Source organism: Cellulosimicrobium sp. 22598, from assembly GCF_052044445.1.
Taxonomy (GTDB): domain Bacteria; phylum Actinomycetota; class Actinomycetes; order Actinomycetales; family Cellulomonadaceae; genus Cellulosimicrobium; species Cellulosimicrobium cellulans_G.
This window is the reverse complement of record NZ_JBQEMZ010000010.1, coordinates 56654-113098: the sequence shown is the minus strand read 5'-3', so window position 1 is coordinate 113098 and position 56445 is coordinate 56654. Positions and strand designations below refer to the sequence as shown.

The 56445-nt window shown below is 74.7% G+C and carries 48 protein-coding genes and 3 riboswitches (1 of these 51 running past the window's edge); of the genes, 13 read left to right on the top strand and 35 right to left on the bottom strand.

Annotated elements, in window-relative coordinates; translation table 11 throughout:
- From ACTJIY_RS12575 to gdhA, 3 genes are all read right to left on the bottom strand, one after another.
- A protein-coding gene (locus ACTJIY_RS12575; protein WP_253055218.1) for an ABC transporter substrate-binding protein crosses the window boundary here: on the bottom strand, positions 1 to 891 show its 5' portion. The gene continues 789 nt to the left of window position 1, outside the view; only the first 891 of its 1680 coding nucleotides appear in the window; its start codon is at positions 889 to 891; its stop codon lies beyond the left edge, outside the window.
- A gap of 252 nt (positions 892 to 1143) precedes the next feature.
- Positions 1144 to 1938 carry a copper homeostasis protein CutC gene (locus tag ACTJIY_RS12570; protein WP_253055217.1) on the bottom strand — a complete coding sequence of 265 codons (795 nt, stop codon included), beginning with the start codon at positions 1936 to 1938 and terminating at the stop codon, positions 1144 to 1146.
- A gap of 82 nt (positions 1939 to 2020) precedes the next feature.
- Entirely contained in the window at positions 2021 to 3358 is a 1338-nt protein-coding gene (gene gdhA, locus ACTJIY_RS12565) for an NADP-specific glutamate dehydrogenase (protein ID WP_353707498.1), read from the bottom strand.
- A gap of 284 nt (positions 3359 to 3642) precedes the next feature.
- A riboswitch (SAM riboswitch) is annotated at positions 3643 to 3776 on the top strand.
- Positions 3777 to 3796: 20 nt separating this feature from the next.
- Between gdhA and ACTJIY_RS12560 the strand changes: the two genes are divergently transcribed.
- Both ACTJIY_RS12560 and ACTJIY_RS12555 read left to right on the top strand, forming a co-directional pair.
- Positions 3797 to 4387 carry an NADPH-dependent FMN reductase gene (locus ACTJIY_RS12560; RefSeq protein WP_440674094.1) on the top strand — a complete coding sequence of 197 codons (591 nt, stop codon included), beginning with the start codon at positions 3797 to 3799 and terminating at the stop codon, positions 4385 to 4387.
- Positions 4384 to 4956: a flavin reductase family protein gene (locus ACTJIY_RS12555; RefSeq protein ID WP_440674093.1), complete on the top strand. Its 573-nt coding sequence runs from the start codon at positions 4384 to 4386 to the stop codon at positions 4954 to 4956. Before ACTJIY_RS12560 ends, ACTJIY_RS12555 begins: the two co-directional genes overlap by 4 nt.
- 55 nt (positions 4957 to 5011) lie before the next feature.
- On the opposite strand, the gene ACTJIY_RS12550 is transcribed toward ACTJIY_RS12555, so the two are convergent.
- Complete coding sequence (locus tag ACTJIY_RS12550; protein WP_253055213.1) at positions 5012 to 5416, bottom strand: hypothetical protein; 405 nt, start codon at positions 5414 to 5416, stop codon at positions 5012 to 5014.
- Between the two features lie 163 nt (positions 5417 to 5579).
- On the opposite strand from ACTJIY_RS12550, the gene ACTJIY_RS12545 reads away from it, so the two are divergent.
- Positions 5580 to 6089, top strand: coding sequence for a hypothetical protein (locus ACTJIY_RS12545; protein WP_440674092.1), 510 nt, complete (start codon positions 5580 to 5582; stop codon positions 6087 to 6089).
- Here the strand turns inward: ACTJIY_RS12545 and ACTJIY_RS12540 are convergent.
- Both ACTJIY_RS12540 and ACTJIY_RS12535 read right to left on the bottom strand, forming a co-directional pair.
- Positions 6063 to 7295: an LLM class flavin-dependent oxidoreductase gene (locus tag ACTJIY_RS12540; RefSeq protein WP_440674091.1), complete on the bottom strand. Its 1233-nt coding sequence runs from the start codon at positions 7293 to 7295 to the stop codon at positions 6063 to 6065. The genes ACTJIY_RS12545 and ACTJIY_RS12540 overlap by 27 nt on opposite strands.
- A complete protein-coding gene (locus ACTJIY_RS12535) occupies positions 7292 to 8323 on the bottom strand; it encodes an aldo/keto reductase (protein WP_440674090.1) in 1032 nt (343 codons plus the stop codon). Before ACTJIY_RS12535 ends, ACTJIY_RS12540 begins: the two co-directional genes overlap by 4 nt.
- Before the next feature lie 260 nt (positions 8324 to 8583).
- Between ACTJIY_RS12535 and ACTJIY_RS12530 the strand changes: the two genes are divergently transcribed.
- Positions 8584 to 9069, top strand: a complete 486-nt coding sequence (locus ACTJIY_RS12530) for a Dps family protein (protein ID WP_253055203.1) — start codon at positions 8584 to 8586, stop codon at positions 9067 to 9069.
- Positions 9070 to 9144: 75 nt separating this feature from the next.
- Here ACTJIY_RS12530 and ACTJIY_RS12525 read toward each other — a convergent pair whose 3' ends face one another.
- From ACTJIY_RS12525 to ACTJIY_RS12435, 19 genes are all read right to left on the bottom strand, one after another.
- Positions 9145 to 10683: an MFS transporter gene (locus ACTJIY_RS12525; protein WP_440697240.1), complete on the bottom strand. Its 1539-nt coding sequence runs from the start codon at positions 10681 to 10683 to the stop codon at positions 9145 to 9147.
- Positions 10684 to 10708: 25 nt separating this feature from the next.
- Complete coding sequence (locus ACTJIY_RS12520) at positions 10709 to 12127, bottom strand: M20/M25/M40 family metallo-hydrolase (RefSeq protein ID WP_440674089.1); 1419 nt, start codon at positions 12125 to 12127, stop codon at positions 10709 to 10711.
- A complete protein-coding gene (locus ACTJIY_RS12515; RefSeq protein ID WP_440674088.1) occupies positions 12124 to 13941 on the bottom strand; it encodes a dipeptide ABC transporter ATP-binding protein in 1818 nt (605 codons plus the stop codon). Before ACTJIY_RS12515 ends, ACTJIY_RS12520 begins: the two co-directional genes overlap by 4 nt.
- The gene (locus ACTJIY_RS12510) at positions 13938 to 15011 is read right to left on the bottom strand and encodes an ABC transporter permease (RefSeq protein ID WP_440674087.1); all 1074 of its coding nucleotides are present in this window, start codon (positions 15009 to 15011) and stop codon (positions 13938 to 13940) included. Before ACTJIY_RS12510 ends, ACTJIY_RS12515 begins: the two co-directional genes overlap by 4 nt.
- Complete coding sequence (locus tag ACTJIY_RS12505) at positions 15008 to 15961, bottom strand: ABC transporter permease (RefSeq protein WP_440674086.1); 954 nt, start codon at positions 15959 to 15961, stop codon at positions 15008 to 15010. Before ACTJIY_RS12505 ends, ACTJIY_RS12510 begins: the two co-directional genes overlap by 4 nt.
- A gap of 70 nt (positions 15962 to 16031) precedes the next feature.
- Positions 16032 to 17657, bottom strand: a complete 1626-nt coding sequence (locus ACTJIY_RS12500; protein WP_440674085.1) for an ABC transporter substrate-binding protein — start codon at positions 17655 to 17657, stop codon at positions 16032 to 16034.
- A gap of 104 nt (positions 17658 to 17761) precedes the next feature.
- Positions 17762 to 17875, bottom strand: a riboswitch (SAM riboswitch).
- 180 nt (positions 17876 to 18055) lie between these two features.
- Positions 18056 to 19153, bottom strand: coding sequence for an LLM class flavin-dependent oxidoreductase (locus ACTJIY_RS12495; protein WP_353707488.1), 1098 nt, complete (start codon positions 19151 to 19153; stop codon positions 18056 to 18058).
- Between the two features lie 150 nt (positions 19154 to 19303).
- Entirely contained in the window at positions 19304 to 20419 is a 1116-nt protein-coding gene (locus ACTJIY_RS12490; protein ID WP_440674084.1) for an LLM class flavin-dependent oxidoreductase, read from the bottom strand.
- A 138-nt stretch (positions 20420 to 20557) separates the two neighbouring features.
- Positions 20558 to 20965 (bottom strand): rhodanese-like domain-containing protein, encoded by a 408-nt coding sequence (locus ACTJIY_RS12485; RefSeq protein ID WP_253055194.1) that lies wholly within the window; start codon positions 20963 to 20965, stop codon positions 20558 to 20560.
- Positions 20966 to 21060: 95 nt separating this feature from the next.
- Entirely contained in the window at positions 21061 to 22314 is a 1254-nt protein-coding gene (locus ACTJIY_RS12480) for an LLM class flavin-dependent oxidoreductase (protein ID WP_440674083.1), read from the bottom strand.
- 110 nt (positions 22315 to 22424) lie between these two features.
- Complete coding sequence (locus tag ACTJIY_RS12475) at positions 22425 to 23450, bottom strand: NADPH-dependent oxidoreductase (protein WP_440674082.1); 1026 nt, start codon at positions 23448 to 23450, stop codon at positions 22425 to 22427.
- Positions 23447 to 24628: an FAD-dependent oxidoreductase gene (locus ACTJIY_RS12470; RefSeq protein ID WP_440674081.1), complete on the bottom strand. Its 1182-nt coding sequence runs from the start codon at positions 24626 to 24628 to the stop codon at positions 23447 to 23449. Before ACTJIY_RS12470 ends, ACTJIY_RS12475 begins: the two co-directional genes overlap by 4 nt.
- A gap of 7 nt (positions 24629 to 24635) precedes the next feature.
- On the bottom strand, positions 24636 to 25670 hold the full coding sequence (locus ACTJIY_RS12465) for an ABC transporter substrate-binding protein (protein ID WP_253055190.1): 1035 nt from the start codon (positions 25668 to 25670) through the stop codon (positions 24636 to 24638).
- Positions 25671 to 25821: 151 nt separating this feature from the next.
- Entirely contained in the window at positions 25822 to 26616 is a 795-nt protein-coding gene (locus ACTJIY_RS12460; RefSeq protein ID WP_253055189.1) for an amino acid ABC transporter ATP-binding protein, read from the bottom strand.
- The gene (locus ACTJIY_RS12455; protein WP_440674080.1) at positions 26613 to 27704 is read right to left on the bottom strand and encodes an amino acid ABC transporter permease; all 1092 of its coding nucleotides are present in this window, start codon (positions 27702 to 27704) and stop codon (positions 26613 to 26615) included. The genes ACTJIY_RS12460 and ACTJIY_RS12455 overlap by 4 nt, the downstream gene beginning before the upstream one ends.
- Positions 27701 to 28294 (bottom strand): GNAT family N-acetyltransferase, encoded by a 594-nt coding sequence (locus ACTJIY_RS12450; RefSeq protein ID WP_440674079.1) that lies wholly within the window; start codon positions 28292 to 28294, stop codon positions 27701 to 27703. The genes ACTJIY_RS12455 and ACTJIY_RS12450 overlap by 4 nt, the downstream gene beginning before the upstream one ends.
- Positions 28291 to 29205, bottom strand: coding sequence for a DUF1684 domain-containing protein (locus ACTJIY_RS12445; RefSeq protein ID WP_353707482.1), 915 nt, complete (start codon positions 29203 to 29205; stop codon positions 28291 to 28293). The genes ACTJIY_RS12450 and ACTJIY_RS12445 overlap by 4 nt, the downstream gene beginning before the upstream one ends.
- Before the next feature lie 55 nt (positions 29206 to 29260).
- Positions 29261 to 30667 (bottom strand): NtaA/DmoA family FMN-dependent monooxygenase, encoded by a 1407-nt coding sequence (locus ACTJIY_RS12440; protein ID WP_253055186.1) that lies wholly within the window; start codon positions 30665 to 30667, stop codon positions 29261 to 29263.
- Positions 30668 to 30686: 19 nt separating this feature from the next.
- The gene (locus ACTJIY_RS12435; RefSeq protein WP_440674078.1) at positions 30687 to 31841 is read right to left on the bottom strand and encodes an LLM class flavin-dependent oxidoreductase; all 1155 of its coding nucleotides are present in this window, start codon (positions 31839 to 31841) and stop codon (positions 30687 to 30689) included.
- Between the two features lie 342 nt (positions 31842 to 32183).
- Positions 32184 to 32293: riboswitch (SAM riboswitch) on the bottom strand.
- A gap of 171 nt (positions 32294 to 32464) precedes the next feature.
- Here ACTJIY_RS12435 and ACTJIY_RS12430 point away from each other — a divergent pair.
- Both ACTJIY_RS12430 and ACTJIY_RS12425 read left to right on the top strand, forming a co-directional pair.
- Positions 32465 to 33175: a TetR/AcrR family transcriptional regulator gene (locus tag ACTJIY_RS12430; RefSeq protein WP_440674077.1), complete on the top strand. Its 711-nt coding sequence runs from the start codon at positions 32465 to 32467 to the stop codon at positions 33173 to 33175.
- Between the two features lie 89 nt (positions 33176 to 33264).
- A complete protein-coding gene (locus ACTJIY_RS12425; protein ID WP_440674076.1) occupies positions 33265 to 35889 on the top strand; it encodes an MMPL family transporter in 2625 nt (874 codons plus the stop codon).
- A gap of 80 nt (positions 35890 to 35969) precedes the next feature.
- On the opposite strand, the gene ACTJIY_RS12420 is transcribed toward ACTJIY_RS12425, so the two are convergent.
- The 5 genes from ACTJIY_RS12420 to ACTJIY_RS12400 all read right to left on the bottom strand — a co-directional run bounded on the left by ACTJIY_RS12420 (position 35970) and on the right by ACTJIY_RS12400 (position 41862).
- Complete coding sequence (locus ACTJIY_RS12420; protein WP_440674075.1) at positions 35970 to 36977, bottom strand: endonuclease/exonuclease/phosphatase family protein; 1008 nt, start codon at positions 36975 to 36977, stop codon at positions 35970 to 35972.
- Positions 36978 to 37218: 241 nt separating this feature from the next.
- Positions 37219 to 39594 (bottom strand): phosphoribosylformylglycinamidine synthase subunit PurL, encoded by a 2376-nt coding sequence (gene purL / locus ACTJIY_RS12415; protein ID WP_440674074.1) that lies wholly within the window; start codon positions 39592 to 39594, stop codon positions 37219 to 37221.
- A gap of 168 nt (positions 39595 to 39762) precedes the next feature.
- Positions 39763 to 40149 (bottom strand): DUF1304 domain-containing protein, encoded by a 387-nt coding sequence (locus ACTJIY_RS12410; protein ID WP_253055180.1) that lies wholly within the window; start codon positions 40147 to 40149, stop codon positions 39763 to 39765.
- A 73-nt stretch (positions 40150 to 40222) separates the two neighbouring features.
- Positions 40223 to 40798, bottom strand: coding sequence for a hypothetical protein (locus tag ACTJIY_RS12405; RefSeq protein WP_440674073.1), 576 nt, complete (start codon positions 40796 to 40798; stop codon positions 40223 to 40225).
- Between the two features lie 167 nt (positions 40799 to 40965).
- The gene (locus tag ACTJIY_RS12400; RefSeq protein WP_353707473.1) at positions 40966 to 41862 is read right to left on the bottom strand and encodes a LysR family transcriptional regulator; all 897 of its coding nucleotides are present in this window, start codon (positions 41860 to 41862) and stop codon (positions 40966 to 40968) included.
- A gap of 90 nt (positions 41863 to 41952) precedes the next feature.
- Between ACTJIY_RS12400 and ACTJIY_RS12395 the strand changes: the two genes are divergently transcribed.
- Together ACTJIY_RS12395 and ACTJIY_RS12390 are read left to right on the top strand one after the other, a co-directional pair.
- Complete coding sequence (locus ACTJIY_RS12395) at positions 41953 to 43008, top strand: EamA family transporter (RefSeq protein WP_440674072.1); 1056 nt, start codon at positions 41953 to 41955, stop codon at positions 43006 to 43008.
- A gap of 62 nt (positions 43009 to 43070) precedes the next feature.
- Positions 43071 to 44555 carry an APC family permease gene (locus ACTJIY_RS12390; RefSeq protein WP_253055176.1) on the top strand — a complete coding sequence of 495 codons (1485 nt, stop codon included), beginning with the start codon at positions 43071 to 43073 and terminating at the stop codon, positions 44553 to 44555.
- A 52-nt stretch (positions 44556 to 44607) separates the two neighbouring features.
- On the opposite strand, the gene ACTJIY_RS12385 is transcribed toward ACTJIY_RS12390, so the two are convergent.
- The 3 genes from ACTJIY_RS12385 to ACTJIY_RS12375 all read right to left on the bottom strand — a co-directional run bounded on the left by ACTJIY_RS12385 (position 44608) and on the right by ACTJIY_RS12375 (position 47365).
- Positions 44608 to 45396, bottom strand: coding sequence for an ABC transporter permease (locus ACTJIY_RS12385; RefSeq protein WP_253055175.1), 789 nt, complete (start codon positions 45394 to 45396; stop codon positions 44608 to 44610).
- Complete coding sequence (locus ACTJIY_RS12380) at positions 45393 to 46493, bottom strand: ATP-binding cassette domain-containing protein (RefSeq protein WP_440674071.1); 1101 nt, start codon at positions 46491 to 46493, stop codon at positions 45393 to 45395. The genes ACTJIY_RS12385 and ACTJIY_RS12380 overlap by 4 nt, the downstream gene beginning before the upstream one ends.
- Positions 46494 to 46699: 206 nt before the next feature.
- Positions 46700 to 47365 (bottom strand): PadR family transcriptional regulator, encoded by a 666-nt coding sequence (locus ACTJIY_RS12375; RefSeq protein ID WP_253055173.1) that lies wholly within the window; start codon positions 47363 to 47365, stop codon positions 46700 to 46702.
- A gap of 195 nt (positions 47366 to 47560) precedes the next feature.
- On the opposite strand from ACTJIY_RS12375, the gene ACTJIY_RS12370 reads away from it, so the two are divergent.
- A complete protein-coding gene (locus ACTJIY_RS12370) occupies positions 47561 to 48001 on the top strand; it encodes an NUDIX hydrolase (RefSeq protein WP_290445700.1) in 441 nt (146 codons plus the stop codon).
- Positions 47998 to 48963: a DUF2599 domain-containing protein gene (locus ACTJIY_RS12365; protein WP_440674070.1), complete on the top strand. Its 966-nt coding sequence runs from the start codon at positions 47998 to 48000 to the stop codon at positions 48961 to 48963. Before ACTJIY_RS12370 ends, ACTJIY_RS12365 begins: the two co-directional genes overlap by 4 nt.
- Positions 48964 to 49224: 261 nt before the next feature.
- On the opposite strand, the gene ACTJIY_RS12360 is transcribed toward ACTJIY_RS12365, so the two are convergent.
- Positions 49225 to 51357 carry an acyl-CoA dehydrogenase family protein gene (locus ACTJIY_RS12360; RefSeq protein WP_440674069.1) on the bottom strand — a complete coding sequence of 711 codons (2133 nt, stop codon included), beginning with the start codon at positions 51355 to 51357 and terminating at the stop codon, positions 49225 to 49227.
- Positions 51354 to 52205 (bottom strand): TetR/AcrR family transcriptional regulator, encoded by an 852-nt coding sequence (locus tag ACTJIY_RS12355; RefSeq protein WP_353707469.1) that lies wholly within the window; start codon positions 52203 to 52205, stop codon positions 51354 to 51356. Before ACTJIY_RS12355 ends, ACTJIY_RS12360 begins: the two co-directional genes overlap by 4 nt.
- A gap of 252 nt (positions 52206 to 52457) precedes the next feature.
- Between ACTJIY_RS12355 and ACTJIY_RS12350 the strand changes: the two genes are divergently transcribed.
- Genes ACTJIY_RS12350 through ACTJIY_RS12340 form a run of 3 tightly spaced genes read left to right on the top strand, consistent with a single transcriptional unit; the run spans position 52458 to position 56412 of the window.
- Positions 52458 to 53852, top strand: a complete 1395-nt coding sequence (locus ACTJIY_RS12350) for an acetyl-CoA C-acetyltransferase (protein WP_440674068.1) — start codon at positions 52458 to 52460, stop codon at positions 53850 to 53852.
- Positions 53853 to 53881: 29 nt separating this feature from the next.
- Entirely contained in the window at positions 53882 to 55303 is a 1422-nt protein-coding gene (locus tag ACTJIY_RS12345; RefSeq protein ID WP_440674067.1) for a 3-oxoacyl-ACP reductase, read from the top strand.
- Positions 55300 to 56412, top strand: a complete 1113-nt coding sequence (locus ACTJIY_RS12340; protein ID WP_440674066.1) for a MaoC family dehydratase — start codon at positions 55300 to 55302, stop codon at positions 56410 to 56412. The genes ACTJIY_RS12345 and ACTJIY_RS12340 overlap by 4 nt, the downstream gene beginning before the upstream one ends.
- The last annotated feature ends 33 nt before the right edge of the window (positions 56413 to 56445 follow it).

Sequence of the window (56445 nt, the reverse complement as noted above, 5' to 3'; positions counted from 1 at the left end):
CACCGCGACGTCGGTCTGCGGGCCGGTGCAGCCGAGGTCGACCGACACGCACGTGTAGATCGTCGTCGGGTCCTGCGGCGTGTTGATCATGCTCAGGCGCCCGTCCGCGGTGATGCGGTCGGGGTCGGCCACGAACATGGCCGTCCAGTCGACCTTGCCCGTCGTCATGAGGTCCTCGGCGCTCTGGTTCTGGTCGATGCCGAGGTAGCGGACCTTCTTGACCTTGGGCGCGCCGGCCCAGTAGTCCTCGTTCGCGACGACCGTGTAGGCCGCCTCGGTGACCGCGTCGGCCTTGTACGGACCGGTGCCGACCGGGTTCTCGTTGGCGAACGTCACGAGGTCGTCGACCTCGGACCAGATGTGCTCCGGCACGACGAGCGACGTACCGAGAAGCTGGACCTCGGACGTGAACTGCGGGGAGTCGAACGTCCACTTCACGGTGTACGGGTCGACGGCCTCGACCGAGACGACGAAGTCGCGCTTGGCGGCCTCGTTGGTGTGCGAGAACACGACGTCGTCGGCGTCGAAGTCCTCGCCGTCGGTCCACTTGACGCCCTCGCGGAGCTTCACCGTGAGCTCGGTGCCGTCCTCGGACCACTCGAAGGACTCGCCGAGACGGGGCTCGGGGTCGCTGGCCTGCGCCTTGTTGTAGTAGAAGAGCGGCTCGTAGATCGCGCCGTTGGCCGCGTGCAGCGGGTTCGGCGAGTACGGGTTGAAGTTCGCGACGATCGGCGTCTGCGTACCGGCCCACACGTTGAGCGTGCGCCCACCGTCGGCGGTCTCGTCGCCGTCGCCGTTCCCGGAGCCGGAGCAGCCCGTCGCCATCAGGGTCACGCCGGTCACGAGCGCAACCGCCGTGAGCAGACGCTTGCGCGCCGTGCTTCGAATCATCATCGGTCCTTTCGCGTGGACGACGCGTCGTCGCGTCGTTCGTCGTGGCGCCCGGAGGCGTGTGGCAGGAACACTAACTAATCGATTCCGCGCCGCCCCCTAATACGACAGGAAAGTTACCTAACTGAGACATGAGCCGTCGACGCGCACCTGAGACGACGACGGCCGACCCCCGCGTGGCGGGGGCCGGCCGTCGAGACGCCGTACCGTGGACGGCTCGCGCGCGCCGGAGCGCGGGGGCGAGCGGGGCCGTCAGCGCGTGGCGTCGAGCGCCGCGCGCGCGGCCGCGGCGACCTCCGGGTCCGTGACCTCGTAGCCGGCGTCGCCGCCGCCACCGGGCCCGGCGTCGTCCGCGACGACCCGCTTCGCGGAGAGGTGCACGGCGTCCACGCCGGCGGCCACGAGCGCGCCGACGTCCTGGGGCCGCACGCCCCCACCCGCCATGACCTCGACGCGGCCGCCCAGGGGTCCGCGGGCGTGCACCGACATGGCGCGCAGGCGGTCGACGCCGTCGATGCTGCGAGAGGCGCCGCCCGACGTGAGCACGCGCCGCACGCCGACGCCCGCGAGCGCGTCGAGCGCTGCGAGCGGGTCGGCCACGACGTCGACCGCGCGGTGGAACGTCACCTCGCGGCCGTCGGCGGCCTCGACGAGGGTGCGCACGGCGGCGACGTCCACGACGCCGTCCGGGGTCAGGGCGCCCACCACGACGCCCGCCGCACCCGCCGCGACCGCGGCCCGGACGTCGCGGACCTGCACGTCGAGGTCGGCTGCCGAGAGGACGAACCCTCCCGGGCGCGGACGCACGAGGACGTGCACCTCCACGGGTGCACGTCCTGCGGCGTCGGCGGCCGCCACGACGGCCGCCTCGACGAGACCGGCGCTCGGCGTGAGCCCGCCGGTCGCGCCCAGTCCGACGCACAGCTCGACCCGCCGAGCGCCCACGGACGCGGCCACCCGCACGCCCTCGGGATCCTGCACCGCGAGCTCGAGCACGACGTCACGGCTCGCGCGCACGGCGGGGCCCTCGGGGTCGGTGGTCGTCACTGCGTTCTCCCGTCGTCCGGTCCGACGGCCGTCGCGTCGCGCGGCGTGCGCGACGGCGGCCGTCGGCCAGGGTAGACGACGGTCAGATGACGCCGAGCGCGAGGATCGCGTCGGCGACCTTGGTGAAGCCCGCGATGTTGGCGCCGAGCACGTAGTTGCCGGGCGCGCCGTACTCGTCGGCCGTCTCGACGCACCGGTCGTGGATGCCCGCCATGATCTGCGCGAGCCGCTCCTCCGTGTACTCGAACGACCACGCGTCGCGCGACGCGTTCTGCTGCATCTCGAGCGCCGAGGTCGCGACACCGCCCGCGTTCGCGGCCTTGCCGGGCGCGAACAGCACGCCCGCCTCCTGGAGGAGCGCGACGGCGGAGGGCGTCGTCGGCATGTTGGCGCCCTCGGCGACCGCAACGACGCCGTTCGCGACGAGCTGCTTGGCCGCACCCTCGTCGAGCTCGTTCTGCGTCGCGCACGGCAGCGCGACGTCGCACGGCACGTCCCAGATGGAGCCGTCGGTGACGACGCGCGCCCCGGGCCGACGGGCCGCGTAGTCGGCGACGCGGCCGCGCTCGACCTCCTTGATCTGGCGCAGCAGGTCGAGGTCGACACCCGCCTCGTCGACGACGTAGCCGGAGGAGTCGGAGAAGGCGACGACGTTCGCGCCGAGCTGCTGCGCCTTGGCGGTCGCGTAGATCGCGACGTTGCCCGAGCCCGAGACCACGACGCGCCGGCCGTCGAGGTCCTGCCCGCGCGTCTCGAGCATGCTCTGCGCGAAGAGCACGGTGCCGTAGCCCGTCGCCTCGGTGCGCACGAGCGAACCGCCCCAGGAGATGCCCTTGCCCGTGAGGACGCCGGACTCGTAGCGGTTGGTGATGCGCTTGTACTGCCCGAACAGGTACCCGATCTCACGACCGCCCACGCCGATGTCGCCGGCCGGGACGTCGGTGTTCTCGCCGATGTGCCGGTAGAGCTCGGTCATGAACGACTGGCAGAACCGCATGACCTCGCCGTCGGAGCGGCCGCGGGGGTCGAAGTCCGACCCGCCCTTGCCGCCGCCGATCGGCATGCCCGTGAGCGAGTTCTTGAAGATCTGCTCGAAGCCGAGGAACTTCACGATCCCGAGGTAGACCGACGGGTGGAACCGCAGGCCGCCCTTGTACGGGCCGAGCGCGGAGTTGAACTCGACGCGGAAGCCGCGGTTGATCTGCACGCGGCCCGTGTCGTCCACCCACGGGACCCGGAAGATGATCTGGCGCTCGGGCTCGCACACGCGCTCGAGGACGGCCGCCTCGACGTAGCGCGGGTGCTTGCGCAGCACGGGGCCGAGCGAGTCGAAGACCTCGCGCACGGCCTGGTGGAACTCGGCCTCGCCGGGGTTGCGACGCAGGACCTCGTCGTAGACGGACTGCAGTCGGCTGTCCATGGGCTCTCCTCGTCTGGGCGGACGGAAACTCCTGCTGACGGTACGCCTGTGCCAGAAGTTCCCGTACCGCCGTCTCACTCCCTGCGCATCTCGTCGGGCCTCGCACGGGCCTCGCACCGGCCTCGCACCCGTCGTGCCCGGGCTCCGGCACGGCTCCCCGGGCACGTCGTGGGCCCGTCGTGGGCACGGCCGCAGGTACCCCCGGACGACACAACCGTCCACCCACTGAGAAACCCGACTACTTCGGTGCGGTTTTCGCGGGGCCGTTGCTATACCCGTCCCCAGGTCACGAGCACCAGCGCCAAGCCCCGGCTCGCTGGTCGGCAACCCCCTGTCACGGCGGGGTGCTCCGGGAGATGACCAGGCCGCGCGCGACCGGCCCCGCACCCGCGGGACGGCCGCGCGGCAAGCGTGATCGACGACTACTGCGAGGTACACATGACCCACCGCTCCCCCTCCTCGACGGTCCTCGCCGTCTCCGGCAACCCGCGCCCCGGCTCACGGACGCTGGACGCGGCCGAGACCGTGGCGCACCGTGTCGCGAGCCTCCTCGGCACGACCGACGTCGCGACGATCGACCTCGCGGCCTTCGCCGCCGAGATCCTCGGTCCCGAGCGCCCCGCGGCGGACGCCGCGCGCGACCGGCTGGCCACGGCGACCGTCGCCGTCGTGGCGACGCCGGTCTACAAGGCGTCGTACACCGGGCTCCTCAAGGCGTTCCTCGACCTCTACGGCCCGGACGGGCTCGCGGGCGTCGTCGTCGTGCCGCTCGTCGTGTCGGGCAACCCCGCCCACGCGCTCGTCGGCGAGGTGCACCTGCGGCCCGTGCTCGTCGAGCTCGGCGCCGTCGTCCCGACCCGCTCCCTCACGGTCACCGAGCCACAGCTCGCGGACCTGGGCCCGGTCGTGGACGCGTGGCTCGCCCGCGAGGGCGACACCCTCCGTCGCTCCGCGACGCCCCTCCCCGCGGACGGCCCGGCGCCCGCCGACCACGCCGTCGCCGACGCGTTCGCGGGGGTGGCCCGATGACCGCCGAGCTCACCCACCTGGAGGCCCTCCTGGCGGAGCAGGACGAGCCGCAGCTCTCCCCCGACGAGTACAAGGCCGTGTTCCGCGGCCACCCCGCGGGCGTCGCCGTGATCGCGCTCGAGCACGACGGCCGCCTCGTCGGGTTCACCGCGACGTCGGTCATCTCCGTCTCGGCCGCACCGCCGCTGCTCGCGTTCTCGCTCGCGTCGACGTCGTCGTCGTGGCCCGCCGTGTCGGCGGCACGGACGCTCGCGGTGAGCTTCCTCGCCGACCACCAGGACGACGTCTCGGCGCGCTTCGCCACGAGCGGCATCGACCGGTTCGCCGACGGCGGCTGGTCCCGCCTCGACACCGGGGAACCCGTCATCGACGGGGCCCTCTCGTGGGTCCGGGGCCGCGTGGTACAGCGCACGCCGGTGGGCGACTCCTACCTCGTCTCGCTGCGAGCGCTCGCGTCGAGCGTCGGCACGGGTGCGGGCCCCCGGCGCGACGAGGTGGCCGGCACCCCGTCGCCGCTCGTCTACCACGACCGCACGTACCACCGGATCGGGGACCACTCGGCGCTCTGAGAGCGAACCCAGCAGCCCCTCGCCCGTCCCGTGCCGCCCCTCACGGGCGGACCGGTCACCAGCTCCAGCCGCGCGCGCTCAGCTCGAGCTCCTCGCGGAACCGCTCGTCGTCGCCCGTGCGGAAGCCGGCCCGCAGCGGAGCGTCCTCGACCGAGAGACCCGTGAGCCGGCACGCCTCCCGGAGCAAGGCGTCGTAGGCGCCCTGGACCGCGAGGTAGTGGTGGGCACGGGCGTAGACGTCCGGGTCCGCCTCGATGCGCCGCATCTCCGCCGCGAGCTCGCTCAGCCGCACCTGGAGCGCGAGCGTGGCGAGCGGGTCGGGGGGCGTCGGGCGGCGGCGCAGCAGGTGCGGTCGGCCGGTCGTCCGGTGGCTCGGGGGTCGGCCGGCGCGGCGCAGCACCCACCACACGGCGGCGACCGTGCACGCCGTCGCGCACCAGACCATCAGCAGCCACGACATCGGAGCCGACCTCTGCGCGAGAGACCACAAGACACCTCCAGTCTAGGTCCGCACGCCGCCGCGAGCCATGGGTCGCGCGCACCATCCCCTGGACGACCGCGCCGCCGTACGATGCCGACGACGGCGCGCGACGACGCGGGTCAGGGCGACGAGGGGGCGACCGATGGCGACAGCACGACGGCTGCGGAGGACCGCGTTCCGCGGCCAGCTCTGGGCAGCGCTCGTGCTGCCGCTGTGCCTCGTGGCCGGTGCCGTCGCCGCGGGCGGCGGACTGCTCCTGGCAGGGTTCGTGGTCGCGGCGATCCCGGTCGCCGGCCTGCTCGCGCTCGCTCCCCTGCTAGGGACGTGGGTCGGGCGCATGCGGTCCGCCGACGACGTCCCGCTCCCCTACGCCGTCGTGACCGTCGCGCTGTGGATCGTGGCGATCCCCGTCGGGTTCCTCCTGGCCTTCACCCAGCCGGTGCCGGTGGACGTCCCCGTGCCTGCGGGGTACGCCGCCGCGGAGGCCGCGAGCGCCGTCGTCGCCCCCGCGGTCCTGCTGCTCTGGGTCGCCCAGCTCGTCCTGGCGCTCGTCGGCGTCCGGGCGCGCCGTCCGGGCGCACCCGACAGCGTCGCGCGGACCTCGCCGACGGGGCCGGCAACCGGCTCAGAACGGCACGGCATGGGTGCGTGACGCGGTGCCGCCGGTGCGCGTGGCGGGAGCGGTGAGACCCCGCGCGTCGAGCAGCGGGCGGACGCCCTCCGCGAACCAGTACGCCTCCTCGAGGTGCGGGTAGCCCGAGAGGACGAGCTCGTCGAACCCGGCCGCGCGGTACTCCTCGATCAGGTCGGCGACCTCTTCGTGGCTGCCGACGAGCGCCGTCCCGGCGCCGCCGCGCACGAGCCCGACGCCTGCCCACAGCCCGGGGTGGATCTCGAGGTCCCGCGCGCGCCGGGTGGCCGCGAGGTCACCGCCGCCGTGGAGCGCGACCATGCGCTGCTGCCCGACCGACCCGGACGAGCCCAGGAGCCGCTGGGCGCCCGCGATCTGCTCGGGCGTGAGGTCGTCGAGGAACCGCTGCGCGACGTCCCACGCGTCGGCCGACCGGTCGCGCGTGATGACGTGCAGGCGCACCCCGAAGCGGATCGTGCGTCCCTGCGCGACGGCGAGCTCGCGCACGCGCTCGATCTTCTCGCGCGCCTGCGCGGGCGGCTCGCCCCACGTGAGGTAGACGTCGGCCTGGGCCGCCGCGACGGGCAGCGCGGCCTCCGACGATCCGCCGAAGAAGATCTCGGGGCGCGGGTCCGGCGGCGCGGACGTCCGGGCGTCGGCGATCCGGTAGTGCGTGCCCTCGTACGAGAGCGGCGCCTCCTCCCACACGCCGCGCACGACCTCGAGGAACTCGCGCGTGCGGTCGTACCGCTCGTCGTGCTCGAGCCAGTCGCCGAACCTGCGCATCTCGTTCTCGTCGCCGCCCGTGACGACGTTGAGGAGCAGCCGTCCACCGGACAGGCGCTGGAAGGTCGCGGCCATCTGCGCCGCGAGCGTCGGCGAGACGAGGCCCGGGCGGAACGCGACGAGGAACTTCAGCCGCTCCGTGCTGCGGATCAGCGCGGACGTGACGAGCCACGCGTCCTCGCACCACGTCCCCGTCGGTGTGAGCACGCCCTCGTAGCCGAGGCGGTCGGCAGCGACCGCGACCTGCTCCAGGTAGTCGAGCGACGGCGCGCGGAACCCGGTCGCCCGGCCGGGCGTGTCCTTCGCGTGCGCGCCGTCGACGATCCCGCGTGCGTCGCCCGACGTCGGCAGGAACCAGTGCACGGCGAGCGGGCGGCGGGCGGCCGCCTCGTCGGGCGGGGACGCGGGTGTCGCGGGCTCGGCCGCTGCGTCGGCGCTCATCCCGCGAGCAGGTCCGGCTGCGGGTGGCGGACGCCCTGCACGGCCCCGCGCGGGATGGCCGCTCCGATCGCCGCGACGTCGTCCGGGGTGAGCTCGATCGAGGCGGCCGCGACGTTCTGCTCGAGGTACGCGAGGCGCTTGGTGCCGGGGATCGGGACGATGTCGTCACCTTGGGCGAGGAGCCACGCGAGCGCGAGCTGCGCCGTCGTGACGCCACGCTCGGCGGCGAGCTGCTCGAGCGAGCGGACCAGGCCGCGGTTGTGCTCGAACGCCTCGCCGGCGTAGCGCGCGTGGGAACGGCGCACGTCGTCCTCGGCGAAGCCGTCGGTCGCGTCCACGGTGCCCGTGAGGATGCCGCGGCCCAAGGGCGAGAAGGGCACGAACCCGATGCCGAGCTCGCGCAGCACGGGCAGCACCTCGTCCTCCGGGTCGCGCGTCCACAGGGAGTACTCGCTCTGCACGGCGGTGATCGGGTGCACCGTGTGCGCGCGGCTCACGGTGGCCGCCGAGGGCTCCGAGAGCCCGATCGTCCGGACCTTGCCCGCCACGACGAGCTCGGCGAGCGCCCCGACGGTCTCCTCGATCGGGACCTGCGGGTCGATGCGGTGCAGGTAGTACAGGTCGAGCCGGTCGGTGCCGAGGCGGCGCAGGCTCGCGTCGACCGCCGAGCGCACGTACTCGGGGCGCCCGTCGACCCGGCGGCCGTCGGGGTGGCCGCCCGCGGGCGGGAGCCCGAACTTCGACGCGAGGACGATCTCGTCCCGGTGAGCGCCCAGCACACGACCGATGAGCTCCTCGTTGCGCCCGTGGCCGTAGACGTCGGCGGTGTCGACGAGCGTGACGCCGAGCTCGAGGGCCCGGCGCAGCACGGCCTCCGCCTCGACGGCGTCCGCGGGTCCGTACGCGTCCGTGACGGACATGCCGCCGAACCCGAGGGCGGAGACGGTGAGCGCGGCGTCGCCCGTACCGAGCGTGCGTGCGGTCGGGCGTGCGGGGGCGGGAGCGGCGGGGTGACGGTCGTCGGTCATGCCGCCAGCGGACCACCGCGAGCGCCCCGCGGCAAGAGCGAGGGCCGGTCCTCTCACCTGGCGAGCGAACGTGACGGGTCTCGTCGCGGCGGGTAACGCCGACGTGTCACCGCAGGTCAGGCACGCCTGTCCTTGCTGGCGGGGACGCGGAATGGTGCCTAGTCTGGAATCGTTCAAGAGAACGAGTCACGAGTCGGCACCGACGGAAGCCGGGTGACCGCCGCACGTTCCGGGAGACCCCCGAGAGAGCGAGGAGCACCATGTCCGCACCCACCATCCACCGCGCCACCGCCCGCTTCGAGGCGTCGGAGGCGCTCCGCTCGCACCTCCAGCGCGTGCTCGTCGCGCTCGTCGACCTGCACGTCCAGGGCAAGCAGGCCCACTGGAACGTCACGGGCCGCGGGTTCCGCGACCTGCACCTCCAGCTCGACGACGTCGTGGACGTCGCGCGCGAGCACAGCGACACCGTCGCCGAGCGCATGCGCGCGCTCCAGGTCGTGCCCGACGGCCGCACCGAGACCGTCGCGACCACGACGGACCTCTCCCCGTACCCGGCCGGCCTCGTGTCCGTCGGCGACACGGTCGACGCGATCGTCGAGCGCATCGCCCAGACCGTCGAGGTCGTGCGCGAGGTGCACGACGCCGTCGACGCCGAGGACCCGACGACCGCCGACATCCTGCACGAGATCATCGCCGACCTGGAGAAGCAGGCCTGGTTCCTCTCGTCGGAGAACCGCGAGGCCTGACCGGCCCGGCCCCGCGAGGGAGAGCCGCAGGTCGCGAGGTAGAACCCCTGGTGTTCTACCTCGCGACCTGCGGCTCTACCTCGCGGCGGGGCGGGCGAGCCGTTCGTCGAGCAGGGACGCCGCCCACGCGACGAGCGCCAGTGCCGCGACGGCGGCGCTCACGACGACGAGTCCGTCGCGATGGGCGTCGAGGACGCCCGGGACCGCGCCGTCGGTCCGGCCCACGAACGTGCCCGTCATCGCGGCGATGCAGACCGTCGCGGCGACGCGCTGCACGAGCTGGAGCGCCGCGCCGGCGACGCCGCGCTCCGTGCCGGGGGCACCCTCGAGCGTCAGCGTCTGGTTGGGCGAGATCGTCAGCCCCCCGACGACGCCCGTCAGCACCTGCGACAGGACGAGCACGGCGACCACCGTGGCCGTGGGCGCGACCGCCACCGCGAGCGCCGTGCCGGCGGCGACGAGCGCCTTCGCGCCGACGGCCACGGACACGCCGCGGCGGCCGAACCGGCGGAACAGCCGCCACGAGAGGTTCGCCGCCACGACCGAGGCGATCGCGCCCGGCGTCGTAACCAGGCCTGCCTGGACCGGGCTGAGGCCCGCGCCGTCCTGGAGGAAGAGCATGAGGACGGCGGAGTACCCGAGCGCGGCCCCGAAGCTGAACGCCGCGACGACGCAGCCCAGCATGTAGGTCGGGGAACGCAGGAGGACGGGTGCGAGAACCGGTGTCCGACCGCGCCGTGCGTAGCGCGGCTCCCACACGACGAGCGCCCCGACGGCGGCCACGAGCACCCCGAGCGACAGCGGCAGCACGACGGCTCGCGGCCCCTCGGCGACGAACGGGACGAGCAGCCCGAGCGTCACGAGCGTGACGAGCACCAGCCCGACGGCGTCGAACCCGCCGCCGACGCGGCCACCGCGGGCGCGGCTCGCGGACAGGCCCTCGCCGGCCGGACGGCCTGCTGCCCGGCCCTCCCCGGCACCGCCGTCGCGACCGGGCGCGCCGCGCGGGGTCAGGCCACCCGCTCGCGTCGAGCCGCGACGCAGCACGCGCAGGGCGACGACGGCCACGGCGAGCCCCAGGGGCGCGGCGAGCCCGACGGCGACGCGCCACCCCGCCGCCGGTCCGAGCCCGGACAGGATGCCGCCACCGACGAGCGGGGACAGGACCATGGCGAACGCCCCCGTCGAGGCGTACGCGCCGAGCGCACGTGCGCGGGCCGGCCCGGCGTAGTGGTCCTGGAGCAGCCCGATGACCTGCGGGTTCGCGGTCCCGGCGCCGACGCCCTGGAGCAGTCGCGCGGCGACGAGCACGTCGGCGTCGGACGCCGTCGCGCCGACGAGGCTCCCCGCGGCGAACAAGGCCAGCCCGACGGCCAGGGGTCGGCCGCGCCCGAGCCGGTCGCCGAGGCGGCCCGCCGGGACGAGCGCGAGCCCGAACGTCAGCGAGTACCCGGCGAGGATCCACTGGAGCTGCGCGGTCGTCGCCCCGAGCTCGCTGCGCAGCGCCGGTGCCGCGACGGTGAGGATCGCCGAGTCCAGCAGCGTGACGAACCCGGTCGCGAGGCAGACCCGCAGCACGGCCCGCGACGCCCGACCGTCCATCGTCACCGCCACGGCAAGCCGTCATCCGGATGACCGTTCACCCGAGGTAGCTCGTGACGACGTCGTGCAGCGCGGTGGCGGTGAGCCCGAGCGACTCGACGTCGACGCGCTCGTCGTTCCCGTGGAACAGCGAACGGAACACCCCCGGGTCCCACTGCTCGCTGAGCAGGCCGAACCCGTAGGCCGGCACGCCGCGGCGACGGAAGAAGCGCCCGTCCGTGCCGCCGGTCCCGAGGACCGGCACGACGTCGGCGCCCGCGTGCGCGCGCACTGCGCGCTCGATCGCCGCGTACGCCGCGCCGTCGGTGGGCGACTGCGACGCCTCGCCGAACCAGTCACCCTCGACGTGCACGTGCTCGCGCAGGTCGCCGAGCGCGTCGTCGAGCAGGTCGGCCACGTCCTGCGGGGTCGCGCCCGGGAGGACGCGGATGTCGAGCGTGACCTCCGCGAGCCCGGGGATGACGTTGGGCTTCGACCCGGCGTGCAGCACGGTCGGCGCGACGGTCGTGTGCGTCGTGGCGTGCGCGACGGACGCGAGCGCGCCGAGCGCGGGCAGCGCGTCGTCGATCCGGGCGGGGTCGAGCAGCGCGGCCCGCACGTCGGGCGCGAGGTCGAGCGCGTCGACGTAGCGGCGCCACAGGTGGCCGATGACGACCGGCCCGCGGTGCGCGGTGATCCGCCGCACGGCCTCGGCCGCGAGCACGATCGCGTTGAGCGACCCGTACGGCCCCGACCCGTGCCCCGGACGCCCGACGACGCGCAGCCGGCGCCCGGCGCCGCCCTTCTCCCCGACCGCGATCGTGCGGCTCCCGCGGGACCCCAGCGGGACCCCGCCCGACTCCGTGAGCACCGCGTCGACGTCCACGAGGTCGTACCGGTGCTGGGTGATCCAGTCGACGCCCCACGTGCTGCCGTGCTCCTCGTCGGCGACGACGGCGAGCACGAGGTCGCCGCGCAGCCGTCGCCCGCTCTCCGCGACCGCGCGCGTGACGACCGCGAACGCGGACGTGAGCCCGAGCATGTCGATCGTGCCACGACCCCACACCCAGCCGTCGACGAGCTCGCCGCCGAACGGGTCGCGCGTCCACCCCTCCGGCTCGACGGGCACGACGTCGGTGTGCCCGACGAGCGCGAGCGAGGGCGCCTCCGGGTCCGTGCCGCGCAGGCGCGCGACGAGCGACGTGCGGCCGGGGCGCGGCTCGACCCACTCGACCTCGAGGTCGAGGCCGTCGAGCGCGTCGGCGACGGCGCGCGCGTTGCGCACTTCCTGCCCCGAGCCGACGGTGCCGTCGTTGACGCACGCGTTGCGGATCATCGCCTGGAGCAGCTCGGTGGTGCGGCCCGCGAGCTCGGTGCGCGACGGCGCGGGGGCGGGCTCCGCGAGCACGCGCGGCCCGGGCGTCGCCCTGGTCCCGGGCCGGGCGCCGGGCGCTGTGGGTCGTGCGGTGACGGTCATCGTGCGCTCCCTGCTGTCGTGGACGACGCCCGGGGCGCGTCCTGGAGCGCGCGGCGGCCGGGGATGGCCGCGACGAGCTCGCGCGTGTACTCCTCCTGCGGGTCGAGCAGGATCTGCTCGGCCGGGCCCTGCTCGACGACGCGCCCGCGGTGCATGACGCCGACGTGGTCGGACACCTGCCGCACGACCGCGAGGTCGTGCGAGATGAACAGGTACGCGAGCCCGTGCTCGGCCTGGAGCCGCACGAGCAGCTCGAGGATCTGTGCCTGCACGGACACGTCGAGCGCCGAGACGGGCTCGTCGAGGACGACGAGCGCCGGGTTCAGGGCGAGCGCCCGCGCGATGGCGACGCGCTGGCGCTGCCCGCCCGAGAGCTCGCGCGGTCCCCGGCGGAGCACGTCGGGCGGGAGCGCGACGTCCTCGACGAGCGCACGTGCCCGGTCCGCCCGCTCGGACGGCGACCCGACCCGGTACGCCCGGAGCGGCTCGGTGACGATCTGCTCGACGGTGAACCGCGGGTCGAGCGACGCGTACGGGGACTGGTAGACCACCTGGAAGCCGCGACGCAGCGACCGCAGCCGCTCGCCGCGCGCCGTCGTGATGTCCTCGCCCGCGAACTCCACCGTGCCCGCGGTGGGCCGCTCGAGCCGGAGGGCGAGGCGCGCCGTCGTGCTCTTGCCCGACCCCGACTCCCCCACGAGCGCATACGTCTCGCCGCGCCCGACGGCGAAGCTCACGCCGTCCACGGCGACGAGCGTCCGGTGCGCCGACCCGCGCGGCAGCGTGAACTCCTTGCGCAGGTCCCGCACCGCGAGGACAGGCACGCTCGCGGTGTCCGGGCCGGCGCCGTCGGGCACCGCGGTCCCCTGACCGTCGGCGCGGCTCGCGACCGCGGCGCGGCTCGCGTCGGCGCGCGGCACGACGCCGTCGTCCGGCGCCGTCTCCGGCGTGCCGCCCGCGACGAGGCGCGAGCTCGCGAGGCTCGGCGCCGCGGCGATGAGCTGCTGGGTGTAGGGGTGGCGCGGGTCGTGCAGCACCTGGTCCGCGGTGCCCTCCTCGACGACGACCCCGCGCTCGAGCACGACGATCCGGTCGGCGCGGTCCGCCGCGACGCCGAGGTCGTGCGTGATGAGCAGGACCGCGGTGCCCAGGTCGCGCACGAGGCCGTCGAGGTGGTCGAGGATGCGGCGCTGGACGGTCACGTCGAGCGCGCTCGTGGGCTCGTCCGCGACGACGAGGCGCGGCCGGGCCGCGACGGCGATCGCGATGAGCACGCGCTGGCGCATCCCGCCGGAGAGCTGCGACGGGTACTGCCGTGCGCGGGCCTCCGGGTCGTCGATCCCGGCCTGGCGCAGCAGCTCGACCGCGCGCTCGCGCGCCTCCTTGCGCCGCGCGAGCCCGTGGATGACGAGCACCTCCGCGACCTGGTCGCCCACGCGCGTGACGGGGTTGAGGGACACCGTCGGGTCCTGCGGCACGAGCCCGACGTCGCGGCCGCGCACCTGCTGCCACTCCTTCTCGGAGAGCCGTCCGACGTCGCGCCCACCGAGGCGGATGGTCCCGCCCGTCACCGCTCCCCCGCGCGCGAGCAGGTGCAGGGCCGCGTGCGCCGTCGTGCTCTTGCCCGACCCGGACTCGCCCACGAGCGCGACGACCTCGCCCGCCCCGACCGTGAGGTCGACGCCGCGGACGGCGGCGTACGAGCCGCCGTCGCGCGTGCGGTAGACGACCTCGAGACCGCGGATCTCGAGCGCGGGCGCCTCGCCCGACGTCGGGCCGGGACGCTCCTGGGTGGTCGGCGTCGTGGCGGTCATGCGTCCCCTCCGGTCCGTTCCAGGGCTCGCGCGATGCGGTTCGCCGACAGCACGACGGCGACGATCACGAGGCCCGGCATGGTCGTGAGCCACCACGCGGTGGCCAGGTAGTCGCGCCCGCCCGAGACGAGCGACCCCCACTCGGGCGCGGGCGGCGGCGTCCCGTAGCCGAGGAAGCTCAGCGCCGAGATGGCGAGCACGGCCGTCCCGAGCTCGAGCGCGACGAGCGCGAGCACCGGTCCCGTCGAGTTGGGCAGCACGTGACGCCCGAGCACGCCGTACCAGCGCACCCCCGACGCACGGGCCGCCTCGACGTACACCGACGTCGAGGTGCGCAGGACCTCGGCCCGCATGACGCGCGCGAACGTCGCGACGCTCGTGATGCCGACGGCGATCGCGACCTTGAGCGTCCCGAACCCGAGCGCCGTGATGATCGCGAGCGAGAGCAGGATGCTGGGGATCGCGAGCAGCACGTCGACGAACCGGCCGACGACGTCGTCCACCCACCCGCGCACGAACCCCGCGAGCAGGCCGAGCAGCGACCCGGCGACGAGCCCGACCGCGACCGCGATGACGGTCGCGCTGAGCGACGCCGACGCGCCGTGGACGACGCGCGCGTACACGTCGCGACCCAGGTGGTCGGTGCCGAACAGGTGCGCGCCCGACGGCGGCTGGAGCCGGTCCGCGGGCACGCCCGTCAGCGGGTCGTACGCCGTGAAGAGCTGCGGGACGACCGCCCACGCCGTGACGAGCAGGACGACGAGCACGGCGACGACCAGCCCGGGACGCCGCACGGCGTACCGCACCCCGCGCCGCCACCGGCCCGCCGTGCCCTGGGTCCGCACGCGGCCGTGCCGGAGGATCGCGCGCGCGTCCTCGCGGTCCTCGACCTCGATCTCCTCGGGCGCCCGCGGCTCGGGGACCTCCGGGCTCCCCGGCCGCGCGTCGCCCGACGGCGGGACGTCCGTCCGCGGGACGTCTCGCGTCGGAGCGGTCGCGCGGTCGCTCGCGGTCGTCGGGACCTCGACCGCGTCGCGGAGCACGATGCGCACCCCTGGCCTGGTGCTCATGCGGCCACCGCCTTCTGTCGTGCGTCGATCCGGGGGTCGAGCAGGGGGTAGAGCAGGTCGACCACGAGCGTGACGACCACGAACACGAGCGCGGAGAGCACGACGACCGCTTGCACGACGGGGATGTCCTGCGCGTCCACGGACGTGACCGTGAGTCGCCCGAGGCCCGCGCGCGAGAACACCGTCTCCGTGACGACCGTGCCGCCGAGCAGCCCGCCCACGACGACCCCCAGGACGGTCAGCGCGGGGATCGCGGCGTTGCGCAGCGCGTGGCCGAAGTGCACGCGCGCCCGGCTCGCGCCCTTCGCGCGCGCCGTCTCGACGTACGGCTCACCGAGCGTCCCGCGCAGGCTCCGCGCGAGCACCTGGGCGAGCGCGGCGCTCGCCGGGACGGCGAGCGTGATCGCCGGCAGCACGAGGCTGATCGCGCCCTCGTTGCCGATCGCGGGGAACAGCGGGATCTGGAAGGAGAACCACTGCAGCAGGAGCAGGCCCAGCCAGAACGGCGGCAGGGCGACGCCGAGCGGGGGGAGCGACGCGAGCGCGTGGCGCAGCCAGGCCGCGCGCGGGAACGTGCTCGCGATCGCGATGCCCGCGCCCGCCACGACGGCGAGGACGAGCGCCGCGGCCGTGAGCCGGAGCGTCTCCGGGAGCGCCTGGAGCACGAGCTGCGTCGCGGGCGCCCCGGACGCGTACGACGTCCCGAAGTCGAGGCGCAGCGCGTGCCACAGCGCGTCGGCGTACTGCACGAGCACGGGCCGGTCGAGGCCGTACTGCGCGCGCAGGGCGTCGAGCAGCGCGGGGTCCACCTGGTCCGCCTCGCCCCCGCCGCTCGCCATGAGCGCGGCCGGGTCGCTGGGCAGCAGGTAGAGGACGAAGAACGAGATGGTGAACGCCGCCCAGAGCACGAACAGGCCCTGCCCGGCGCGACGCAGGACGTACCGGCCCATGGTCGGCCTCCTTCCGTGGGGGATGCCCGCCTGCCCGACGCCGCGACGTCGGGCAGGCGGGCCCGGCGGGTCAGCCCTGGGTGACCCAGGCGTCGTAGAAGTCGAGGCGCGACGACGCCTCGAACGTCAGGCCGTGGACCGTGTCGGCGGCCGCGATGGTCGTCGAGAGCTCGTAGACCGGGATCGCGTGCCCCTTCTGCACGAGCAGGCGCGACGCCTCCGTGACGAGCTCCTGGCGCTCGGCCGGGTCGGTCGCCGCGGCCGACGCGTCGAGCAGGTCGTCGACCTCCTCCGCGTCGCGCTGGTTGATGTTGCGCGCATTCGCCGAGAAGATCGTGCGCAGCACGTCCGGGTCGGAGCGCGTGAGGTTGTAGTAGTCGAAGTCGAAGTCGCCGCTCTCCTTGATCGCCTGCGACTCCGCGACGGTCACGTGCTGGAGCTGGAGGTCCACGCCGATCTGCCCGAGCTGCTGCTGGACTAGCTCGAGCGGCTCCGGCACCTGCCAGAACGTCACGGTCGTGGAGAGCTTCTGGCCGTCCTTCTCTCGCACGCCGTCGGCGCCCTCGACCCAGCCCGCGTCGTCGAGGATCTTCTTCGCGCCCTCCGGGTCGTAGGCGAGCTCGTCCGCGACGCTCTCGTAGAGCGGGGTCGAGTGCGACAGGACGCTCGTGGCCGGCTCGTCCTGCGCGCTGAGCACGGTGTCCGCGATCTGCTCGCGGTCGATGCCCTTGAGGATCGCCGTCCGCACGGCCTCGTCGCCCGCGAGCGGGCTCGACTCGTTGGGGAAGAGGTTGAACACGACGCCCGGGTTGGCGCGGTACTCGAGCCAGAACCCGTTCCCGTCGAACTGCGGGAGGTCGACGGTCGAGATCGCGGCCGTGGCGTCGATCTGCCCGGACTGCAGGCTGCCGCTGCGCACGCTCGCCTCGGGGATGACCTTGAACGTCACCGTGTCGAGGTAGGCCTCGCCCTGGTGGTCGTTGGCCTCCGAGCCCCACGCGTAGCCTGCGACCTTCTCGAGCACGATCTCCTGGTCCTGCGTGTAGGACTTGACGGAGAACGGGCCGGAGCCGACGAACTTGCCCGCGCAGCGGTCCTCGACGCTCAGGTCGGCCGACGACGGCGCGAGGAGGCCGAGCGAGAACGTCGAGGTCGCCTGGAGGAACTGGGCGCTCGGCGCCGCGAAGTCGACCGTGAGGGTCTGCGGGTCCGTGACCGTCGTGCCCTCGTAGCCGACGAGGTACTGCGACCCGAGCGACGCCGTCGCGCCGAGCGCGACGATCGCGTCGAAGTTCGTCTTGACCGACTCGGCGTCGATCGGCGTGCCGTCGGCGTAGGTCGCGTCGTCGCGCAGGTGGAACGTGTAGCTCGACGCGTCCTCGTTCACCTCCCAGCTCTCCGCGAGCCACGGCAGGATCTCGCCCGTCTCCGGGTCCTGCGCGGTGAGGGAGGCGACGGTCTGGCGGGCCGCCGCGATGGCGTCGTTGTTGCCGACCTGCTGCGGGTCGATGCAGTGCGAGTCGACGGTGATCGCGAAGGTCAGGTCGCCGCCCGCGACCGGCTCGCCGGACGGGCTGGGCGACCCGTCGTCGTCGGAGGTGCCGGTGCCGCCACCGCACGCGGCGAGCAGGAGACCCGTCGCGGCGGCGGCCGCGGCGGCGGTCAGGGACCGGCGTCGGTGAGGTGTGGGGATCATGTCGTGCTGCTCTCCTCGTGTGCCGGCTGAGGACCGGCGGTCGTCCGGCGCCGGTGGTCGTCCGCGCCGGGCCGAGGGCCGGCGCGGCGGGGGAACCCACCGGGGTGCCGTGCTTACCGCGCGGCGGGAGCCACGCGGTCAGGTCGTTCCCGGAGCACCCCGTCACGTCGAAGGGTTGCTGGTCAGCGAGCCGGGCCTGCGTGCTGACGCTCGTCACCTGGGAGCAGGAAAGACAATCTCGACCGGTTGAGTCAAGTATCGAGACGGTCGTCCCGCCAGGCGGACGGTTGTTTCCTGCTCCGCGACGTCGTGACCCGTCGGCGGGGCTGCCACGAGCACGGCGAGGGCCCACCTCGCCGGGCGAGACGGGGCCCTCCCCTCCGGTCCGGCGGGATCGCTCAGGCCGCGGTGAACCCCGCCGCGCGGCGGGCGTCGGCCGGGCTCCACAGGTCGGTCTTCACCTCGGCCTGCACGACGGGCACGACCTCCTCCGCGAACCGGCGCAGCACGTCCTCCTGCTGCGCCGCGGGGATCAGGTGGTTGACCGAGACGGACTGGAGGTCGTGCCCGTAGGACGCGTGGTAGTCGAGGATCTTCTCCGCGACGCGCTCCGGCGAGCCCACCAGCGCCGGACCGCGCTCGACGGCGTCCTCGACCGTCCGGAAGCTCGGCGCCTTCCCGACGGCGTCCGGCCCGTAGCCCCGACGCGCCGCCGCCGCGACCTGGCCCTCGTAGATCGGGCGGTACTGCTCGATCGCCTCCTCCGTCGTGTCGGCGAGGAACAGCCCGCCCGAGCCGGATCCCACGAACCCGTACGCCGGGTCGTGCCCGTGCGCCGCGTACTGCTCGCGGTACCGGTCGATGAGCACCTGGTAGTTCTCGCGCGGCTGCAACGCGTTGGCGCTGACGATCGGGTCCCCGTACCGGGCCGCGAGGTCCACCGCGAAGCGCGACGTCGCCGACCCGTGCCAGATCCGGAACGGCCCCGCGAACGGACGCGGCAGCGTCGTCGCGTGCTCCAGCGCGTGGCGGTGCCGCCCGCTCCAGCTCACGTCCTCCTCCGACAGCAGCAGGCGCAGCAGCTCGTAGTTCTCCTGGAGGTACTCGTACTGCTTGTCGATGTCGAGCCCCAGCAGCGGGTACTGGAGCACCTCGTTGCCCTTGCCGATGACGATCTCCAGCCGCCCGCGGCTGAGCTGGTCCACCGTCGCGAGGTCCTCGGCGACCCGGATCGGGTCGAGCAGCGACAGCACGGTGACGCCCGTGCTCAGCAGGATGCGCGACGTCCGCGCCGCGACCGCACCGAGGATCACCGTCGGCGCCGACGACAGCACCTCCCCCGCGTGCCGCTCCCCCACCGCGAACGAGTCGAAGCCGAGCTCCTCCGCCAGCACCGCCGTCTCCACCACCCGGTTCAACCGGTCGGACGGCGCGACCGCCTCCCCGGTCACGGGGTGGGGCGGGTTGAACACGATGTCGAGTACCTGGAACCGCACGGTCCTGCTCCTTGCTGTCGTCGTCCGTGGTCGGGCCGGGCGGGCCCGCCAGCGAGATCGGCAGCGCCGGTCGAGGTCGGCACGTGCACACGCCGATCTCGGCCGGGGCTGCCGACCTCGTCCTTCTCTGCCGATCTCGGTCGCGGACCGTCAGGCCGCGGCGGCCTCCGCGGCCTCGGCGTCGCGCTTCGCGACCTCCTCGCGGACGATCGGGATGACGTAGCGGCCGAAGTCGATCGCGTCGTCGAGCAGGTCGTAGCCGCGGGCGGAGATGACGCGGACGCCGAGGTCGTAGTACGCGAGGAGCGCCTCCGCGACCTGCTCGGGCGTGCCGACGAGCGCGTTGGAGTTGCCGGCGCCGCCGGTGGCCTTCGCGGTCGCGGTCCACAGGGCGGTGTCGAAGCGCTCGCCCTGGGCGGCGATCTCGAGCAGGCGCTGGGAACCCGCGTTCTCGGGCTTGTCGATCGGGTGCCGACGGCTGAGCTGTCCCCCCGCGGCGGCCTTGCGCGCCTCGATCCGGTCGAGGATGCGGTGCGCCTTCTCCCAGGCGAGCTCCTCGGTCGGCGCGACGATCGGCCGGAACGCGGCGTGGATGCGCGGCGGGGTGGCCCGGCCTGCGGCGGCGGCCTCGGCGTGCACGCGCGCGATCTGCTCGGCCGTGCGGTCGAGCGGCTCGCCCCAGACGGCGTAGATGTCGGCCTCGGCCGCGCCGACGCGGAACGCGGCGTCCGACGACCCGCCGAACGAGATGGTCGGGGTGCGGCCCTCGAACGGCTTGGCGTCGAGCACGAAGTCGTCGAAGTCGTAGAACGGCCCGTGGTGGTCGAACGGCTCGGCGCTCGACCAGGCCTGCTTGACGATCTGGATGTACTCGTGGGTGCGCGCGTACCGCTCGTCCTTGGTCAGCGTGTCGCCCTCGCGGCCCTGCTCGTGGTCGTTGCCGCCGGTGATGAAGTGGACGGAGAGCCGCCCGCCGGAGAGCTGGTCGAGCGTCGCGAACGTCTTGGCGGCGTACGTCGGGTAGGACACGTTGGGCCGGTGCGCGAGCAGCAGCTCGATCGACTGCAGGCGAGCGGCGGTGTAGGCGGCGAGCGCGGCGGGCTCCGGGCCGGAGGAGCCGTACGCGAAGAGGACGCGCGTCCAGCCGTTGTCCTCGTGCGCACGCACGAGGCGCTCGAGGTAGGCAGGGTCGAACGCGACGGTCGTGCGCTCGGTGGTCTCCGACGCGTCGTTGGTCGTGGCGATGCCGAGGAACTCGACGGGCATGAGGATCTCCGTGGGTGTCGTCGTGGATGGTGCGCGGGTGCGGGTTCGCGGTGCCGGTGCTGCGCGAGCCGGGCGGACGTGGTGCGGTCCGGTCGGCCGCTCAGGACCGGGCGGACGTGGTGCGGCCCGGTCGGCCGCTCAGGACCGGGCGGGCGCCGTCGGGTCCGGGGACGCCGTCGACTCCGGAGACGTCGCGGGCGACGCCTCGACCGGCTCCGACGCCGGGAGGCCGGCGTCCTTCCAGGCCGGGAAGCCGCCGTCGACGTGCGAGACGTTCGTGTACCCGCGCTCGGCGAGCGCCTCGGCGACGGGTCCGGAGCCGTTCGGCGACCCGCACACGACGACGACGGGCGTGTCGAGCGAGATCGCCGGGTTCTCGGCGGGACCGAACAGGGCGTCGAGGTCGTGGCGGTCGGCGAGCGTGGCGCCGGGGATCTCGCCGTGCGCGGCGCGGCCGCCGGCGGAGCGCACGTCGATGAGCAGCGCGCCGTCGGCGACCTTGGCCGCGGCGTCGGTCGCGGCCTGGAGGGGTGGGGTGGTCGTCATGGGTTTCTCCTTCGAGGGATCGTCGCGAGATCGACCCGCACGTCCGAGATCGACCCTCAGGAGGTCGATCTGGCGACGCGCGGGTCGATCTCGCGTTAGGGGGTGGTGACGAGTGCGGGTGTGGCGGGGGCGGGGCTTCCCGCGAACCAGTGCTCGGCGAGCAGCTCGAACGAGCGACGGGCGTCGTCGGCGTCGTGGGTCGCGGTGGTGACGAGCAGCTCGTCGGCACCCGTCGCGCGGCGCAGCGTGTCGAGCCGCTGCACGACCGTCTCCGGGTCGCCGACGATGCGCGTGTCGACGCGGTCCGCGACGAGCGCGCGCTCGGCCTCCGGGCGGTCCTCCCACGCGGGCGACGTACCCGGCTCGGGGTACGCGATCGCGCCGTCGGCGCCGCGGCGGATGGAGAGCACCCAGTCCGCGAACGGTGTCGCGAGCTCCCGGGCGCGCTCGATCGTGTCGGCGACGAGCACGTCGGCGGACACGACGACGTACGGCTCGTCGAGCACGCCCGGCCGGAACGCCGCGCGGTAGGCGGCGACGGTGTCGATCGTCGCCGACGGCGCCACGTGGTAGTTCGCGGCGATCGGCAGCCCGAGCTCGCCCGCGACGCGCGCGCTCTCGCCGGGGCTCGACGCGAGGACCCACAGGTCCCAGTCGGCACCCTCGACGGGCGGGCTCGCGTACGGCGTCCCGTGCTCGTCGCGGTACGTCCCGGCACGCAGGCCGAGCACGAGGTCCAGCTCGTCGCGGAAGCTGACGGGCGTGCGCGACGCCCCGACGATCCGCTTCTGCGCGAGGATCCGCTCGCGCAGCACGGAGTCGTTGAGGTTCGACGGCGGCGCGCCGGGGACGTAGAGCCCCTCGACGACGCGCGGCCCGGTCGCGCCGGACCGCGCGGCGCGCAGCGGGCCGTCCGTGCCCTGCGTGCTGCCCTGCGAACCCGTCGCGTCCTTCGGCGGGGTGAAGGCCCGGCCCAGCCCGAGGTCGACCCGGCCCGGGTGCAGCGCGGCGATCGTCCCGAACTGCTCGGCGGCGACGAGCGGGCTCGTCGTGCTCAGCAGCACCGCGCCGCTGCCGACGCGGATGCGCTCGGTCCGGGCCGCGACGGCCGCGGCGAGCACGGCGGGCGACGCGGAGCCGACACCGGGCGACAGGTGGTGCTCGGCGTACCAGACGCGGTGGTAGCCGAGCCGGTCGAGGTCGCGCGCGAGCCCGACGGCGCGGCGCACCGCGTCCTGGCCCGTCGCCCCCTCGGGAACGATCGCGAGGTCGAGGACGGACAGCGGGACGCGGCCGGACGCCGGTCGCGGACCGCCGGGGGTGGCGGTCGGGTGCGGGTGGGAGGACATGGCTTCCTTCGGTGGTGCGACTGGTCGTGGTGCGGCGGCCGGTGGCGGCGCAGCGGCCGGTGGAGCGGTGGGTCCCGACTGCTCCCGGCGGCGGGACGGGACCGGGGCTCCTACTTGGACGGGAACCCGAGCGCAGCGAGCGTGGGTCGCAGGTGGGCGCGCCCGCGCAGCGCGCCGGGGACGCGCAGGCGGTCGACGACGCGGTCGCGCCAGCCGCCGTCGAGCCCCTCCTCGCGGTAGAAGGGCGCGATGCGCTGCTCGTACGCCGCGACGTGCTCCGCCTGGTCGCCGTGGTAGCGCTCGGGGTGCAGCACCGCCGCCTGCGGCAGCCGGGGCTTGACGCGCTCGCCGCCCGCAGGGTCGGGGTGCCCGACGACGAGCCCCACGACCGCGACGACGCCCTCGGGCAGGCCGAGCTCGGCCGCGACCTGGGCCGGGTGGTTGCGCAGCGCGCCGATGTACACGGTGCCGAGCCCGAGCGACTCGGCGGCGACGACCGCGTTCTGCGCGGCGAGCGCGGCGTCGAGGAACGCCACGATCGTCGTCTCGAGGTAGTCGGTCGCCTCGAGCCGGACGCCCTCGCGCTCGCCGAGGGCGCGCGCCCGGGCGACGTCGGCGAGCCAGACGAGCAGCAGCGGCGCCGTGCGGACGTGCTCCTGGTCGCCCGCGAGCGCCGCGAGCCGGTCCTTGCGCGCGGCGTCGGTGACGGCGACGACGCTCCAGAGCTGGAGGTTCGACGACGTCGGTGCGGACTGCGCGGCGGCGACGAGCGTCGGGACGACGTGGTCGGCGAGCGGATCGGTGCGGTAGCGACGCACGCTGCGGTGCCCGAGCACGGTGCCGAGCACGTCCGCGGGGCGGCCCGCGTCGCGCGCCCGGCCGGCCGCGGCACGGCGTGCCAGCCCGACGGCGGCACCGGGCGCCGCGACGTCCGCGACGTCCGGCGCGACGCCGTAGCGCGCCCCGACCGCGGCGCGCGCGCCGTCGAGCACCGCACCGTCGGGCACGACGGCGTCGGGCCGGGCACCGGTGGGCACGTCGGTCAGGTCGCTCTCCAGGTCGCGCGGGCCGCCGTCGCGGCGGTCGCCGCGCGCCGCACGCACGACGGCCGGGACGGTGACGGGTGTGGACGTCATGAGGCGGTCCTCTCGGGGAGTGCGGAGAGGCGGGCGAGCGCGAACCGCTCGGCCGCGAGCGCGTCGTCGGGACGGGTGGCGAGGTCGGCGAGCACGCGGCCGACCGCCGGGGCGAACTTGAAGCCGTGGCCGGAGAACCCGGCGCCGACGACGACCGGACCGCGCCGGTCGAGCACGAAGTCGTGGTCCGGCGTCGTCGTGTAGGTGCAGCTCACGGGGACGTAGGCGTCGGGGTCGAGGCCGGGCAGCCACGTGCGGACGTAGTCGCGCAGCGCGGCGAGCTGACCCGGCTCGGGCCGGTAGGAGCGCCGGTCGGGGTCGACGACGGGCCCGACCCCGTGGAAGCCGACCTTGACGCCCTCGCCCGGGGTCGCGAGCCCGTAGACGCCGCTCGGCCACGCGGTGCCGGGACCGACGTCGTGCGTGAACGCCGGCCACCCCTGCGGGGACGCGCCCGGGGCGAGCGCGAAGTGCGCGGGCTGCTCCTGGGTCACGACGAGCGGGAGCTCCTGCCCCAGCAGCCCGCCGGCGGGACCGCCGAGGAGGCCGGCGCTCCACGCCCCGACGGTCACGACGACGACCCGCGCGACGACGTCGCCGCCGTCGGTGACGACGCGCACGCCCTCCGGGACGCGCTCGACGTGCCGGACGGCGGTCTCGTGGCGGACGTCGGCGCCGCTCGCGGCGGCCGCGCCCTGGAGGGCCGCGACGGCGCGGTCGGCGTGGAGCCGCCCGGCCGTCGCGACCTCGTGCAGCACCCGGCCCTCGAACCGCAGCCCCGGCCAGCGCTCGGCCGCGGCCGCGGGGTCGAGCCACTCGTGCTCGATCCCGCGGGCCGCGAACGCCGCACCGATCGCGTCCGCGCGGCGCTCGGCCGCGCCGTCGCGCCGCCCGTGGCTGACGCCGCCCGTGACCGTGAGCAGCTCGGTCCCGGTCTCGTCCTCGACCTCGCGCCACAGGCGGAGCGCCTCCTGCGCGAGGTCGAGGTACTCGGGCTCGGCGTACGTCGTGCGGTAGATGCGCGACGTCCCGTGGGAGGCACCGTGCGCGTGCCCGGGGGCGAAGCGCTCGAGCAGCAGGACGTCGCGCCCGCGCCGGGCGAGCTGCCACGCGGCGGCCGAGCCCATGACGCCGCCCCCGACCACGAGGTGGTCGACGTGCTGGGTGCTGGTGGTCATGCGCGGGTCACTCCGTCTTCGGGAGGCCGGGCGGGTTGGTCTGCGACTCCTCGACGGCCTCGGACTCCAGGCCCCACCGCTGCAGCACCTGGAGGTACGTGCCGTCCTCGATGGCGTGGTTGATCGCGGCGGTGATGGCCGGGGCCACCTCGTTGCCCTTCTTCGTGGCGACGGCGATCTGCGCGGTGTCGGGCCAGCCGCCGTTGAGCGTGCCGACGACCCTGAAGTCCTGCGGGGAGATCGCCGCCTGGTACGCGAGCGACGCGTTGGGCCCGACGTACGTCTCGATGCGCCCGGACTGGAGCGCGAGCAGGACGTCGGAGAACTGCTCGTAGTACTCGGGGCCCTGGATGGGCTCGAGGCCGTCCTCCTGGTTGAGGCGGTCCCACTCGAGCACGATCTTCTCCTGGTTCGTCCCGGAGCCGACGGCGACGACCTTGCCCGCGATGTCCTCGCGCTTCGTGATCGACGTGATGTCGGAGTCGGCGCCCACGAGCCAGCCGAGCTCGTCGTTGCGGTACGTGGAGAAGTCGATGGTCTCCTTGCGCTCCTCGGTCACCGTGACGTTGGAGATCACGGCGTCGACGTCGCCCGAGCCGAGCGCGAGCGGCCAGTCGGCCCATGCCTTGACCTCCAGGCGCAGGTCCTTGCCGAGCGCGTCGGCGACGAGCTGCGCGATGTCGGTCTCGTTGCCGATGGGCGTCTCGTCGTCGTCGGCGAGGAAGCCGAGCGGCGGCGCCGCGCCCGCGGAGATCGCGACGACGAGCTCGTCCTTGTCCTTCCAGGCGTCCGGGAGGAGCGCGACGGCCTCGGCCGACTCGGTGGTGCGGATGCGGTCCTGGTCCGGGCTCGTGCTCACGTCGAGGGCGTCCGAGACGGACGTCGTGCTCTCCGTCGTGCCGTCGGAGGAGGCCGCGCCCTCGTCCGCGGCGGCCGGGGCCTCGGTGCTCACCCCGGAGCAGGCCGCGAGCGCCAGCAGGGGCACGACGGCGAGGGCGGCGAGCGCGCGGGGGGCGCGGGCGCGGGTGGTCGTTGCGGTCACGGGTGTCCTACCTCTCGGGTGGTGCGTCGGGGTGACGCGGGAGTGCGGTGCGGGACGGCCGGGCGGCCGGTCGCGGGTGACGACGTCGGGAAGCGGTGGTGGGCGCGGTACGCGGGGCGGCTGCGGGTCGAGGACCCCGGCTCGCCCCGGGTCAGAGGACCTTCTGGAGGAAGGCCCGGGTGCGGTCGTGGCGCGGGTGGTCGAGCACCTCGGCGGGCGTGCCCTGCTCCACGACGACGCCGTCGTCCATGAACACGACGGTGTCGGCGACCTCGCGGGCGAAGCCGATCTCGTGCGTGACGACGACGAGCGTCGTGCCGGTGCTCGCGACGTCCTTGATGACCTCGAGCACCTCCCCCACGAGCTCGGGGTCGAGCGCCGAGGTCGGCTCGTCGAACAGCAGCACCTTGGGCCGCAGCGCGAGCGCGCGGGCGATGGCGACGCGCTGCTGCTGCCCGCCGGAGAGCTGGCGCGGCCGCGCGTCGGCCTTGTCGGCGAGCCCGACGCGCTCGAGCAGCGCGCGGGCCTCCGGCTCGACGTCCTCGCGGCGGCGACGCTGCGCCGAGACCGGCGCCTCGACGACGTTCTCGAGCGCGGTGAGGTGCGGGAACAGGTTGAAGCTCTGGAAGACGAACCCGATCTGGGTGCGCTGGCCGAGGATCTCGCGCTCCTTGAGCTCGCGCAGGGTGTTGCCCTTGCGGCGGTACCCGATGAGCTCGCCGTCGAGCGAGATGAACCCCTTGTCGACCTTCTCCAGATGGTTGATCGCGCGCAGCAGCGTCGACTTCCCGGAGCCGGACGGGCCGAGCACGACCGTCACCGACCCGGGCGGCACGGTGAGCGACACGTCGCGCAGGACCTCGAGCGTGCCGAAGCTCTTGTGGACGCCGTGGATCTCGACGAGCCCGGCGGTCGCGACGTCGGTGGTCGCGACGACGGCGCTCATGCCGCACCTCCCGCCGTGCGCGCGGTGCGCGTCAGCACGCCCACGCGGGCGCGGGCCGCGTACGCGGGCGGGACGGAGTCGGGCACGGGCCGGCCGGAGAGCCGCGACGCCCAGACTAGGACGGTCCAGCGCGCCTTCTGCAGCGGCGTCGGGGGCAGCGTGCGCACCGCGCCCTTCGCGTAGTGCCGCTCGACGTAGTACTGCACGACGGTGATGAGCGTGGTGAGCACGAGGTACCAGATCGACGCGACGATGAGCAGCGGCACGACGCGGCCGTTGCGGCCGTAGATGACGCTGACGATGTAGAACAGCTCGCCGTACGCCAGCACGTAGACGATCGACGTGCCCTTGAGGAGCCCGATCACCTCGTTGACGGCCGTCGGGATGATGGAGCGCATCGCCTGCGGCAGGATGATGCGGCTCACCTGGCGCCGCTTGGGGATGCCGAGCGACGCGGCGGCCTCCTGCTGCCCCTGGTCGACCGAGAGGATCCCGGCCCGCACGATCTCCGCCGAGTACGCGGCCTGCGAGAGCCCGAGCCCGAGGATCGCGGCCCAGAACTTGTCGATCACGGACAGCGTGTCGAAGTACAGGAACTCGGGCCCGAAGGGGATGCCGACGCTGAGGTACGGGTAGAGGTACGCGAGGTTGTACCAGAGCAGGAGCTGCAGCAGCAGCGGCACCGACCGGAACACCCACGTGTACGTCCACGACACCGACTGGAGGAGCGGCGAGCGCGAGAGGCGCATGAGCGCGAGGACCGTGCCGAGCGCGAACCCGACGACCGACGCGACGAGCGTCAGGCGGATCGTCGCCCACGCGCCCTCGAGGATCGACGGCCACGTGAGGTACTGCGCGACGACGTCCCACTCCCAGCGGTCGTTCGTCACGAGCGAGCTGACGACCATGGCGAGCAGCACCGCGACGCCGGCCGTCGCGGCCCAGCGGCCCGGGTGCCGCGCGGGGACGATGCGCAGGCTCTCGAGCGGCAGCGCGTCCTCGACACCGCCGCTCCGGTCGGCAGGGTGCCGGCCCGACGGCGGCGCGAGGTGCCGGGACTCGTCCTGCGGGAGCGACACGGTGCTCATGACGCGACCTCCAACCACTTCTCGAAGGCGAGCGGGCCGATCTCCTCGGGATCGGTCCCGGTGTCGAACAGGGGCGTGTAGCCCGTCGCGAGGTACAGGCCGGCGGCCTCGGGCTGCCGCGGACCGGTCGTCAGGTAGAGGCGCCGGTACCCGCGCTCGACGGCGCGGCGCTCGAGCTCCGCCAGCACGACGCGCGCCAGGCCTTGGCGCCGGTGCGCCGAGTGCGTCCAGATCCGCTTGAGCTCGGCGGTCCGCACGGCGGGCGTCCCGTCGCTGCGCCGCGCGGACGGCCGGGCGAGGCGTGCCGGGTCGCCGAGCTCCGGCTCGGTCCGACGGCGGAACGCGCCGCCCGCGACCGGCTCGCCGTCCTCCAGCACCAGCACGAGCTCGCCGTGCGGCGCCGCGAAGTCCTGCGCGGGGTAGTGCTCCATCTCGGCGCGGAGCTCGTCCGCGGTGAGCACGCGCTGGTAGCGGGTCCAGTACTCGTGGGACAGCTCGTCGAGGAGGGGACGGACGAGCGGGTCGTGCATCGCGACGGACCGGACCTCGCGCGTTCCCCGCCCGGTGGGGCGCGCGGCGACCGCGGTCACCGGGGTGCCCTCTCGCCCGCGGTGACGGCGAACGGCACGTGGTTGCCCTCGACCGGCGCCGGGCAGGTCCCGAAGTCGCTGAACGCGTACGGGAGGTTGATCGCCCGGTTGAGGTCGAGGCGCACGCGCCCCTCGGCGCCGGGCGCCACGTCGGCGTCCACCCACAGCACGCGCCAGGGCGCGACGGCCTCGTCGAGGTGCAGGGCCTCGTCGCTGAACAGCAGCGTCACCGCGCCGCCGGCCTTGCCCGTGAGGACGAGCGTCGCGCGGTGGGAGACCCCGTCACGCTCGACCACGAGGTCGACCTCGCCGACCGTGCTCACGTGGTGCACCAGCCCGGGGCGCGCGGCGCCGACGACGACGGGCCGCGGCGCGTCGTACCAGCGCACCGCCGCGTCCACGACCCAGGCGGGGTCGTAGGCGAACGTCGGGACGCCGTCGAACCCCGTCCGGGCCGGAGCGAGCGGGTCGCGCAGCCGGACGGCGTACCGGCCCGTGCGGCGCACGACCTCCACCGCGACCTCGCGCGTCTCGCCCCCGTCCGCCGGGTCGCCCGCGTCCCGGCCGTCCGGCAGGAACGTGCCCGCGACCGAGGACCCACCCTCCGTGACGACCACGGTCCCGACGGAGTCGCCCGTCGTCGCCCGGACGGCGCCGCCCTCGTCCGCGCGGTGGTGCGCGCCGTCGGCGTCGGCCCACCAGAGCCCGGGCACGCCGGGCAGCGCGGCGGGCTCGGCCGGGAGCCAGTGGTACGCGACGAGGCTCAGCCAGCCGTGCGGCGGCCGGAGCCCCTCCTCGCGCTCGGCGTGCCATGCCGCCCACGCGGCGGCGTCGTGCGCCTCGTCGGCCGTCCCGGGGGCGGCGGGGTCGTCGGCCACGGTGCCCGTGGCGGTCAGCGTGCTCTGGCTCATGGGTCCTCCGAGGTCGGTACGGTGCAGGTCTGCGGTGCGGGTGCGTGCGGGACGGCTACGGTCGGCCGACGAGCTCGGCGGAGGCCGCCGAGGGCTCGGGGTCGGCGGCGCGCGGCGCGGTGCCGGGCCGCGCGAGGCCGAGGTGCTCGCGCAGGGTCGTGCCCTCGTACTCGGTGCGGAACGAGCCGCGCTCCTGGAGCAGCGGGACGACCTGGTCGAACACGTCGTCGAGCCCGCCCGGCGTGAGGTGCGGGACGAGGATGAAACCATCGGACGCGTCCTCCTGGACGTGGCGGTCGATGTCGTCCGCGACCTGCTGCGGCGTGCCGACGAAGCCGCCGCGCGACGTCACCTGGATGACGAGCTCGCGGATCGACCAGCCGTTCGCCTCGGCCTGCTCGCGCCACGCCGCGGCGACCGCCGCCGGGTCCTTCGCGTGCCGCACGCGGCCCCGCGTGATCGACAGGTTCTCCGTGTCGGGCTCGACGTCGGGCAGCGGTCCCTCGGGGTCGTACGCCTCGAGGTCGCGGCCCCAGACCTGCTCGAGGAACGCGATGGCCGTCGGCCCGGAGACCTGCTGGAGCCGGATCTCGCGAGCGCGCTCCTCGGCCTCGGCGGGCGTGTCGCCCAGCACGACGACGGTCGCGGGCAGGATCTTCAGGGAGTCGCGCTCGCGCCCGTGGGCCGCGAGCCGTCCCTTGACGTCCTCGTAGAACGCGCGCCCGGCGTCGAACGTCGAGTGCGCGGAGAACACGACGTCGGCGGTCGCGGCGGCGAAGTCGCGCCCGTCGGCGGAGTCGCCGGCCTGGAACAGGACGGGGTGCCCCTGCGGTCCGCGCGGCGTCTCGAACAGCCCGACGACGTCCGCGTACGTCCCGTGGTGCGCGACCGGCCGCACCGACCCGGGGCGCAGGAACTCGCCCGCGATCCGGTCGGCCAGCACGGCGTCGTCGTCCCACGAGTCCCACAGGGCGCGCGCGACCTCGACGACCTCGGCCGCCCGGGCGTAGCGCTCGGGGTAGGGCAGGTACCCGCCGCGGCGGAAGTTGGCGCCCGTGAAGGCGTCGGGGCTCGTCACGAGGTTCCAGGCCGCGCGGCCCTCGGAGAGCAGGTCGAGCGTCGCGAACTGCTTCGCGAGCTCCCACGGCTCGTTGAACGTCGTGTTGATCGTGCCCGCGAGGCCGAGGCGGTCCGTGACCGCCGCGAGCGCGGCGAGCACGGGCAGCGTGTCGGGGCGACCCACGACGTCGAGGTCGTGGATGCGGCCCTTGTGCTCGCGCAGGCGCAGGCCCTCGGCGAGGAAGAAGAAGTCGAGCTTGGCGTCCTCGGCGCGGCGGGCGAGGTGCTCGAACGAGGCGAAGTCGATCTGGCTGCGCGAGCGGGGGTCGCTCCAGACGGTGGTGTTGTTGACGCCCGGGAAGTGGGCGCCGAGGTGGATCTGCTTGCGGGGGCGCGTGCTCATGTCGTCGGTCCGTCCGGGGTCAGGCGATCACCGCGTAGCGGTTGGCGGGGAGCGGGAGGCCGAGCGTGTCGCGCAGCGTCGTCCCGGGGTAGGCGGTGCGGAACAGGCCCGCGCCCTGGAGCAGCGGCACCACGCCGTCGACGATCGCGTCGAGGTCCGTGCTCAGCGACGACGGCCGCAGCAGGAAGCCGTCGGCGGCACCGGCGTGCACCCACTCCTCGACCGTGACGGCGAGGTCGCGCGCCGTGCCGACGTGCGTGAGCGAGTCGGTGTCCCACGAGACGCCCTCGAGGTCCTCGAGCAGGTCGAGGCGGGCCTGCGCGCTCGCGCGCGTGTCGCCGACGACGACGTAGGCGTCGACGAGGACCCGCAGCGCGTCGGGGTCGCGCCCGGCGTCCGCGGCCGCGTCGCGCACCTGCGACCGGAGCGCGACGGCCTCGTCGCGGGTCGCGGCGCGGACCCGGACGACGTCGGCCCGGCGGGCCGCGAGGTCGAGCGACGCAGGCGTGTCCGCCCGGACGACGACGGGCGGCTGGCCCTGCGGCGGGCGCGGCGTGATCGACGGCCCCTTGACGGCGAACCGGATGCCCTCGTGGTCGACGTAGTGCAGCTTCTCGCGGTCCACGAACCGGCCCGTCGCGACGTCGCGGATCTCGGCGTCGTCCTCCCACGAGTCCCAGAGCCGCGTGACGACCTCGACCGCCTCGTCCGCCTCGGCCACGGCGTCGGGCTCGTCCTGGGCGCCCTTGCGCCCGAAGGCCGCGGCCTCGGCCGGGGTCGTGGACCACCCGACCTGCCACCCCGCGCGCCCGGAGCTCACGTGGTCGATCGTCGCGATCGCCTTGGACACGTGGAACGGCTCGGTGTGCGTGGTGGTGACGGTCGGGACGAGGCCGATACCCGCGCTGCGGGGCGCGAGCCGGGACGCGACGAGCGCGGCGTCGAGGCGGCCCCGCACGGACCCGTTGCGGCTCGGCTGGAGCGTGAACGCGTCGTCGAGCGTGACGAGGTCGAGCAGGCCGCGCTGGGCCGTGGCCACGAGCTCGACGAGGCGCTTGGCGTCGAAGAGTCGCTGGGCCTGGGAGCCCACGGTCCGCCAGGCGGCGGGGTGCGCGCCGGCGTCGGTGAGGTCGACGCCGAGGTGGAGGGTGCGGGCGGGGCGGGGGTCGGACATCGCGAGGATCCGTTCTCAGTTGAGCCGACGGCGCGCTCAGGGCGCGGCGGGGTGCCGGAGGGTGGGCAGGGCGGTCCGGCCGCGCGGCGGCAGGACGGGCTGGGGAAGCCGGGAGAGACCCGGACCGCGCGCGGGTGGCGCGGGGTGTCAGAGACGGGTCGTCGTCAGCGACAACAGGCGACGCGCGCGGGACCCGTGGCCCCGAGGGCGGGGGCGCCGGGGGCGCCCGCGAACGGACAGGGGCACGTCGACACGTGCGCGGTGCTCACCGCGGTGCTCGACATTCGCCGATCCATCGTCCGTCTCCTTCGTGCCCGTCGCCGGGCTCCGCGTCGTTGCCCCGCGCCGCGCGTGGTCCGCGCGACGCGGGACCTGGTCCTCACCCGGGGCACCCCACCGCGCGGGAGGGTTGCCGTCCGACGAGCCGGGGCTTGGCGTCGGAGCTCATGACCATGTCCTGTGACCGGGGTACGTCGACCTCGGTTGCGCGGGAACTTACGAGCGGCCACCGCGGGGTGTCAACGCACCGAGGAGACCTTCCCACATACTGGACTCGATCGGTCAACTTTGAGCGCCCACGACGCTGTTTGCACCGAGTGCATCGATGCACTTAGTGTCATGACGTGCCCCTCCCCTCCGCGACCGAGCCGTCGGGCGTGCCCGCGCCCGACCTGGCGACCGACCCCGCGACCGGCCCCGCGACCGGCCCCGCGACCGATCGCCGCGCCGCGCTGCGTGCGCGGCACCGCCGCGCGATCGTCGATGCCGCCGCGTCGCTCATGGAGGAGAACGGGGGCGCCCGGTTCACGGTCGACGACCTGGCCGCACGCGCCGACGTCGCGCGCCGCACGATCTTCAACCACTTCGCGTCGCTCGACGACGTGGTGGTCGAGGTGTGCGAGGACGTGCTGGGCACCGTGGTCGACGCGCTCGGGGCGAGCGCCGCGGACCCCGGCACCGACCGCACGACCCCGCTCGACGACCTCACCGCCGCGCTCCGCGGCACCGACCTCGTCGGCCCGATGGCCTACCTCACGCGTGCCCTCGGCGGCACCGCGACCGAGCCCACCCCCCGCGTCACGACGATGGTCGTGCGCACGTTCACCCACCTCGCCGAGCGCCTGGTCGCCGAGACCACGCGGCGGCACCCCGCCGTCGACCCGCTCGAGATCGAGATGCTCGTCGGCGCGCTCATGGCCGGGGTCCTGGTGATCCAGCGCCGCTGGTGGGCCGCGACCGGCGCCGCCGACGACGACGCCTCGCGCCGCGTGTGGGCGGACCTCCTCGACCGTCTCGTCGCGCGCATGCGCTCAGGCTGGGAGCTCCCCGCCTGACGCCTCCCGCCCTCACCTCCCCGACCGCCACCGGACCGCACGCCGCACCGCCCACCGGACCACCCCGGACTCCCCACCGAAGGACCCTCATGGCTGAACTCCTCTACCGCCTCGGGCGTGCCAGCGCGCGCCGCGCGCGGACCGTCCTCGCCGCATGGCTCGCGGTGCTCGTGCTCGCCGGGGCGGCGTTCGTCGCGTTCGGCGGCTCGCTCGCGAGCAGCTTCTCCATCCCGGGCACCCCGACCGCCGAGGTGACGGAGCGCCTGCAGACGGCGCTCCCGGAGGCGTCGGGCGGGAGCGGCACCGTCGTCTTCGCCACGGAGGACGGCTCGGCGTTCACGCCCGAGCAGGAGGCGGCGATCTCCGACCGCCTCGCCGCGGCCGAGGAGGTCGACGGCGTCGAGACGGCCGTCGACCCGTTCGCCACGCAGGCCGAGCTCGCGGACCAGCGTCAGCAGGTCGAGGACGGCCGCACCCAGATCGAGGCCGGGCGCACGCAGCTCGAGGACGGTCGCACGCAGCTCGCCGCGGGCCAGGAGCAGCTCGACGCCGCGCGGACCCAGCTCGACGAGGGCCAGGCCCAACTCGACGCGGCACGCGCGCAGGCCGAGGCCGCGGGCGCGCTCGACCAGGTGGCGCCCCAGCTCGACGCGCAGCAGGCCGAGCTCGACGCCGGGCGCGCCGAGCTCGACGCCCAGGCCGCGGCGCTCGACAAGCAGGTGACCGCGCTGGAGGACCAGAGCACGACGCTCGAGGAGCAGTCCGCCCAGCTCGAGGCATCCGCGCCGCTGCTCGAGATGGCGTCGGAGATCCGCATGGTGTCCGAGGACGGGAGCGCCGCCGTCGCGAGCGTCGCGTTCACCGAGCCGAACATGAGCATCGAGCAGCAGACCAAGGACGACCTCGTCGCGGTCTTCACCGACGATCCCGTGGACGGCGTCCAGACGGACTTCTCGTCCGACATCACGCAGGGCGTCCCCCAGGTCTTCGGCGTGGGCGAGGCGATCGGCCTCGTCGTCGCGGCGATCGTGCTGGTCGTCATGCTCGGCACGCTCGTCGGCGCCGGGCTCCCGATCCTCACCGCGCTCATCGGGGTCGGCATCGGTGCGCTCGCCGCGATGTCGCTCTCCGGCGTGGTCGAGATGTCGTCGGTGACCCCCGTGCTCGGCCTCATGCTCGGGCTCGCGGTCGGGATCGACTACTCGCTGTTCATCGTCAACCGGCACCGCCGCCAGCTCAAGCAGGGCGACGACGTCCAGGAGTCGATCGCGCTCGCGAACGGCACGTCGGGCAACGCCGTGGTGTTCGCCGGCGCCACGGTGCTCATCGCACTCCTCGCGCTCAACGTCACCGGCATCCCGTTCCTCGGCCTCATGGGGACCGTCGGCGCGCTCTGCGTCGCGATCGCCGTGCTCATCGCCGTCACCCTCACGCCCGCCCTGCTGAGCATGATCGGGACGCGCATCCTCAGCCGCCGCGAGCGCGCCGCGCTCGCCGGGACCCAGGCTCCGGGCGAGCCGGGCGCCGCGACCGACACCGCGCCGTCGGGCACGACCGATCTGGACGGGACGAAGCCCGTCCGCCCGATGTCCACGCTGCGCGCCGTGGGCACGGCGATCCTCGCCGTCGTGGCGCTCGGGGTGATCGCGCTCCCCGCGCTCGACCTGCGGACCAACCTGCCCGACGGGTCGTCGGAGGCGCACGACTCCACGCAGTACCGCGCGTACTCGACGATCGCCGAGCAGTTCGGCGAGGGCACCAACGGCCCGCTGCTCGTCGTCGCCGACCTCCCGGGCGAGCCCACCGAGGCGGAGGCGCTGGAGTACCAGGTGCAGGTCGCCCGCTCGCTCTTCGCGCTCGACGACGTCGTCGCGGTCGCCCCGATCGGGACCTCCGCGGACCGCACCGTCGCCGCGTTCCAGGTGATTCCCGCCGAGGGGCCCACGAGCGCGTCGACGGAGGAGCTCGTGCACGCGCTGCGTGACGTCGAGGCCCCCGACGGCACGGCGTCGCTGGGCGTCGCCGGCTCGGCCAGCGGCAACATCGACATCTCCGACAAGCTCGCGCAGGCGCTGCCGATCTACCTCGCGGTCGTCGTCGGGCTGTCGCTCGTCATCCTCGTGCTGGTGTTCCGGTCGATCTTCGTGCCGGTCGTCGCGACGCTCGGGTTCATCCTGTCCTACTTCGCCGCGCTCGGCGGGGTCGTCGCGATCTACCAGTGGGGCTGGCTCTCGGGGGTGTTCGGCGTCGAGACGCCGGGCCCGATCCTCAACTTCCTGCCCACGATCCTCGTCGGCATCCTGTTCGGCCTCGCGATGGACTACCAGCTCTTCCTCGGCTCGGGGATGCGCGAGGCGTACGCGCACGGCGCCCCGGCGCGCGTCGCGATCGTCCAGGGCGTGCGCGCGGGCCGGGCCGTGGTGACGGCCGCGGCGATCATCATGATCTCCGTCTTCGGCGGGTTCGTGTTCTCGCACAGCGCGATGATCCGGCCCATCGGGTTCGCGCTCGCGTTCGGCGTGCTGGTCGACGCGTTCGTCGTGCGGATGCTGCTCGTCCCGGCGCTCATGCACCTCGTGGGCGACAAGGCGTGGTGGCTCCCCCGCTGGCTCGACCGCGTCCTGCCCGACGTCGACGTCGAGGGCGCCGCCCTGGAGCGCCGCCACCCGCACCACGAGACCCCCGTCGATTCCCCGGAGCCCGCACGCAACTGACCGCACACCACCCCCGTGCGCCGAACCCGGGGTTGCTCCCGGGTTCGGCACCGAACCGGGGAGCAACCCCGGGTTCGGCGTCAGGGGCGGGGCACGTGGACGGTCGCGACGATCGCGCGGTGGTCGCTGCCGGGCACGGGCAGGGAGGCGACGTCGGTCACGACGTTCTCCCGGTCCGTCACCACGTGGTCGAGGTTCAGGACCGGCGGCACCGTGCCCGGGCGCGGCGACCACGACAGGTCCAGACCGCTTCCCGACGCGCGGCTCGCGTCGTGGAACCGCTCGCCCAGCAGTCGCCGGAACGTCGCGTGGTCGTGGGTCGCGTTGAAGTCGCCGACGAGCACCTGCGGGAGCGGGTTCGCGGCCGCGCGCTCGGCGAGCGCGGCCGTCTCCTCGCCCCAGACCCGCACGTACTCCGGGATCGGCGGGATCGGGTGCACGGCGGTGACCCGCACGGGCACGCCGTCGACCTCCACGGTCGCGGACGGCATCGCGTCGTTGGAGAACGGCTCGAGGTCGACGTCGTCGAGCGGCAGCGCGCTCCACAGCCCGCTGCCGAGCGCCCCGGACCCGACCTTGGCGTCGGCGCCGTACGGGAGCACGTCCTCGATGCCCGCCGCGACGAGCCGCTCGCGCAGGTCGGTCGTCAGCTCCAGCACCGCGAGCACCTGGACGTCCTGCTCGCGGACGAGGCGGACCAGCGCGTCCGCGTCCGCCGACCCGAGCCACGCGTTGGCGCCCATCACGCGCAGCGACGCCGCGTCGTCGGGCGGCGCCGGGCCGGGCACGAACGCGGGCACGAGCCACACCGCCTGGGCGGCGACGCAGACCGCGAGCAGCGCCGCGAGGACCCACCGGCGCGCGACGAGCGTGACCACGAGGCCGCCGACGGCCGCCGCCGCGACGAACGGCGTGAATCCGACGACCTGCGCGAGCGGCGTCACCGCGTCGTACGGCACCGCCCGCACGAGCGTCAGCAGGACGACCACGACCGTCCCCGCCGCCAGCAGGACGGTGAGGACCGGACCGCCCGACCGCCGTCGGGCCGTGACGCGCGCGGACGGAAGGCGCGTGGTCGCCGAGGTCATGCCCGGACTCTGACACCGTCGCGGCGCACGCGGCGACCCCCCGCGCCGCCTCGCCCGCCGACCTCCACGAAACCCGCCCAGCATGGCGCCCCCGGTCCGCCGAGCACGACATGAGGGTCGTTCTCGGGCGGAGAACGACCCTCATGTCGTGCTCGACAGCGGGCTGGGTCGTGGTCGGCCAGGGTCCACGGACGACGACGCCCCGGTCACCTGGGCGGTGACCGGGGCGGTGGTGCGGGTGTCAGCCGAAGATGGACGGCAGCGTGCCGCGGAAGGCCGCGTCCGCCTCGCTGAGCGGGACGGTGAACAGGCCCGCGACGTCGAGCGCCTCGCCCGACTCGGCGACGGCGCCGGGCTCGGTGCCCGTCTCGCCGATCTTCAGCACGGGGACGCCGCGCGCGACGCACGCGTCGACGAGCTTGGACTCCTCGCCGCGGGGCACCGCGACGAGCGCGCGGGCCGTCGACTCGGAGAACAGCGCCTCGAACGGGGTGACGCCGTCGCGCTCGGTCAGCGCGTCGAGCGACACGGTGGCCCCGACGCCGAAGCGCAGCGACGCCTCGAGGAGCGCCTGAGCGAGCCCGCCCTCGGAGAGGTCGTGCGCGGCGGACACGAGGTCGTCGCGGCTCGCGTTGACGAGCACGCCGGCCAGGGCCTTCTCCGCCGCGAGGTCGACCCGCGGGGGCACGCCGCCCAGGTGGCCGTGCTCGACGTCGGCCCACGCCGACCCGTCGAGCTCCGCACGCGTGGTGCCGAGGAGGTAGATGCTCTCCCCCGTCTCGCGCCAGCCCGACGGCGTCGCGTGCGCGACGTCGTCGAGCACGCCGAGCACGCCCACGACCGGGGTCGGGTGGATGGAGGAGTCGATCTGGCCCGGCTCGCCGGTCCCGTTGTAGAGCGACACGTTGCCGCCCGTCACCGGCACGCCGAGCTCGCGGCACGCATCCGCGAGGCCCTCGATCGCCTCGACGAGCTGCCACATCGAGTCGGGGTCCTCGGGCGAGCCGAAGTTGAGGCAGTCGGTCACGGCGAGCGGGCGGGCGCCCGTCGTCGCGACGTTGCGGTACGCCTCGGCGAGCGCGAGGCGTGCGCCCGTGCGCGGGTCGAGCTTGCCGTAGCGGCCGTTCGCGTCCGTCGCGAGCGCGACGCCGAGGCCGGTGGACTCGTCGACGCGGACCACGCCCGAGTCGTCGGGCTGCGCGAGCGCGGTGTTGCCCTGGACGAACCGGTCGTACTGGTTCGTCACCCACTCCTTGGACGCGAGGTTGGGCGACGCGAGGAGGCGCAGGGCCGTCGCGCGGAGCTCGTCCCCGCTCTCGGGGCGGGCGAGCGCGTCGGCATCGACGGTGCGGGCGTTGAGCCCGTCCTGCCACGACGGGCGCGCGTACGGGCGGTGGTAGACCGGGCCCTCGTGCGCGACGGTCCGCGGGTCGACGTCGACGATGCGCTCGCCGTGGTGGTCGATCGTCAGGCGCCCGGAGTCGTTGACCTCGCCGATCACGGCAGTCTCGACGTCCCACTTGCGGGTGATCGCGAGGAACTCGTCGAGCTTGTCGGGCGCGACGACCGCCATCATGCGCTCCTGCGACTCGGACATGAGGATCTCGCCCGCGTTGAGCGTCGGGTCGCGCAGCAGGACGTCGTCGAGCCACACGTGCATGCCGCCGTCGCCGTTCGAGGCGAGCTCCGACGTCGCGCACGAGATGCCGGCGGCGCCGAGGTCCTGGATGCCCTCCACGACCTGCGCCGCGTACAGCTCGAGGCAGCACTCGATGAGGACCTTCTCCATGAAGGGGTCGCCCACCTGGACGCTCGGGCGCTTGGCGGGCACGCCGTCCTCGAACGTCTCCGAGGCGAGGATCGAGGCGCCGCCGATGCCGTCGCCGCCCGTGCGGGCGCCGAACAGCACGACCTTGTTGCCCACGCCCGAGGCGTTGGCGAGGTGGATGTCCTCGTGGCGCAGCACGCCGAGGCACAGCGCGTTGACGAGGGGGTTGCCCTGGTACGAGGAGTCGAAGACGAGCTCGCCGCCGATGTTCGGCAGGCCGAGGCTGTTGCCGTAGCCGCCGACGCCGCTCACGACGCCGTGCACGACGCGCGCCGTGTCCGGGTGGTCGACGGCGCCGAAGCGGAGCTGGTCCATGACGGCGACGGGGCGCGCGCCCATCGAGATGATGTCGCGCACGATGCCGCCGACACCCGTCGCGGCGCCCTGGTAGGGCTCGACGAACGACGGGTGGTTGTGCGACTCGACCTTGAACGTCACGGCCCAGCCGTCGCCGATGTCGACGACGCCTGCGTTCTCGCCGATGCCGACGAGCAGGTGCTTCTTCATCTCGTCCGTGGTGGCCGCGCCGAACTTCGACAGGTGGACCTTGGACGACTTGTACGAGCAGTGCTCGGACCACATGACCGAGTACATCGCGAGCTCCGCGGCCGTGGGGCGGCGCCCCAGGATGTCGCGGATGCGCTGGTACTCGTCGGGCTTGAGGCCGAGCTCGGCGAACGGCTGGACCTCGTCGGGAGTGGCGGCGGCGTGCTCGACGGTGTCCAGCGTCGGTCCTGCGGCGGGACGAGCGTCGGAGCGTGCGGAAGCCTGGGGTGCGGGGGCGGTCATCGTTTCCCTCGGGTGGGCGCTGATGCGGGGAGCGCACGACGGCGCGGGGCCCAGTCTACCGGCGGGTCGCCGGGCCTCGTGGTCCCGTCCGCCCTCCGGTCGGCGTCCCCGTCGTCCCGCGTCCCGGTCCCGTCCGGGGCACCACGCGGCGGCCCCAGCAGGCGGGTGTCAGGAGACGAGGCCGACGACGACCCCCACGACGCCCAGCAGCGGCGGGACGAGCTGCACCAGCGCGGCGCGCGCCTTGGACGGCGACGAGAGGATCAGCACGAGCCCGGCGGCGACCATCGACCCGGCGCCCGCGAGGACGAGCGTGAGGCCCACGTCGTGCCGGCCCGTCGCGTACAGGACGATCCCGAGAACGACGAGCACCGCGAGGAACAGGTTGTAGAAGCCCTGGTTGAACGCGAGCTCCTTCGTCGCCGCGGCCTCCTCGCGCGACGTGCCGAAGGTCGCGCGCGTGCGCGCGCTCGTCCACGTGAGCGACTCCATGACGAAGATGTACCCGTGGATCGCCGCGGCGACCCCCGCGAGCGCCAGCCCGAACCCGATCATCCTCGGCCCCTCCCGGTCCGCGAGGCCGCACGGTGCACGACCTCCCGCCGGCGTGCCGGCCCGGGTCGCTGCCTCAGCGGTCCTCAGCGTTCCACAGGAGCGGCTCCGCCGCCGCGAGCGCCACGGCCAGCGCGCCGAGCACGAGCCCGACGCGCGTGTGCGGGAGCCGGACGCCCCGTGCGCGCAGCCGCTCCCCGCGGCGGTAGACCCACTTCTCCCCGGCGACGGCGAGCGTCGTCGCGAGCGCGACTCCCCCGATCGCTCCGGCCGCGACGACGCCGGGCGGGACCGGTGTCGGCTCCTCGCGTTCCGGCACGTTCGTGTTGTCCTCGCGCGCGGCGCCGTCCGCCGGCTCGGCCCCGGGGCCGCCGGTCGTCCCGGTGCTCGCCGCCGCGACGTGGTCGCCGGCGTCGTCGGGCGACCGGACGGCGTCGCGCAGCGACCGGACGCCCTCGCGCGCGTCGCGACCCTCCGCGGTCGAGGTCACCGTGAGCACGGCACCCGCCGTCGCGACCGCGGTCTTGGCGAGCGCACGGGCCCAGCGCGGCCGGACGACGTCGGGCACGGCGTACCAGGCGACGGTCATCAGGCCCGCGATCGCCACGGCGCGCGGGTCGGCGGACCGCCGGGTCGGCTCGTGCTCGGTCATCGGGCCCCTTCGTCGGACGGGTGCGGCGCTGACGCGCTCGCCGACCTCAACGGACCACGCGCCCACGAAGTTCCGGCGGCGGACCCCCCGCCCTTGGCGCCGCCGAACCCGGGTTCTCTCCCCACGCACGGCCGAGGGTGAGGAGCGATCCCGGGCTCGGCGCCTGGTCAGGGCGCGACGGCGCGCAGGCGCTCGCGGAGGTAGCGGACCGCGGGGGCGTCGGTCATGGTCGCGCGCCACACGACCGTCACCGGGCGGGTCGGGACGGGCTCGCGCACGGGGACCGCGACGACGTCGGACGGCAGGGGGCCCCGGCCCAGTCGCGGGACGAGCGCGACGGCGAGGTCGTGCGCGACGACCTCGACCTGCGACGCGAACTCGAGGCACCGGAAGTCGATGCGCGGGACGCGCGGCTCGCGCGCGAACATGTGGCAGAACCACTCGTAGCAGATGGTGCCGTCGGGCGTGCAGACCCACGTCTCGTCGAGCAGGTCCGACGGCGTGAGCGCGGCCCGCCCCGCGAGCGGGCTCGACGCGTGCACGAGCACGTCGGCCTCGTCGCGGAACAGCTCCTCGGCGCGCAGGCTCGGCGGGAGCGCGAGGCCGACGCCCTCCCAGTGGTGCACGAGCGCGAGGTCCAGGGTCCCCGCCGCGACGGCCGCGACCGCGTCCCACGGCTCGGTCTCCTCGACGACGAGCCGCAGGTCCGGGACGTCGTCCCGCACGCGCGCGACGAGCGGCGCGACGACGCCGCGCACCGCCGTCGAGAACGACCCGAGGCGCACGGTCCCCGTGGGGCGGGCGCCGGCGTCGTGCAGACGCGCGCGGAGCGACTCGACCTGCTCGCGCAGGGCGCGTCCCTCCTCGACCACGCGCCGGCCGGCGGCCGTGAGGACGACGCCGCGCCCCTCGCGGTCGAGCAGGCGCGCGCCGAGGTCGCGCTCCAGGCGCTTGACCTGCTGCGAGACGGCGGACGGCGTGTACCCGAGGTCGCGCGCCGCGGCGTGCACGGTCCCGGTGCGTTCGACGGCGAGCAGCGCGTCCACGGCGGCGAGGTCGATCATGACCCCAGGCTATCGGAAAGCAGTGCTTCCGAGAACTGTGCACGATCGTGCGCTGGACGTGCACGATGGCCAGGGCGCACCCTCGTACCCATGCCCCTGCGCTCGTCCCTTCTCGCCGTCCTCGTCGCCGTCCTGTGGGGCGTGAACTTCGTCGTCATCGACCTCGGCCTGGGCGACGTGCCGCCCACGCTGTTCGTCGCCCTGCGCTTCCTCGTCGTGCTCGTCCCGGCGATCTTCCTCGTCCCCCGGCCCCGCGCGCGCTGGCGGGACGTGCTGCTCGTCGGCACGTTCATGAGCCTCGGCCAGTTCGGCCTGCTCTACACCGCGCTCGCGCTCGGCATGCCCGCCGGGCTCGCGTCGCTCGTGCTCCAGGCGCAGGTCGGGCTCACCGTCCTGTTCGCCGCCGCCGCGCTGCGCGAGGTGCCGACGCGCTCGCAGCTCGTCGGCGTCCTGGTGGGTGCCGCCGGGCTCGTCGTCGTCGGCGCGGGGCGCAGCGCGTCGACGCCGGCGCTCGCGTTCGTCGTGACCCTCGCCGCCGCGGCGTCGTGGGCGGTGGGCAACGTCGTCGCGCGCCGGGCGGGCCGACGCGACCAGGGCTCTACCTCGGCCGACCAGGGCTCTACCTCGGCGGGCCGGGGCGTTCCCTCGCGGCCCGGGCTGGACGGGTTGTCGATGACGGTGTGGTCGGCGCTCGTCGTCCCGGTCCCCATGCTCGGGCTGTCGCTCGCGCTCGACGGGCCGGACGTCGTCGGGCACGCGCTCACGCACCTCACGCTCGCCCCGGTCCTGTCGACCCTGTACACCGCGTGGCTCGCGAGCCTCGTGGGCTACGGGATCTGGAACACGCTGCTCGCCCGGTACCCGGCGTCGGCAGTGGTGCCGTTCACGATGCTCGTGCCGCCCGTGGGGATGCTCGCGGCGTGGGTCGTGCTCGACGAGGTGCCGAACGCGGCCGAGCTGCTGGGCGGCGTCGTGCTCCTGCTGGGCGTCGCGACGACGACGGGCGTCCTGCGCCGACGTCCGCGTCACGCCACCAGCGCACGCCCGACGTCCGCCGAGCCCGGGATCACTCCCCACCCGCCGGCCGACCTGGGGAGCGACCCCGGGTTCGGCGGGCCGGAGGCGACACGCGCGCGTTCGCGCTGACACGAGGCCGCGGCCGGGGGTTCCATGGAGGTTCGGGACGTCGAGACGCGAGGGAGCCTCTCATGAGCCAGACCGCGGGTCGCACGGAGGAACGGCAGCAGCCGGAGCTCAAGCGGGTCATGGGGCCCAGGCTCCTGCTCCTGTTCATCGTCGGGGACATCCTCGGCACGGGGGTGTACGCGCTCACGGGCCAGGTCGCGGGCGAGGTCGGCGGGGCGGCGTGGCTGCCGTTCCTGCTCGCGTTCGTCGTCGCGACGATCACCGCGTTCTCCTACCTCGAGCTCGTCACCAAGTACCCGAGCGCCGCCGGCGCGGCGCTCTACACGCACAAGGCGTTCGGCATCCACCTGCTGACGTTCGTGGTCGCGTTCATGGTCATGAGCTCGGGCATCACGTCGGCATCGACGGCGTCCAACGCGTTCGCCGGGTTCGTCTCCGACGGCTTCGGGCTGGCCCTCCCGACGGGCGGCGACGGCAGGCTCCTCATCGCGCTCGGCTTCATGGCCCTCGTCGCGCTCGTCAACTTCCGGGGCGTCGGCGAGAGCGTCCGGGCGAACGTCGTGCTGTCGCTCGTCGAGTTGTCCGGCCTGCTGCTCGTGATCTTCGTCGGGCTGTGGGCGACGACGCAGGGCCGCGCCGACTTCTCCCGCGTCGTGGTGTTCGAGAGCGCGGACGACAAGAGCGTGTTCCTCGCCGTGACGGCCGCGACGACGCTCGCGTTCTTCGCCATGGTGGGTTTCGAGGACTCGGTGAACATGGCCGAGGAGTGCAAGAATCCCGTGCGCGACTTCCCGCGCATGATGCTCACCGGGCTGTCGATCACGGGCGCGATCTACGTGCTCGTCGCGATCACGGCGGTCGCGCTCGTGCCCGTCGGCGACCTCGTGGACGACTCGAAGGGGTCCGCGCTCACGCAGGTCGTCGCGGCCGGGGCGCCGAACCTGCCGTTCGACACGATCTTCCCGTTCATCGGCATGTTCGCAGTCGCGAACTCGGCGCTCATCAACATGCTCATGGCGTCGCGCCTGCTCTACGGCATGGCGAACCAGGGCGTGCTGCCGCGCGCGTTCGGCCAGGTGCACCCGTTCCGCCGGACGCCGTGGGTGTCGATCCTCGTGACGACGGCCATCGCGTTCGCGCTCATCGTGTACGTCGTGCGGCAGTCGGGGACCGAGGCGGGCACCAACGCGATCGCGCTGCTCGGCGGCACGACGTCGCTGCTCCTGCTCGTCGTGTTCACGATCGTCAACGTCGCGCTCCTCGTGCTGCGCCGCGACCGCGTCGACCACCAGCACTTCCGCACCCGCACGTGGCTCGCGGTCCTCGGCGCGCTCACGTGCGCGTACCTCGCCGGCCCGTGGGCGCGCAGCGCCGAGCAGCAGGAGCAGTACGTCATCGCGGGCGCGCTCGTCGGCCTGGGGGTCCTGCTCTCGTTCGTCACGTGGCTGTACAACCGCTCGGTGCGGCACCGCCAGATCGCGTTCTCCGACGTGTCGCGCCTGGAGGACGAGGTCCCGGACGAGTCCGACGACGACGGCTCCCGGTGAGCGACGACGTCCGCCCGGGGCCGTGGGCCTCGGGCGGACGTCGTGCGCGGCGTCAGGCCGAGCGCTGGCGGGTGCGGAAGGCCTGCGTCGCGAGCCAGCCCATGACGACCGCCGCGAGCGCGAGCAGCCCGAGCCGACCCCACACCACGCCCCAGTCCGGCGAGGCGGCGAGCGCCTCGCGCCCCGCGACGACGGCCCAGTCGAACGGGTTGTACCGCGCGACGTCGGCCACCCAGTCCGCGGACAGCCGCGTGTCCATCACGGCGGACGACAGGAACATGAGCGGCAGCGTGATGAGCTGCGAGATGCCGATGAGCGCCTCCTGCTGCCCGGTGAGCAGGGCCATGGCGTTGCTCAGGGCCGAGAAGAGGGCCGTGAGCAGCACGACGGCGAGCAGCAGCGCGAGGACGCCGAGCGTCGTCTCGCCGGGCGTGCTGCCGAACCGCGCGCCGCACAGCCACGCGACCGCGAGCACGACGAGCGCCTGCCCGACCGCGATGACGGCCTGGTAGATCATCGTCGACGCCATGAGCGCGCCGCGCGACGCCGGCGACGTGAGGAAGCGGTCCATGACGCCGCGGTCCATGTCCTGCACGTACGACGTCCCGGCCCACGCCGCCCCGAACATCGCCGTCATCATGACGACGCCGGGCGTGATGAACTCGAGGTACGTCCCGCCCGTGGAGAACCCGGGGATCTCGACGACCGCCTGGAAGAGCTGGCCGAACAGCAGCAGCCAGATCATGGGCTGCACGAGGTTCATGACCATGAACACGGGGATGCGCGCGCCCTGGCGCAGCGCCCGCGCGGTGAGGAGCCCGGTGTGCACGACGGCGGTCATGCCGCCACCCCCTCGACGGTCGCGCCGGCATCGGCTCCCGGGCGGCCCCCGGCCGGCGCGTCCGCGGAGGACTGCGCGGCCGTGAACGTGCGGCCCGTGTGCCGCAGGTACACGTCGTCGAGGCTCGGGCGCGCGAGCGTCGCCGACGCGACGGGGAGCCCCGCGGCGTCGAGCGCGGTGAGGACGGCGGGCAGCGCGACGGCGCCCGAGTCGGCCCGGGCGCGCAGGGTGCGGCCCTCGACGTGCACGTCGCGGACTCCCGCGCACCCGCGCGCCGCGGCAGTGACGCGGCTCGCGAGCGCGGCGCCGCCGTCGGGCCCGCCGCTCCCCGCTCCGAGCGCCGCGGGCGCGAGCTCGACGACGATGCCGTCGCCGCGCAGCTCGTCCTTCAGCGCGTCGGGGGTCCCCGCGACGGCGACGCGTCCGTGGTCGACGATCGCGAGGTTCGCGGCGAGGCGGTCGGCCTCCTCCAGGTAGTGCGTGGTGAGGAGGATCGTCATGCTCTCGCGCGCGGTCATGCGCTCGATCTCCGCCCACATCTCGGCGCGCGCCTCGGGGTCGAGCCCGGTCGTCGGCTCGTCGAGGAACAGGACCTGCGGCCGGTGCACGATCCCCATCGCGACGTCGAGCTTGCGCGCCATGCCGCCGCTGTACGTCTTCACGAGGCGGTCGGCCGCGTCCGCGAGGGAGAACCGGTCGAGCAGCTCGGTCGCCCGGGTGCGGGCGGCGCGCGCGCCGAGGCCCTGGAGCCGGCCCGCGAGGACGAGGTTCTCGCGCCCGGTGTCCATGGGGTCGGTCACGGGCTTCTGCGCGACGTAGCCGATCGCGCGCCGCACGCGCTCGGGCTGGCGCGCGACGTCGATGCCGGCGACGGTCGCCGTGCCCGAGTCCGCGCGGCTGAGCGTCGTGAGGATCTTGGCCGTCGTCGACTTGCCCGCGCCGTTGGGGCCGAGCAGGGCGAACACGGTCCCCGCGGGCACGGCGAACGACAGGCCGTCGAGCGCGTGCACGGGCGGGCGGCCGCGGCCGCCCGGGTAGGTCTTGCGCAGGTCGACGGCGTCGATCGCCGTCTCCCGCGCGCGGGTGGTGGAGGGCACGATGAGGCTCCTTGTGTCGGGAGCCGTCTCGCCGGGGGTGGCCCCTCCCGCGCGGCTAGCATGGGAGGGCCCTGGGTGACTGTTGACGCAGCAGTTCCGTCGGTTCCGGCGGGACGACTCGGGCTCGGTGGTCCGGATGTTGGCGCATCCGGGCCACCACTCTTTCTCCGTCCGGCGCGCGCCCTCGTCGGGCGCGCGCCGGTGGTTCAGGGGGTGAGGTCGGCGGGCAGGTGGCGGCGCACGACCTCCTCGATCTCCTCGGGCGAGGCACCCGCGGCGCGCAGGCGCGCCATCTCGGCCCAGCCGTCCTGGCCACCGACCTCGCCCGCCTCCAGGCGTGCGGCGAACCGGTCGATCCACGTGCGCTCCGCGCGCAGCATGGCGAGCCGGTAGTCGGCCTCGACGAGGAAGATCTCGGGCAGTCCCGCCGCCGCAGCGCCGGCGAGCCCGGCGTCGCGCGTGCGGATCTCGTTGTCGAGCGACGCGAGGCGCGCGCGCAGGAGCGCCGCGACCTCCTCGGGCGAGAGCATCGCGATGAGCGACAGCCCCGCCTCGACGTCCGGGTACTCCTTGGACGGCACGGCGAGCAGCTCGCGCAGCCACGCGGCCGCCTCGACCTTGCCCGCCTCCGTGATCTCGTAGACGACGCGCTCGGGCCGGTTGCCCTCGCGCTCCGAGTGCGACGGCGTGATGAAGCCGTGCTTCTCGAGCGACTTGATGACGGAGTACAGCGAGCCGAAGTTGAGCCGGATGCTGTCGTCCTTGCCCCGCTCGCGCAGGGTCGTCGTGATCTCGTACGGGTACATCGGTCGCTCGGCGAGGCTCGCGAGCACGGCGAGCGCGAGCGGGTTGGACACGGGACGACGGGACATTGCTCACCTCCGAATACTTGAGTCAGAGTATTCGATATCGGTTGTTCGCGCAAGAGTCCCCTTCCCCCCCGGTCGACCGTGCCGGTCGCCAGCCGTCCGGGCGTCGGGGCGGGCGGCTCGCATGCTCGGCGCGGCGGACCCGCCTGGTCGCCGCCGACGCAGGGCTCGACGACGGTCGTCGCGCATGATGGGTCCATGCAGATCCGCGTCGCCGCCTACGCCGTGATCGTCCGTGAGGACGGGAGGATGCTCCTCCCCCACTGGAGCGAGGGAGGCCGCGACGGGTGGACCCTGCCCGGCGGCGGCATCGACCCCGGCGAGCACCCGGAGGCCGCGGCCGTCCGCGAGGTTCGCGAGGAGACCGGCTACGACGTCGAGCTCGACGGCCTGCTCGGCGTCGACAGCATCGTGATCGACGCCGAGGACCGGCTGCGCGCCGAGGACCGCGACCGGTCGCTCCACGCGATCCGGATCGTCTACCGCGCCCACGTGGTGGGCGGCGGGCTGCGCGTCGAGGAGGACGAGTCGACCGACGACGTCGGCTGGTTCACGCCCGACGAGGTCGACGCGCTCCGGCGCGTGGGGCTCGTCGACCTCGGCCGGCGCTGGGCGGGCCTGCTCCCCGTGCCGTCGTGACCCGGCCCTGCCGTGCCGGTGCGCGGCGCCACCCCCGTGCGACGACGCGGGCGCTCGCCACCGGCGTCCTCGCGCTCGTCGTCCTCGCCGGGTGCACGCCCGACGACGGCACGTCCTCACCGAGCCACGGCCCGGTCCCGACGACCCGGGCGGACGGCACGTCCGGCGAGCCCGGCGAGCCCGGCGACGACGGCACAGCAGAGGCAGGTGGCGACACGACCGCGGACCCCACGGTCGTGCGGGTGCCCGTCGGCTCGGCGACCGTCGAGGTCGCGGCGCCCGCGCTCGCGTCGACCGCGGAGGGCGAGGGTGCTCCGGCCGCGACCGTCTCCCCGGGCGAGGAGGGCGCGTCGGACGTCTCGCTCGTGCTCGCCGACGCCCCGGCTCTGGTCTCCGTCGAGGGCGGCTCGCTCGTGCGTCACGCGGACGGCACCCTGACCGTCCTGGACGACGCCGGCACACCCGTTGGCGGGCTCGACGCCCCGCGCGTCGCCGGTCCGCCCGCACCCGACACCCCCGGCGTGCGGGTCGCGCTCCTGGATGCCCACCGCGCGGAGGTGACGCTCGCGCCCGCGACCGGGACGCCGTCGGGCACCACGCCGGACGCCTCGTCCGGTGCCGACGAGACGAGCGGGACCGACACCGGCCCGCCCGCGGCCTGGGACGTCGTCGTGACGCTGGGCACGCAGGCGGTGCGGAGCACCGACTGGGGCGAGCGCGAGGGCGGGCGGTCGCTCGCCGTCGACCCGACCGCGTGGGCGCGCGCCGCAGGCCAGGCGGGCCAGGAGCTCGTCTGGGCGCAGGTCGTCGCCGCCGAGCCGGAGGCCGACACGCCGACGATGCACGACCAGCTCGTGTGCCACGCGGTGGGCGCCCCGGACAAGGCGACGTGGAACCTCGAGCCGTGGCGGCCCGACGTCGGGCTGCTCGCCACGATGGCCGCGCGCTGCAACCCGACCTGACCGGCGGCGCCCGTGCCGCGCCGAGCACGACGTCGCACGCGGTCGAGCACGACATGGGGGTCGTTCTCGGGTCCAGAACGACCCCCATGTCGTGTTCGGCGGGATCGGGGACCGGACGGGCCGGGGACGGCAACGGCCCGGGCGGCACGACGGCTGGTGGACGTCGTGCCGCCCGGGCCTGACCTCGGCGGCGGTACCGCTCCGCCTGCTGCGCCGAGGACGTTCCGGGGACGGGCCGGTCAGGGGCCGGCCGCCATCAGGTCAGCGGGCCTGCGGGCCGCCCTTCGCGGCCTTGCGCAGCGACTTCTCGCTCCGCGGCTCGTCGCCGCTCGCGCGCAGGCGCCGGTAGTAGTCGCGCGCCTCGTCCTGGCGCTCCTTCTCGATGCCGGTCGCGATCGTCGCGCGCAGGTGCTCGGGGCCGTACCCCCACGCGTCGACGAGGTCCTGCGCGTGCGGGCGCAGGCGGTCGATGAGGCGGTCCAGGTAGCTCGTGACCGTCCGGGCGCGCTGCGTCGAGAGACGACCGTTGAGCAGGTACCACGCGAGGTGGCGCTCGACGAGGCTCAGGCCGAACAGGTCGCGCACGGTCGTGAGGACCTCGCGCGTGCCCGCGTCCTCGATCGTCTCCAGCGCCTGCGTGAAGGCCTCCCAGCGCAGCAGCTCCGCGTGGGCCCGCGCCGCCTCGACGAGCTCGACCTGGTGGGCGTTGAAGAGGTTCGTCGCCGTCTCCGGGTCGGCCTTCTGGGCGGGACGCAGCGCCTGGGCCACGTCGGCGACCATCGTCTCGACCCGGTCGGTGAGCAGCGCGCGCTGCGTCTCGGGGTCGCGCAGGTGGCCGGCGGCGCGGCGCGGGTCGCCGACGTCGGCGAGCGCCTGCGCGGCGCGCTTGAGCGGCGTGCGGTGCAGGGCCATGTCGCCCGCGCGCTCGACGACGACGCGCGCCATCTGGCCCGGGGTGATGCCCTTGAACTGCTTGCCGTAGTCGGCGAGCAGGCGCTTGGCGACGAGCTGGAGCAGCACGGTGTTGTCGCCCTCGAACGTCGCGTAGACGTCGAGGTCGGCGCGCAGGCTCGTGATGCGGTTGGCCGTGATGAACCCGGCCCCGCCGCACGCCTCGCGCGTCTCCTGGAGCACGTCGAGCGCGAACCGCGTGCTCGTCGCCTTGAGCGCGGCGGCCGTCGTCTCGAGGTCCTCGCGCTGCTCCGGGGTGTCCTCCTCGCCGGAGAACACGGAGTGGAACAGGTCGAGCAGGCGGTCGTGCGCGAAGTGCGCGGCGTACGTCTCCGCGATCGGCACGATCAGGCGGCGCTTGTGCGTGCCGTAGTCGAGGAGCACGACCTCCTCGGTCGCGGTCGCCCCCGTGAACTGGCGGCGCTCGTTCGCGTACCGCACCGCGATCGCGAGGCCGAGCTTCGAGGCCGTCACGGCGGCGCCGTCGAGGGACACGCGCCCCTGCACGAGCGACCCGAGCATCGTGAAGAACCGGCGTCCCGGGCTCTCGATCGGGCTCGAGTACGTGCCGTCGGCGTCGACCGAGCCGTAGCGGGCGAGCAGGTCGGTGCGCGGGATCCGCACGTGGTCGAAGTGCAGGCGGCCGTTGTCGATGCCGTTGAGCCCGCCCTTCTGGCCGTCGTCCTCGCCACCCACGCCCGGCAGGAACGGCAGGCGCCCGAGCTCGTCGCGCTCCCCCTCGACGTCGCGGATCGGCACGTAGAACGCGTGCACGCCGTGGTTGACGTTCTTCGTGATCAGCTGCGCGAACACGACCGCCGCGACGCCGTGCACGCCCGCGTTGCCGAGGAACTCCTTCCACGCCCCGCGGAACGGGGTGTGGATGACGAACTCCTCGGTCTCCGGGTCGTAGGTCGCGGTGGTGCCGATGCTCGCGACGTCGGACCCGTGACCGATCTCCGTCATCGCGAACGCGCCGGGCACCGAGAGGTCCATCGCACCCGGGAGGAGGCGGTCCTGCTGCTCGGGCGTGCCGAGGTGCAGGATCGCCGCACCGAACAGGCCCCACTGGACGCCCGCCTTGATCTGGAGCGACGGGTCGGCCGCGACGAGCTCCTCGAACCCGGCGAGGTTGCCGCCCGCGTCGTCCGCGCCGCCGAGGCGCTCGGGGTACCCGCGCCAGACCTGCCCCTTGCCGACGAGCAGGCGCATCTGCTCCAGCACGCGCTCGCGGTGCTCGCGCAGGGTCAGGCCCTCGATGCGCTGGAACGCCTCCTCGCCCGCGGTGGCGCGCGCCGTCGCGCGCAGGTCCGCCCACCGGCCGAGCAGGAGCTTCTCGAGGGAGGCGACGTCGACGCGGGCCTCGCCGTGCGGCGTCGCGCTCGCGTCACCCGTGGTCGACGCGCGCTGCGCGAGGGCGGGACGGTCGGACGTGGCGGTCATGGGATCTCCTTGAGTTCTGAGGCGGTCGCCGGGTGCTCAGGGCGGTCGGTGGCGGGGCGGACGCCGTCGCGACGGGTCGCGGGCGACGTGCGCCGGTCGCCGTGGGAGCGGGGGGTGCCCGGGTTGTGGGAGAGGACGCCGACCGGCCCGGCCCAGAGCCAGGCGGCGACTCGCTCGGTGAGCTGCTCGCGGTCCGGGACGTCGGCCCGGTCGCGGTGGCCGAGCCACCACTCCCCGGCGCCCCGCACGAACCCGACGGCGCCCGCGGCCCAGGCCGCGGCGTCGGCGGGAGAGACGTCGGTGACGCGCGCGAACGGCTCGGCGACGAGCTCGATCACCGAGTCGAGGAACGCCGCGAGGGGTGCGCGGCTCGCGCCGGTCGTCCCGTTCGTGAGCCCGCTCGCGGCGAGCTGCGCGGCGGGCTCCTCCGTCCCCGCGACGGCGCTCGTCCGGGTGACGAAGTAGTACACGTTCGGCGAGCTCTCGATCATCTCGAGGTAGACGCCGACCATCGCGCGCAGCGCGCGCTTGGGGGTCTCGGCCGACTCGGCGGCCTGGGTCAGCGCGTCGTGCATCTGCCCCACGACGGCGGAGCCGAGCGCGACCTGCAGTCCCGTCTTGTCGTCGAAGTAGCGGTAGATGATCGACTTCGACGTTCCTGACGCCGCCGCGATCTCGTCCATGGAGACCCCGGGGCCCCCGCGGTGCACGGCCTTGCTCGCCGCCCGGATGAGCTCCGCGCGGCGCGCCGCCCGGTGCTCGTCCCAGCGGGTCGACCGGCCGTCCACCGCCGCGCCCGGCTGCACCCGTCCTCGGGTGGCCGCTCGCGCGTCGGCACCTGTGTTCACGTCGCCCTCCGTTGCGCCCGACCTCGATGTCGTCGGTGCCTGTTCCGCGGCACCGCGTCGGGCAGGGCACGGCCCTGTGACCCGACTCACGAAACCGAGAGTATCAGGTACTCTTGGTATTGGACACCAGCCGGCCCTCTCCCCTCGCCTCCGCGCGGCGTCGACTGCGGCATCGCCGTCGACCTCGCACAGGGGCCCCTCCCCGGGCCGGACCGACGCAGCGCAGCGAGCACGGACAGGAAGTGAGGCACAGTGGCCAACCGCACCAGCCCCCGCCAGACCCCCGAGCAGGCCCCCGAGCACGTCCCGGCGACCAGCACCCCGGGCGCCCCCCGCGACGCCTGGGTCGTCGGCGGGAACCGCATCCCGTTCGCCCGTGCCGGCAAGAAGTACTCGTCCGCGAGCAACCAGGAGATGTTCACGGCCGCGCTCGACGGGCTCGTCGCGCGCTTCGGCCTCCAGGGCGAGCGGCTCGGGGAGGTCGTCGGCGGCGCCGTGCTCAAGCACTCGCGCGACTTCAACCTCGTCCGCGAGTCCGTCCTCGGCTCGTCCCTCTCCCCCGAGACCCCCGCCTACGACCTCCAGCAGGCCTGCGCGACCGGCCTCGAGGCGACGATCGCCGTCGCGAACAAGATCCGGCTCGGCCAGGTCGAGTCGGGCGTCGCGGGAGGCTCCGACACCGTGTCCGACGCCCCGATCGCCGTGAGCGAGGGCCTGCGTCGCGCGCTGCTGGAGGCGAGCCACGCCAAGACGTTCGGCCAGCGCGTCAAGGCGTTCGCCAAGGTCCGCCCCGCCGACCTCGCGCCCCTGACCCCCGCGACGGACGAGCCGCGCACCGGACTGTCGATGGGCGAGCACCAGGCGATCACGACGGCACGCTGGGGCATCGAGCGCGAGGCGCAGGACGAGCTCGCGCTCGCGAGCCACGAGCACCTCGCGGCCGCGTGGGACGCCGGGTTCTTCGACGACCTCGTCACCCCCTTCCGCGGGCTCCTGCGCGACGACAACCTGCGCACCGACTCGTCGCTCGAGAAGCTCGCCGCGCTCAAGCCCGTGTACGGCAAGCGCCTCGAGGGCGTCACCCCGACCATGACCGCGGGCAACTCGACGCCGCTGACCGACGGCGCGTCGACCGTCCTGCTCGCGTCGGCCGACTGGGCGCGCGAGCGGGACCTGCCGCTCCTCGCGCGCGTCGTCGACGCCGAGACCGCCGCGGTCGACTTCGTGCACGGCCACGAGGGCCTCCTGATGGCCCCCGCGCACGCCGTCCCGCGCCTGCTCGCGCGCAACGGCCTCGCGCTCGGCGACTTCGACCTGTACGAGATCCACGAGGCGTTCGCCTCCACGGTCCTCACGACGCTCAAGGCCTGGGAGGACGACGAGTACTGCCGCACCGAGCTGGGTCTCGACGGCGCGCTCGGGTCGATCGACCGCGCTCGCCTCAACGTCAACGGGTCCTCGCTCGCCGCGGGCCACCCCTTCGCCGCGACCGGCGGCCGCATCGTCGCGACGGCGGCCAAGCTCCTGGCGCAGCGCACCGCCGAGACCGGGGCGCCCGCACGGGCGCTGATCTCCGTGTGCGCCGCGGGCGGCCTCGGCGTCGCCGCGATCCTCGAGTCCGTCCCCGCGACCGACGCCCCCGCCTGACGGCTCCCGACGACCCGAGAGGAACCACCGTGACCGACTCCTACGTCCAGGCCGTCAACTCCGGCTTCACGAAGACGCTCGCCAAGAAGCTGGGCCTCCCGCGCCCCGCGGTCCTGCGCCGCTTCCGCGCGGGCGACCCGCTCACCGTCGGGCCCGTGCTCGTCCTCGGCGGCACGCCCGGCGTGCGCGACGACGCCGACCGCGTCGCCGAGGCCCTGCTCGCCTGGGACCTCGACGTCCGCCAGACCCCGGACGACACGACCCGCTGGGGCGCGGTCGTCGTCGTGCTCAGCGAGATCGAGCGCCCCGAGGACGCGTCGGCGCCCGTCATGGCGCTCTCCGCGACGCTGCGCCGCCTCGCGCCGAACGGCCGCGTCGTGACGATCTCGCGCGCCCCCGCCGACACCGACTCTCCCGAGCTCGCCGCCGCCCGCGAGGGCGTCGACGGGTTCCTGCGCTCCGTCGCGAAGGAGCTGCGCTACGGCGCGACCGGCAACGGCATCCAGGTGACCGACGACGCCCCCGTCGACAGCCCGAGCGTCCTCGCGACCCTCCGCTTCTTCCTGTCCGCCAGGTCCGCGTTCGTCGACGGCCAGCTCCTCCGGGTCGGCGCCGCCACGCCCGCGGACCAGGGCTCTCCCTCGCCAGACCAAGGCTCTCCCTCGGCGGACCAGGGCTCTCCCTCGGCGGGTGGGACGGCCGCCGGAGCCGACCAGCCGCTCGCCGGCAAGGTCGCCGTCGTGACCGGCGCGGCGCGCGGCATCGGCGCGCAGGTCGCCCGGACGCTCGCGCGCGACGGCGCGAAGGTGGTCGTGGTGGACGTGCCCGCGGCGGGCGAGGCGCTCGCCAAGGTCGCGAACGAGATCAGGGGCACGGCGCTGCAGCTCGACGTGACCGCCGACGACGCGGGCGCGCGCATCCTCGAGCACGCCCGCGCGCGGCACGGCGGGCTCGACGTCCTGGTGCACAACGCGGGGATCCTGCGCGACAAGCTGCTCGCCAACATGTCCGCGGACAAGTGGGACGCCGTGATCGCGGTGAACCTCGCCGCGCAGCTCCGCATCACGGAGTACCTGCTCGGCGCGAACGGGTTCTCGTCCGCGCCGCGCGTCGTGTCGCTCGCGTCGACGAGCGGCATCGCGGGCAACCGCGGCCAGGCGAACTACGCGTTCTCGAAGGCGGGCGTCATCGGCCACACGCGGGCGTTCGCGCGTCGTCTCGCCGAGGTCGGGGGCACGGCGAACGCCGTCGCGCCGGGGTTCATCGAGACGGACATGACGGCGTCGATCCCGTTCGTCCAGCGCGAGGTCGCGCGTCGCGTCGCGTCGCTCCAGCAGGGCGGCCAGCCCGTGGACGTCGCCGAGGCGATCGCGTTCCTCGCGTCGCCCGGGGCCGCGGGCGTCAACGGGCAGGTGCTGCGCGTGTGCGGGCAGAACGTGGTGGGCCGGTGACCGCCGCACCCAGGTCGCCCGACGGCGCCGCTGCCGCTCCCGCCGGGACCGCCCCCGCGCGCGTCGAGACGCTGCCCGCGATCCCGGGGCTCGGCGGGCTGTACGTGCGCGGGGTCGCGGCGTCGGGCCGGATCGCGGCGGCGCACCGTCTCCCCGGGGGCGGCGGCCGACGCGACCTCGCGCTGCCCGACGTCACGTACCGCGTCGCGGGCGTGCCGACGGGCGACGACGCTGCGCCCGGCCACGTGGGCAGCGCCGCGCACCTCGCGCGGTACGCGCGCCTCGTGGGCGAGGCCCCGTCGGAGGTGCTGCCCGCCGGGTACCTGCACGTGCTCGGCTTCCCCCTCGCGACGGCCGTCATGGTCCGGACGGACTTCCCGCTGCCGCTGCTCGGCATGGTGCACCTCGCGAACGCGGTGTCCGTGCTGCGTCCGGTGCGGCTCGGGGACACGCTCGAGGTGCGCGCCTGGGCCGAGCGGCTGCGGCCGCACCGGCGCGGGGTCCAGGTGGACCTCGTCACCGAGGTCTCCGTCGAGCGCACCGACGACGAGCGCGCGGCGGGCAGCGGCCTGCCGGCGACGACGCTCGCGTACCGCGGCGTCTCGACGTACCTCGCGAAGGGCGTCACGCTCCCGGGCGACCCGGCGGACGAGGACGCCGAGGCCACCTCGGGCGTCGACGCCTTCGTCGCGCCGCTCCCGACGGCGCGCTGGGCGCTCGGCGCCGGGACGGGCCGCGCGTACGCGGCCGTCTCCGGCGACCGGAACCCGATCCACACGTCGGGGCTCGGCGCCAAGGCGTTCGGGTTCCCGCGCGCCATCGCGCACGGCATGTACACCGCCGCGCGGGCGCTCGCCGAGTCGGGGACCCGCCGCGGTGACGCCTACGACTGGACGGTCTCGTTCGCCAAGCCGGTCCTCCTGCCGAGCACCGTCGACGTGGCGCTGCGCCCGGCGGGCGACGTGCCCGCCGCGGTGCGGGACGCCGTCGGGCAGGTCCCGTCCGCCGTACCGGACGGCGCGGGCGACCCGACGACGGGCGTCGTCTACCAGGCGTGGGACGGCAAGGGCCGCCTCCACCTCGCAGGCCGGGTCACCCCCCGCCTCTGACGCCCCGCTGCCGAACACGGGGTTGGTGTCGCT

Excerpts from the sequence above, each read along its gene's own strand:
- ACTJIY_RS12515 (WP_440674088.1), bottom strand. The coding sequence starts at position 13,941 with ATGACCGCCACGACGCCGACCACCCAGGAGCGTCCCGGCCCGACGTCG.
- ACTJIY_RS12510 (WP_440674087.1), bottom strand. The coding sequence starts at position 15,011 with ATGAGCACCAGGCCAGGGGTGCGCATCGTGCTCCGCGACGCGGTCGAG.
- ACTJIY_RS12405 (WP_440674073.1), bottom strand. The coding sequence starts at position 40,798 with ATGACCGAGCACGAGCCGACCCGGCGGTCCGCCGACCCGCGCGCCGTG.
- ACTJIY_RS12500 (WP_440674085.1), bottom strand. The coding sequence starts at position 17,657 with ATGATCCCCACACCTCACCGACGCCGGTCCCTGACCGCCGCCGCGGCC.
- ACTJIY_RS12480 (WP_440674083.1), bottom strand. The coding sequence starts at position 22,314 with ATGTCCTCCCACCCGCACCCGACCGCCACCCCCGGCGGTCCGCGACCG.
- ACTJIY_RS12375 (WP_253055173.1), bottom strand. The coding sequence starts at position 47,365 with ATGTCCCGTCGTCCCGTGTCCAACCCGCTCGCGCTCGCCGTGCTCGCG.
- ACTJIY_RS12520 (WP_440674089.1), bottom strand. The coding sequence starts at position 12,127 with ATGACCGTCACCGCACGACCCACAGCGCCCGGCGCCCGGCCCGGGACC.
- ACTJIY_RS12485 (WP_253055194.1), bottom strand. The coding sequence starts at position 20,965 with ATGACGACCACCCCACCCCTCCAGGCCGCGACCGACGCCGCGGCCAAG.
- ACTJIY_RS12390 (WP_253055176.1), top strand. The coding sequence starts at position 43,071 with ATGAGCCAGACCGCGGGTCGCACGGAGGAACGGCAGCAGCCGGAGCTC.
- ACTJIY_RS12360 (WP_440674069.1), bottom strand. The coding sequence starts at position 51,357 with ATGACCGCCACGTCCGACCGTCCCGCCCTCGCGCAGCGCGCGTCGACC.
- ACTJIY_RS12550 (WP_253055213.1), bottom strand. The coding sequence starts at position 5,416 with ATGTCGTGGCTGCTGATGGTCTGGTGCGCGACGGCGTGCACGGTCGCC.
- ACTJIY_RS12425 (WP_440674076.1), top strand. The coding sequence starts at position 33,265 with ATGGCTGAACTCCTCTACCGCCTCGGGCGTGCCAGCGCGCGCCGCGCG.
- ACTJIY_RS12445 (WP_353707482.1), bottom strand. The coding sequence starts at position 29,205 with ATGAGCCAGAGCACGCTGACCGCCACGGGCACCGTGGCCGACGACCCC.
- ACTJIY_RS12530 (WP_253055203.1), top strand. The coding sequence starts at position 8,584 with ATGTCCGCACCCACCATCCACCGCGCCACCGCCCGCTTCGAGGCGTCG.
- ACTJIY_RS12505 (WP_440674086.1), bottom strand. The coding sequence starts at position 15,961 with ATGGGCCGGTACGTCCTGCGTCGCGCCGGGCAGGGCCTGTTCGTGCTC.
- ACTJIY_RS12400 (WP_353707473.1), bottom strand. The coding sequence starts at position 41,862 with ATGATCGACCTCGCCGCCGTGGACGCGCTGCTCGCCGTCGAACGCACC.
- ACTJIY_RS12385 (WP_253055175.1), bottom strand. The coding sequence starts at position 45,396 with ATGACCGCCGTCGTGCACACCGGGCTCCTCACCGCGCGGGCGCTGCGC.
- ACTJIY_RS12410 (WP_253055180.1), bottom strand. The coding sequence starts at position 40,149 with ATGATCGGGTTCGGGCTGGCGCTCGCGGGGGTCGCCGCGGCGATCCAC.
- ACTJIY_RS12420 (WP_440674075.1), bottom strand. The coding sequence starts at position 36,977 with ATGACCTCGGCGACCACGCGCCTTCCGTCCGCGCGCGTCACGGCCCGA.
- ACTJIY_RS12535 (WP_440674090.1), bottom strand. The coding sequence starts at position 8,323 with ATGACCGACGACCGTCACCCCGCCGCTCCCGCCCCCGCACGCCCGACC.
- ACTJIY_RS12440 (WP_253055186.1), bottom strand. The coding sequence starts at position 30,667 with ATGAGCACGCGCCCCCGCAAGCAGATCCACCTCGGCGCCCACTTCCCG.
- ACTJIY_RS12490 (WP_440674084.1), bottom strand. The coding sequence starts at position 20,419 with ATGCCCGTCGAGTTCCTCGGCATCGCCACGACCAACGACGCGTCGGAG.
- ACTJIY_RS12560 (WP_440674094.1), top strand. The coding sequence starts at position 3,797 with ATGACCCACCGCTCCCCCTCCTCGACGGTCCTCGCCGTCTCCGGCAAC.
- ACTJIY_RS12395 (WP_440674072.1), top strand. The coding sequence starts at position 41,953 with ATGCCCCTGCGCTCGTCCCTTCTCGCCGTCCTCGTCGCCGTCCTGTGG.
- ACTJIY_RS12435 (WP_440674078.1), bottom strand. The coding sequence starts at position 31,841 with ATGTCCGACCCCCGCCCCGCCCGCACCCTCCACCTCGGCGTCGACCTC.
- purL (WP_440674074.1), bottom strand. The coding sequence starts at position 39,594 with ATGACCGCCCCCGCACCCCAGGCTTCCGCACGCTCCGACGCTCGTCCC.
- ACTJIY_RS12475 (WP_440674082.1), bottom strand. The coding sequence starts at position 23,450 with ATGACGTCCACACCCGTCACCGTCCCGGCCGTCGTGCGTGCGGCGCGC.
- ACTJIY_RS12455 (WP_440674080.1), bottom strand. The coding sequence starts at position 27,704 with ATGAGCACCGTGTCGCTCCCGCAGGACGAGTCCCGGCACCTCGCGCCG.
- ACTJIY_RS12460 (WP_253055189.1), bottom strand. The coding sequence starts at position 26,616 with ATGAGCGCCGTCGTCGCGACCACCGACGTCGCGACCGCCGGGCTCGTC.
- gdhA (WP_353707498.1), bottom strand. The coding sequence starts at position 3,358 with ATGGACAGCCGACTGCAGTCCGTCTACGACGAGGTCCTGCGTCGCAAC.
- ACTJIY_RS12370 (WP_290445700.1), top strand. The coding sequence starts at position 47,561 with ATGCAGATCCGCGTCGCCGCCTACGCCGTGATCGTCCGTGAGGACGGG.
- ACTJIY_RS12555 (WP_440674093.1), top strand. The coding sequence starts at position 4,384 with ATGACCGCCGAGCTCACCCACCTGGAGGCCCTCCTGGCGGAGCAGGAC.
- ACTJIY_RS12470 (WP_440674081.1), bottom strand. The coding sequence starts at position 24,628 with ATGACCACCAGCACCCAGCACGTCGACCACCTCGTGGTCGGGGGCGGC.
- ACTJIY_RS12540 (WP_440674091.1), bottom strand. The coding sequence starts at position 7,295 with ATGAGCGCCGACGCAGCGGCCGAGCCCGCGACACCCGCGTCCCCGCCC.
- ACTJIY_RS12545 (WP_440674092.1), top strand. The coding sequence starts at position 5,580 with ATGGCGACAGCACGACGGCTGCGGAGGACCGCGTTCCGCGGCCAGCTC.